This window comes from Streptomyces venetus (assembly GCF_039540295.1).
GTDB classification, from domain to species: Bacteria; Actinomycetota; Actinomycetes; order Streptomycetales; family Streptomycetaceae; genus Streptomyces; species Streptomyces venetus.
This window is the reverse complement of record NZ_BAABET010000004.1, coordinates 350,519-408,189: the sequence shown is the minus strand read 5'-3', so window position 1 is coordinate 408,189 and position 57,671 is coordinate 350,519. Positions and strand designations below refer to the sequence as shown.

Sequence of the window (57,671 nt, the reverse complement as noted above, 5' to 3'; positions counted from 1 at the left end):
GCCGCGGCCGGCGGCGGGCACCTCGCCATCTGGGCCACCCCGGCCACGACCGGCAGCACCTACCAGCGCACCCTCATCCGGGACTTCGCCGACGGGGTCCCCGTGACCGAGGTGCCCTGCTGGGGCCTCGCCGAGGCCGTCGAGCACGCGGACGAGGCGGCGATCGACGCCGCCGTCTCCGCGGCCGCCGCCCTGACCCCCGACGAGGTGACCACCGTCGTCCTCGGCTGCACCCACTACGAACTCGTCGCCGAGCGCATCCGGGCCGCCGTCCAGCGACCCGGCCGGCCGCCCCTCGTGCTGCACGGCTCCGCGGGCGCAGTGGCCGCCCAGGCCCTGCGCCGGCTCGGCGAGCAGCCCGCGCCGTCGGCCACCCCCCTCGGCGCACTGACCGTGCTCCTGAGCGGACGCGAGGGCACCCTGCCCGCACCGGCCCTGGCCTACGACGAGGGGCGGCTGCTCCAGGCGGTCACGCCGGCCGGCTGAAACGGCCCCGCCCCCGGCACGGCGCGGTCACGCTCCGCCACGAGGTACCAGCGGAGCGAAACCTGAGTAACCTCATAGGCATGAGGGACCACCGCCCTGGCGAGAACGCTGCCCATCCGCCCTCCGCCGTCTGGACCGGCCGTGCCACCAACCGCGTCCAGTGGCTGCTGGCGCTCATCGGCGCCGCGTGCATGGCGCTGGGCATCGAGCTGGCCGTCGACCCGGCGTGGACGTCCGGCACCGCACCCCTCGTCATGGCCGTCGTCGGGTGCATCGCCGCCGGGCTGCTCGTCCTCTTCGGCACGCTCGCCTTCGTGCACGTCGCCCTGAAGGTCGACGAGAAGCACCTCGAGGTGCGCTGCGGCCACATCGGACTGCCCCGGCGCCGCATCCCGCTCTCCCACGTGGCGGGCGCCACCTACACCTCGCACGTCACCCCCCGCCACTGGGGCGGCTGGGGCTACCGCTGGCGGCCCGAGAAGGGCACCGCGGTGGTCGTACGACGCGGTGAGGGCGTCGTGCTGGAAATGTGGGACGGGCACACCTTCACGGTCACCGTGGACGACGCGGAGGCGGCCGTGCGGGTGATCAAGTCACGGCTGGGGCCCACGGAACCGGGCGCCCCCGCACACTGAGCGACCCGAGGCCGCGACCGGACACGCCCAGGCCTGTCACCAGGCGGGCGTGCGTCCGGCGCCCCGAGTACGGGTGTCCGGAGCGTGGTCCGACGGTTCGTCGGCGAGCGGACGGGCCGTGGCCATGCCCGCCAGCAGGCCCGCGCCCACCGACACCGTGGTGAAGCTCAGCGCGTTGCCGACCGCGGCGATGGCGGCGAGAGCCGTCAGAGCCGCGCCCGCCGTGAGCACCACCGGCGTCGGACGCGGGCCGCGCCACAGCGCGTACAGCACCCAGCCGAAGGCCGCCGCTAGCAGGGCCACACCGACGACACCCTGTTCGGCCGCCTGCTGAAGGGGCGCCGAGTGGGGCCTGCCGTCGGACAGCAGCGACTCGGCGGACGTCGCGCTCAGCTCCCCGAAGCGCCCCGGGCCGACCCCCAGGGCGGCGTCGCCGCGCAGCAGCTGCCACGCGTCCCGCCACAGCTCCACGCGGTGCGGGGTCAGGCGCCCCTCCAGTGCGGCCACGAGCCCGCCCGGTACGGCCCGCGCGGCGACGGCCCAGGTCAGACCGGTGGCCAGGGCGGCGACCGCGGCCATGGCGACCAGACCGGCGCCACGGCGACGGGTACGGCCGGCGGCCAGCGAGCACACCAGCACCGCCAGGCAGCCGACAAGGCCGCTGGTCGAGCCGAGCACCCCGGCCAGCACCGCCGTCCCGGCGGCCAGCCCCCGCAGGGCGAACCGCACGGCCGGGACGGAAGCGGCCCAGGCCGCGCAGCACGCGGCACCGGCCGAAAGGGTCAGCACGGCCGCGGTGGCCCCGGCGTGCCCCGGAGGTGTGGTGATCTGCGGGCCCGGAGCGAGGTGCGGCACGGCCACCGTCAGCCCGGCACCGGCCAGCGCCCCGGCGAGGGGCGCGCCGACCGGTGACAGCGCGCCGCCGATCCGCCCGGCGGCGTAACCGGCCGCCACGGCCAGCACCGCGAGGAGCACCCCCTCGGGCCGGCCGCCGTGCACGCCCGCCGTGATGAGGGACCACCCGGCGCAGACCCCGAGCACCACCACGCCGACCCCGTCGTGAACGATTCGTCTGTCACCGTCCGCGTCCGGCCCGGACGCAGACGTCATCCCTCTGGAACCCACCCCGCCCCCCGCGCACCACGTCGCCCCCGACCTGTGAAGACCCCGGCCGTACAGGCCGCCACGGGCCGCACGACTGAGGCTTCGGCACACCGTAGCCGCTGGTGGGCGGTTTGTGGATGTGTCGTGACGAAATGAGCAGGAACGTTGCTGCCGATGTGCGGGGCCGCCCCGGGAGAGGGCCGCGGGCGGGCACTGGGCCGGCCCCGGCGGACCGCGCTGTCGGCGTCAAGGTCACTCGCCTTACACTCCGGGAGTGACCGTCACCGCAACCTCCGTCGGCGAGTCGGACCAGCTGGAGCCGCGGGTCGCGCCCGGGGCGCGCCCCTGGGCCCGGCGGCTTCAACGCCTTGTTCCGGCCGCCGCAGCCGCGCTCTCCGGCCTGCTCCTCTACGTCAGCTTCCCGCCGCGCAGCCTGTGGTGGCTGGCCCTGCCGGCCTTCGCCGTCCTCGGCTGGGTGCTGCGCGGCCGGAGCTGGAAGGCGGGGCTCGGCCTCGGCTACCTCTTCGGGCTCGGCTTCCTGCTGCCGTTGCTGGTGTGGACCGGCGTGGAGGTCGGCCCCGGGCCCTGGCTCGCCCTGGTGGCCATCGAGGCGGTCTTCGTGGCCCTGGTCGGCGCCGGCGTCACGGTCGTGTCCAAGCTGCCCGGCTCTCCGGTGTGGGCCGCCGCCGTGTGGGTCGCCGGCGAGGCGGCACGCGCGCGTGTGCCGTTCGACGGCTTCCCCTGGGGGAAGATCGCGTTCGGGCAGGCGGACGGTGTGTTCCTGCCGCTCGCCGCGGTGGGAGGCACCCCGGTGCTCGGCTTCGCGGTCGTCCTGTGCGGCTTCGGCCTCTACGAGGTCGTCCGTCTCGGTCTGCGGAGGCGGGCCACCGGGGTCGTGCGGCCCGCGGCGGCAGCCGTCGCCGTGTTGAGCATCGGCGTCCCGATTCTGGGCGCGCTCGCCGCCCGGCCGCTGGTCAGCGACCGGGCCGAGGACGGCAGCGTGACCGTCGCGGCGATCCAGGGCAACGTGCCCCGAGCGGGCCTCGACTTCAACTCCCAGCGGCGCGCCGTGCTCGACCACCACGCGCGCGAGACCGAACGCCTCGCCGCCGAGGTCAAGGCGGGCAAGGTCGCACGGCCCGACTTCGTGCTGTGGCCGGAGAACTCCTCCGACATCGACCCCTTCGCCAACCCCGACGCTCGCGCCGTGATCGACGCGGCGGCCAAGGCCATAGGAGTGCCCATCTCGGTCGGCGGCGTCGTCGAGCGGGACGGAAAGCTGTACAACGAGCAGATCCTCTGGGACCCGGCGAAGGGCCCCGTCGACACGTACGACAAGCGCCAGATCCAGCCGTTCGGCGAGTACCTGCCGCTGCGTTCGCTCATCGGCGCGATCAACGAGAACTGGACGGCGATGGTCCGCCAGGACTTCAGCCGGGGCACCGAGCCGGGTGTGTTCACCATGGACGGCGCCAAGGTCGGCCTCGTCACCTGCTACGAGGCCGCCTTCGATTGGACCGTGCGCTCCGAGGTCACCGACGGCGCCCAGATGATCTCCGTGCCGAGCAACAACGCCACCTTCGACCGCAGTGAGATGACCTACCAGCAGCTGGCCATGTCCCGCGTCCGCGCGGTCGAGCACAGCCGGACCGTGACCGTGCCGGTGACCAGCGGCGTCAGCGCGATCATCATGCCCGACGGCAGGATCACGCAGACGACCGGCATGTTCGTGGCCGACTCCCTGGTGCAGAAGGTGCCGCTGCGCTCCTCGCAGACCCCGGCCACGCGACTGGGTGTGCTGCCGGAGGTCGCGCTCGTGCTGGTCGCGGCCGGCGGGCTCGGCTGGGCCGTCGGCGCCGGCCTGCGCCGGCGACGCGCCGGTGACGTGTAGCCGTACGCCGGGAGCACACCGCCCTGAACCCACCGGACCGTCGCGACCTGCCGGTTAGGGTCGTCGCCATGGCTACTCCTGACTTCATCCGCACCCTCCGCGCCTCGGCCGGTCATCAGCTGCTCTGGCTCCCCGGAGTCACCGCCCTCGTCTTCGACGACGAGGGCAGAGTGCTGCTCAACCGCCGGTCGGACACGCGCAAGTGGTCCGTGATCGGAGGCATCCCGGACCCGGGTGAGCAGCCCGCGGCCTGCGCCGTGCGGGAGGTCTACGAGGAGACCGCCGTGCACTGCGTCGCCGAACGGATCGTCCTCGTCCAGGCCCTGGACCCCGTCACCTACGACAACGGCGACACCTGCCAGTACATGGACATCACCATCCGCTGCCGGGCCGTCGGTGGCGAGGCACGGGTCAACGACGACGAGTCGCTGGACGTGGCCTGGTTCGACATCGACGCCCTGCCCGAGCTGAACGAGTTCGGACTGCTGCGGATCAAGCAGGCTCTGTCCGACGCCCCCACATGGTTCGACCCCACTACCTCCGGCTGAACTATGGGGTAAGAGCACATGGGGCAGTGCCGGGGCGCTGCCTAGGGTCGGAGGCATGACCGCGCCCCGTGTCCTTCCGGCTCCCCACGCCTCCCCGCTCGACCTCGGCGGCCGCACCGCGCTCGTCACCGGCGCCGCCGGCGGCATCGGCCGCGCCTGCGCGCTGCGGCTCGCGGCCGCCGGGGCGAAGGTGAGAGCCGTCGACCGGGACGCCGCGGGCCTGGACGCGCTCGCCGAACAGGGCCGCGACCTCGCGGGCACCGTGGAGCCGCACGTCCTCGACCTCACCGACCTGGACGCCGCCGAACACGCCGCCGCGGGCACCGACGTCCTCGTCAACAACGCCGGACTCCAGCTCGTGCGGCCCATCGAGGAGTTCCCGCCCGACGCCTTCCACACGGTGCTCACCGTGATGCTGGAGGCGCCTTTCCGGCTCATCCGCGGTGCCCTGCCCCATATGTACGGGCAGGGGTGGGGCCGCATCGTCAATGTGTCGTCCGTCCACGGGCTGCGCGCCTCGGCCTACAAGTCGGCCTATGTGGCTGCCAAACACGGCCTGGAGGGACTGTCCAAGACCGCAGCCCTCGAGGGCGCACCTCACGGCGTCACCTCGAACTGTGTGAACCCGGCCTACGTGCGCACCCCACTGGTGGAGAAGCAGCTCGCCGACCAGGCACGGGCGCACGGCATCTCCGAGGAGCGCGTCCTGACGGAGGTGCTGCTCAAGGACAGCGCCGTCAAACGGCTCATCGAACCGGACGAGGTCGCCGAGGCCGTGTCCTATCTGTGCGGCCCGCAGGCGTCCTTCGTGACCGGCACGTCGCTCGTGCTCGACGGCGGCTGGACCGCCCACTGAGCGGCGGCACCCGCGCCCGGGAGGTTTTCCACAGGGCTGACACGACGGCCCGGTCATGGTGAATCCTGAGAACATGTCCAGCGATCATGCGCAGTCCGCCGAGCGCCGGGCCGACGCCGCGCAGGCGCCGCCCGCCGGCGCCGAGACGCCCTACCTCGAGCTCCTGGCCCGCGGCGCCTCCGCCGAGGCTTACGAGCAGCCGGTGCTGCTCGCCCGTGCCGAAGGACGCCCGGCGGAGTGGATCGCCGCGCTCCAGCAGGCCAAGCCGCTCGCCCTGCGCGTGCGCTCCGAGCTGGAGGGACGGCGCCGCCGCGAGGCCGAGCTGTCCGCACTGTTCGAGACCGCCCACGACCTCGCGGGGCTGCGTGACCTGGACGCCGTGCTCCAGGCGATCGTGCAGCGCGCCCGGTCGCTGCTGGGCACGGACGTCGCCTACCTCAGCCTGAACGACCCGGCGCGGGGCGACACCTACATGCGGGTCACCGAAGGCTCGGTCGCGGCCCGGTTCCAGCAGCTGCGGCTCGGCATGGGGGAGGGACTCGGCGGCCTGGTCGCCCAGACCGCACGCCCCTACGTCACCGACGACTACTTCAAGGACGCCCGCTTCCAGCACACCCGAACCATCGACGCGGGCGTGCGGGACGAGGGGCTCGTCGCCATCCTCGGTGTGCCGCTGACGCTCGGGCACCACGTCATCGGCGTGCTGTTCGCCGCGGACCGCCGCGCCCGGGTCTTCGAGCGGGAGCAGATCGCCCTGCTCGGCTCCTTCGCGGCCCTCGCCGCGGCGGCCATCGACACCGCCAACCTGCTCGCCGAGACCCGGTCGGCCCTGGCCGACCTGGAGCGGGCGAACGAGATCATCCAGGACCGCAGCGGCGTCATCGAGCGCGCCTCCGACGTGCACGACCGGCTCGCCGAGCTCGTGCTGCGCGGCGGCGGGGTCCACGACGTGGCCGCCGCGGTCTCCGAGGTCCTCGACGGCACGGTCGAGTTCGCCGAGGCCGCCGCGGCACCGGCCGAGGCTCTGCAGATCTCCCGCGCGGAGGGGCACGCGGTGCGGCACCGGGACGACTGGATCGCCGCCGTCGCCGCCGGTGGCGAACTGCTCGGGGCGCTCGTGCTGCGCGGCCACCCGGGGCTCGACCCCGTCGACCAGCGCACCCTGGAGCGTGCCGCCATGGTCACCTCCCTGCTGCTTCTGGCCCGCCGGTCCGCCGCCGAGGCCGAGCAGCGGGTGCGCGGCGAACTGCTGGACGACCTGCTGGACGCCCACGACCGCGACCCGCGCCTGCTGCGCGAGCGCGCGAGCCGGCTGCGCGCCGACCTCGACGCCGTCCACGTGGTGCTGGCCGCGCGCCTCGAGGGCGACGCGGCCGACGCCGACCAGGAGGCGGACGCCCGCAGACGCCTGGCGGCCGCCGCGTCCCACCTCGCCGCCACCCGGCACGGCCTGGCCGCCGCGCGGGACGGCGGCACGGTCCTGCTGCTGCCACTCGGCCCCCGCGACACCGCCACCGACCTGGCCCGCCGCGCCGCCCGGCACCTGGGCACCGCGGTGCACGCCCCGGTCACCGTCGGCGCCTCCGCTCCCACCGAGGACCTCGCAGCCCTCCCCGACGCCGTGGCCACGGCCTACGGGGAGGCCCGGCGCTGCCTCGACGCCCTGCGGCTCCTCGGCCGCTCCGGGGACGGGGCCGCCGCCGAGGACTTCGGCTTCCTGGGACTGCTCCTGGCCGGCGACCGGGACATCCCGGGCTTCGTCGACCGCACCATCGGCGAGGTCGTCGCGTACGACGCCCGGCGCGGCACCGAACTGCTGCGCACGCTCGACGCGTACTTCGCCTGCGGTATGAGCCCGGCCCGCACCAAGGACGACCTGCACGTCCATGTGAACACCGTCGCCCAGCGCCTGGAGCGGGTCGGCCGCCTCCTCGGTGACGACTGGCAGAGCCCGGCCCGCGCCCTGGAGATCCAGCTCGCCCTGCGACTGCACCGGTTGTCGGAACCGGCACAGCACTGACCCCCGAGCGCCCCTCGGACGCACGGGGGTCGGTGCGGGCCGTCTCAGACGGTGCGGGCGTCCGCCGGGGCCGACGTGCTGTCCGCGTCGTCGGCGGGGGCGACGTCGGCCAGGTCCCGGTGGCGGGTCTCCTTGGCCGCCGCCACCGCGACGACCGTGAGCACGGCGGCGCCGATGACGTACAGGGCGATCGGCGTGGAGCTGCCGTAGTCAGAGAGCAGTGCGGTGGCGATCAGCGGTGCGGGCGCGCCGGCCGCGACCGAGGCGAACTGAGCGCCGATCGAGGCACCGGAGTAGCGCATCCGGGTGGCGAACATCTCCGAGAAGAACGCGGCCTGGGGCGCGTACATCGCGCCGTGCAGCACCAGTCCGACCGTGACGGCGAGCAGCAGACTGCCGAAGCCGCCGGTGTCGATCAGCGAGAAGAACGGGAACATCCACAGCCCCACTCCGACAGCACCCAGCAGGTAGACGGGCCGGCGTCCGATCCGGTCGGAGAGCGCGCCCCAGGCCGGGATGACCGCGAAGTGCACGGCCGAGGCGATCAGCACCGCGTTGAGCGCCGTCTGCTTGGAGACACCGGCGGAGGTGGTGGCGTAGACGAGGATGAACGCGGTGATGACGTAGTAGCTGATGTTCTCCGCCATGCGCGCCCCCATCGCGACCAGGACGTCACGCCAGTGGTGCCGCAGCACGGCGACGAGCGGCAGCTTCTCCGCGTCCCCGGACCGGTCCGCCTTGCGGGCCTCGGCCTGCGCCAGCGCCTGCTTGAAAACGGGTGATTCATCGACAGACAGACGAATCCACAAACCGACGATCACCAGCACCCCGGAGAGCAGGAACGGGATCCGCCAGCCCCAGCTGCCGAACGCCGCGTCCGACAGCAGGGCCGTCAGCAGGGACAGCACACCGGTCGCCAGCAACTGCCCCGCCGGTGCGCCGGTCTGCGGCCACGAGGCCCAGAACCCGCGCCGTCGCGCGTCCCCGTGCTCCGACACCAGCAGCACGGCGCCGCCCCACTCACCGCCGAGCGCGAAGCCCTGGACCAGCCGGAGCACGGTGAGCAGGACCGGCGCGGCTGTGCCGATGCTCGCGTGCGTCGGCAGCAGCCCGATCGCGAAGGTCGCCCCGCCCATCAGCAGCAGGCTCAGCACCAGCAGTTTCTTGCGCCCGAGCCGGTCACCGTAGTGCCCGAACACCAGCGCCCCCAGGGGCCGGGCGGCGAATCCGACCGCGTACGTCAGGAACGACAGCAGCGTGCCGACGAGCGGGTCGGAATCCGGGAAGAACAGCTTGTTGAACACGAGCGCGGCGGCGGAGCCGTAGAGAAAGAAGTCGTACCACTCGATGGTGGTGCCGATGAGGCTGGCGGCGACGATGCGCTTGAGATTCCCGGGTGGCGGGGGAGCGGTTGCTGCGGAGGCCATGGGCGCCACTTCCTCGTGTGCGGTGGGGACGGGTACGTGTGCGCACACGGTAGGAAAGCGCAGGTCAAGGGCACATGTGGTGGGACTACATAGTTCGGGGGCGGGGTGTGCGTGTTGCCCCTATGCCAGTCCACGCCCAGCAGGCGACGGCGGCGCCGGTTCGCCGCGGGCCGGCGGTGGCCGGGCCGCGGCGAGGGCAGGGGATCAGGATCCGGTGAGGGAGATGGCCAGGTCCGTGATGTTCAGCGGGAACTGGCCGATGGAGGTGGCCTGGCCGGTGAGGACGTCGATGCCGTACAGCGAGGGGGAGTTGGCGCCGGACGGGGTGAGGGAGGCGAACGCGGCGTTGTCGACCGTCTTACCCCCGGACAGGGTGCTGTAGATGTCCATGCCGGCGTTGATTCCGGCGTCGATGCCGAGACTGCCGGTCGGGGCGAGCGTGCCGTTGTTCGCCGGGGACTGGAGGACGACCTGGTCCGTGGTCGTGTTGATGTCGACGAGCGTGGTCGCGGTGGCCGCGTTGAGGTCGTTGTTCGTGTAGGCGGCGGCCGAGACACCCTTGGTCGTGCCCTCGATCGGCGGGGTGGTGAGGTTCAGATCCTGGAGGGTGCTGTGGTCGTTGAGGTTGTGCCGCAGGTTCTGGCCGTTGTCACTGATCACGCGCAGGCGGTCGGCCGCTGGGTTGAAGTCGACGCCGAAGTTCGTGCCGTGCAGGGCGTACTGGAGTTGGGACACCTTGGTGACCACCACGTCCGCGGTGGCCGGCGGGGTCTTGATCGTGTAGATGCCGCCCTTGTTGCCGACGCCGTACATGAGGCCGTCCTGCACCCGGAAGTCGATCCCGATCAGGCCTGTGTCGCCGCTGAGGCCGGTGACGACCCTGACCCAGTCGAGGACCTGCGGCCGGTCGGTCGTGAACGTGGCCATCAGGGTGCCATCGCCGCTGATCCCGAAGGCGCGCAGGCTGGGCGTGGCGGCGGGGGCGGCCGAGCCGGTGCCGGGTGCGCCGAGCATGAGCGCCGTCGATGTGACCATGACCGCGACCGCCGCCATGATTCTCTTTCTCGTGTCCGCTGTCATCGGAGTTTCCCTCCCGTTCGGGCGAGCGCCATTCGAGGCGCCTGGCTGTGCATTCCCCCCGCTCCTGCGTGTATTGATCACCGCAGTCGTGCCGAAGGCGGTTCTCATTAAGGCCACTTCACGGTTCCTCCACAAGCAGAAGGGGTGATGGAAACACCCTGATCCGGGAATTTTGCGCACTGTGATAACGGCCCTGTCGATGCACCTGTCACCGTTTTGTGCGGAGTGATGAACGCCGTCCGGATCTCCCCTGTCGGCCCGCTTGTCCTGAATGGCATGCTCGCGTTCATGGGGAGCCTCTTCGCCGAGCTGGCCCGACAGGCGTCCACCAACGCCCGTCGTGAGGTCGAGACATACACACGTGAGATACCGGAGTTCGGGTTCCTGGACGAGGACTCCTGGGCGCGAGCCGAGACGCTGGAACATGCGATGTGGTTCCGGCGTCGTACCATCGAACTAGCGCCGGATAACAGCGAGTTGAGCGGAGACGATCTCGGTCACATCGCATCGATGGGGGAGCTGCGGGCAGGTGCCGGGATGTCGCTCGATGCGCGGCAGCGGGTGCTGCGCGTGCACACCGCCCTCATGCTGCGGGAGATCAACGAGGCGACCGAGGCCCAGCGCGGCGGCGGCGTCGACGAACTCATGCGCATGATGACCTGGTTCGCGCCCCAGGGCGAACGAGGCATCGCTTCCTACCGCCAGGGATTCGTGCGCGTACTGCGCCGCCGAATGCCGTACACCGAGCAGGTCGCCCTGCTGACCCGCTCATTGCTGAACGGAGATCCGATTTCGGCGGAACTCTCCGCAGCCGTCGACATGGAACTCCCGGACCGCTACGCGGTGACGGTTTTTCGTATTCCGGACCGGCCCACCATCGATCGTTTCCTGGAAAGCGAGATCGGGGCGCTCGTGAAGAGCCGTCGTGCGCCGGTCATGTGGGGACCGGAGGGCGGCGACGGGAGCGGTGAGCTGATCACCCTGCTTCCGCTGTTCTCCGGCCCCGAGGCAGCACAGAGCGCACCGCCGTACGCCGTTCCCGACCTCTCACCCGACCTCAGCCCCGACCACCTGCCGGACCTCGTACAGGACTTCGCCGAGGCCCTCGGCCACCCCTGCGCCGTCGGCATGTCCGTCGCACCGCTGCCGGAGCTGGCCGACGCTCTGGACCGCGCCCGCCGGATCAGCCGGGCAGCCCCACTGCGTCGGGCATCCGTCCGGACGCGGCCGCACACCCTGGCCGATGTCTTCGTCGAACTCGCCGTCGCGGACGTGCCACTCGTCGACGACTGGCTTCGCTCCCTGGCTCGCCACCTGGAGGCCGGACCTGACCTCCTCACCACCCTCGACGCGTACTACCGCCACGACATGCACCGCGGTGCCACGGCGACCTCGCTCAATGTCCACACCCGCACCCTGGACTACCGCCTGCGCCGGGTCCGTGAGCTCACGGGTATCGACCCTGGTTCGACACGCGGCGTGCGCACCTTCAGCGCGGTGGTCACCCGGCGCCTGTCGGGAGCATGGCGCTGAAACGCGTCGGGCGCGCCGGACCGGTGACAGTCCCCGGGTCTACGGCCTGCATCACAGGTCGGCTGCCTCGACGTCCAGGGGTGTGTCCGCGGGACTCGGGGCGGGCTGCTCCATGATCTCGGGCAGATTCTGCTCGGCCCAGATCACCTTGCCCTTCGGGGTGTACCGGGTGCCCCAACGCTCAGCCATCTGCGACACCAGGAACAGGCCCCGGCCACCCTCGTCCGTCGACGCGGCGTACCGCAGATGCGGTGAGGTGCTGCTGCCGTCAGCCACTTCGCAGATCAGCGCACGGTCGCGGATCAGCCGCACGTGGATCGGCCCGGAGCCGTAGCGGATGGCGTTGGTGATGAGCTCGCTCAGGATGAGCTCCATGGTGAAGCCGAACTCCGAGAGGCCCCACTCTTCGAGCTTTTGGGACACGGCGTCGCGCATGCCCGCGACGGCGGCGGGATCCGGTGGTACGTCCCAGTCGGCGATCCGGTCGGGCGGCAGTTGCCGGGTGCGGGCGACGAGCAGGGCGACGTCGTCCTTGGGACGCCCGGGGAGCACCCTGTCCAGCACGTGCTGACAGGTCTCCTCGGGCGGCCGGCCGGGGTGGCCGGTGAGCGCATCGCGCAGGAGCCCCATTCCCACGTCCAGGTCGCGCCTGCGATCCTCGATGAGGCCGTTGGTGTACAGGACGAGCTGGGTCCCCTCGGCGAGGCACAGCTCCGCGGTCTGGAACGGCATGCCGCCGAGACCGAGGGGCGGACCGGCGGGCACGTCCGGGAAAGTGACGGTTCCGTCGGGCCGGACCAGCGCGGGCGCCGGATGCCCCGCCCGTGCCAGGACGTAGCGGCGCGTCACGGGGTCGTAGATCCCGTACAGGCAGGTGGCGCCCACGACGCCCGCCGCGCTCTCCGCCGTCTCGTTCTGGTCGATGCTCCCGACCAGGTCGTCCAGGTGGCTGAGCAGCTCGTCGGGTGCCAGATCGAGCGCGGAGAAGTTGTGGACCGCGGTGCGCAGCCGTCCCATCGTGGCGGCGGCGTGCAGGCCGTGGCCGACCACGTCGCCGACGGCCAGTGCCATCCGGCTCCCCGGCATGGGGATCACGTCGAACCAGTCCCCGCCCACGCCCGACTGGGCGGGGAGGTAGCGGTAGGCGATGTCGAGGGCGTTCTGCTCGGGCATGGCCTGTGGCAGCAGGCTGCGCTGGAGGGTGACGGCCAGGGCGTGCTCGCGGGTGTAGCGGCGGGCATTGTCGATGCTTATCGCGGCACGGGCCACCAGCTCCTCCGCCAGCGACACGTCCTCTTCGTTGAAGCGCTCATGCTGTCGCGTGCGCCAGAAGGTGGCCATGCCCAGCACGACGCCGCGGGCCTGGATGGGGGCGGTGATGAGGGAGTGGATGCCGTAGTCGATGATCGCCTTGGCCCGCTCCGGGTCCTGCACACGCCAGCCCGTGGCGGTCGGCAGATCGCTCACCAACTGGGAGCGGCCGCTGCCGTAGCCGCGCGCCTGCGGGGTGGAGGGAAGATAGTCGAACAGCCGGCCCTGTTCGGTGAGCGGATGGTCGTCCACGATGCCGGACACGGCCGCGCGTCGCATGTCCGTCCCCGTGGGGCCCGGCTCCTCGCCGTGCAGGACCGCGTCGGCCAGGTCCACGGTGACGAAGTCCGCGAAGCGGGGGACGGGGACCCGCGCCAACTCGTCGGCGGTGCGCAGCACGTCCAGGGTGGTACCGATGTGGAGTCCGGCGTCGTACAGCAGCCGGAGCCGCTCCCGTGCCACCTCCGCCCTGCCCGTCACCGCCTGCAGCTCGGTGGAGTCGCGCAGGGTCACCACCGTTTCCCTGGGGCCGCCCTCGCGACCCGTGGGCCGCTGGTTGACCGCGATCAGCCGTTCTCCCGCGAGGTGCACCTCGTCGGTGGCCTCGCGCCCGGAGGTGAGCAGCGCCTGCATCTCGGGGTCGAGTCGCGGCAGTTCCGAGACGAGCCGCCCCTCGATGTCCGGGGGCAGCTCCAGCAGTCGTCTGGCCTCGTCGTTCGCCAGCATCAGCCGCCCGTCGGCGGACACGATCAGCACCCCTTCCCGAACGGAGTGGAGCACTGTGTCGTGGTGCTCGTACATCAGGGTCATCTCGTCCGGGGCCAGGCTGTGTGTCTGCCGTCGCAGCCGCCTGCCCAGCAGTGCCGTCACGCCGATGGACAACAGGAGCGCTCCGGCTCCCGCGCCCAGGATGATCGGTAGCTGACGGGTCACCTGACTTTCGACGTTCTCGACCTTCATCCCGGCCGAGACGAGCCCCACGACCTTGCTGTCGGCGTTCTTGATCGGCACCGTGGCCTGTACCTCACGACCGAGCGGGCCGTCGACGCTCTCCACGTAGAGTCTCCCCGCCAGCGACGGTCCGATCTCCCCCACGAACCGCTTTCCGATGCGGTCCGGCAAGGGGTGCGTGTACCGGATGCCCTTGGTGTCCATGACCACGATGAAGTCGACGCCGGCGGCCCGGCGTGCCGCTTCGGTGAGCGGCTGGAGGTTCTTGCTGGGGTCCGGGGTCTGCAATGCCGCCAGGACACCCGGCGAGTGCGCGAAGGTCTGTGCCACGGCCGTGGAGCGGCGCCGTGCCTCGGCGTTGTTGTCCCGCTCCGACTGCAGAATGAGAGCGACGACAGCGCAGGCTACGAGCAGCACCACCAGAGCCACCTGGAAAATCAACACCTGCCCGGCCACGCTCCGCGTGCTTTTGCCGACGAGACGCTTGACCGGTAGGCGCTGAAAACGGGCGAAAAGACTCGCCATGCGACCTTTTTAACACCGGTGATCCCAAGTGGCCAGGGCGGGCCCGATCCTTGTACGGCCGTCCTCGAACATCTGTGCGGGCCGCGCGTCATGCGACCTCGATCCCTCGTGTGCGGCGGGGACGGGTCGGCGCGCCGTAGAAACCCACAGGCCAGGCGCGCATGGGGTGGGGCGACATGGTTCAGGGGCGGAGTATCGGACCCCCGGTGACATTCGATACGACGTATCGTACGCTGACTCGTATGCCTCGGCACTCACCCTCACTGGACCGCGCGACCCCGGACCGCATCGCCGAAACCGCCCTCCTCCTGATCGACGAGGGCGGCCCTGAGGCGTTGACGTTCCGTGCGCTGGCGGTACGGCTGGAGATCTCCCTCGCCTCGCTCCAGCGCCGGTGCACCGACCTGGCCGGCCTGCTGGACCTGTGCGTCGACCATCTGGCCGCCCGGCTGCCCGAGGCCGGGCCGGACACCGACTGGGCCGCCGCCACCGAGACCCGGTTCACCGCGCTCTACCGGCTGCTGGCGGCCCATCCGGGACTGCTCGCCCTGCGCGGCACGCGGCCCTGGCTCGGCCCTCACCTGCTGGCCCGCCTCGTCGAGCCGCAGCTAGCCGACAGCCTCGCCGCCGGAATGACCCCCGGGGAGGCGATCACCGCGTACCGGCGGATGTACCTGCTCACCCTCGGCAGCGCCGGCTTCGTCGACCACCGCGATCCCAAGGCCGCACAGGCAGCCACCCGCAGCGCGCTGGCCGCACTCGACCCGGAGAGCTTCCCGGCGCTGACCGGGAACCTGGGCGAGATCGTGCCCGCCGTGACCGACCACGAGGTCTACTACGGCGCCCTGCGCCAGCTCATCCGGGCAGCGGACCCGAGGGCAGCACACACCGACCCACAGCAAGGACCCCGAACATGAGCGGCACAAGTCCCACGGCACGCATCTTCAGCAGTGACAACACCGCCGGCGCCTCCCCGGAGATCGTCGAGGCCGTGACCCGGGCGGCCGCCGGCCAGACCCAGCCGTACGGCGCCGACAGCATCACCGCCGACGTCCGGCGCCGCATGAGCGAGATCTTCGAACACGACGTCGACGTACTGCTCGTCTCCACCGGCTCCGCGGCCAACGCCCTGAGCCTGGCGGCCCTGACCCCGCCCTGGGGCAGCGTCCTCTGTCACCGCGACAGCCACATCAACAACGACGAGTGCGGAGCGCCCGAGTTCTACACCGCCGGTGCCAAGCTCGTCCCGCTCGGGGGCGACGATGCCAAGATCGACCCCCGCGAGCTGAGGGCCGCCGTGCGGCACAAGGCCGGGGACGTGCACAGCGTGGAGCCTTCCGTGGTGAGCCTGACCCAGGCCACGGAGACCGGTGCCGTCTACACCCGCGATGAGATCCACACCCTCGGCTCCATCGCCGAGGACGCGGGTCTGCGCCTGCACATGGACGGCGCCCGCTTCGCCGGAGCCGTCGCCGCGCTCGGCTGCACACCCGCTGAGCTGACCTGGCGGGCCGGGGTCGACCTGCTGTCCTTCGGCGCCACGAAGAACGGCACGATGACCGCCGACGCGATCGTCGTCTTCGACCGGTCCCTCACCGCCGAGCTGGCCTTCCGCACCAAGCGCGCCGGCCAGCTCGCCTCCAAGATGCGCTTTCACGCCGCCCAGCTCGACGCCTACCTCACGGACGACCTGTGGCTGCGCAACGCCGGCCACGCCAACGCCATGGCTGCCCGCCTTCAGGAGGGCCTCAAGGCGATACCCGAGGTCGGTCTGCTCGGCGCCGCCGACGCCAACATCCTCTTCTGCCGTCTGCCCCAGCAGGTCATCGAGGGACTCCTGGCCGACGGCTACGTCTTCTACCACGACCGCTGGGAGCCGGGCGTCGTCCGCTTCGTGACCTCCTACGCCACCACGGAGCAGGACGTCGACCACCTCGCCCGGGCCGTCGGCCGCCACGCCGCCTGACCCAGGGCCCTGGACGCGGACCTGCGTTCTCACCTACCTGGACGGGCTGCCGGGGGCGATTCACCCGCTATGACCAGGGCAGGACCAGCGCACCCCAGGCGACGACAGGACCGAGGGCGACGATTCCGCCGGTGTAGCCGATGACCTGGCGGTAGAAGCGGCGGGGGTCCACCCCGCGGGCGTTGCCGAGGACGAGTGCGCCGTTGGTGGAGAAGGGCGAGGTGTCCACGATCGTCGTGGAGACGGCGAGAGCGGCGATCAGTCCGGCCGCGCTGAGGTGGCTGGAGAGCAGCAGCGGTACGGCGATGGGGATGATCGCGGTGAGGATCGCCGTGGAGGAGGCGAAGGCGGACGTGAGGGCCACGGTGAAGCACAGCAGCAGGGCCACGGCGACCGGTGCGCCCAGGCCCGCCGCGTGCTCGGAGATGTTCTCGATGATGCCGGCCTTCTCCAGCATGGCGATGTAGGTCATCATGCCCGCGACCAGCAGCAGGGTGGACCAGCTGACGCCGTCCACGGCCTTCTCCTGCCGCTTCATGTCCACCAGGGCCAGCAGAGCACCGGCCGCGAGCGCCAGGAAGCCGATCTCCAGATGGAAGCCGAGAGCGCCGACCACGAGCGCCACCAGGCAGGCCAGGGTGAGCCACTGGCGCCAGTCGGGCCTGCCGGACACGGCGAGGTCCTCGTCCTCGGTCGCTTCCTCGGAGCCCTCGGCCAGCGGGACGGGGCGCTTGGCGAACAGCACGTAGGTGAGTGCCGAGAGCACCAGGTTGATCAGGAAGCTGGCGCTGAACAGCGTCACCGCGGAGACCTGCAGTTCGGTCTTGTCGACCAGGCCGAGCACCAGCGCACCGGAGACGGCGAGCGGGGAGAACGCGCCCGCGTGCCCCCCGCTGATCACCATCATGCCGACGACCAGCGGGTTGAGCTTGTAGCGGTAGGCGAAGTTCATGCCGATCGGCGCGAGGATCGCGACCGCGGCAGGAGTGAAGGTGCCGAACGCCGTCAGCAGGGCGGCCACCAGGAACAGCACCCAGGGGATGAGCGCGACCTTGCCGCGCACCAGCCGTACCCCGGCCGCGACGAGCCAGTCGATGGTGCCGTTGCGGCGTGCGACGGAGAACAGGTAGGTGACCCCGACGATGGTGACGAAGAGCTCCGCCGGGAACCCCTCGAAGATCTCGTCCTCGGTGAGGCCGAGCGAGGCGGTGCCGACGGTGAAGGTGGCGACGAAGGCGAGGATGCCCAGGTTGATCGGCAGCATCGTGCCGACCACGAACATCACCAGCAGCGCGCCTATGGAGATCACTTCAGCAGACATCTTTGTCCTTGGTGCGATGGGGAGGGGCGCGCCCCGAGGGCGCGAGGGTATCCCGGTGCGTGCGGCTGGGGGACCGGCCGACCGAGGTGATGTCCGTCCCGGTTCAGGCGGCTTGCGTGCCGCCTGTCTCCGGGACGTGGACGCGGCTTGATTCCGGGACGTAGATACGGGCGTCGGCGAGCAGCCGTGCCGCGCGTTGCACGGTGACCCGCCGCGGCAGGCCGTCCCGTACGTCGGTGCAGCGGACCGCGACGATCCCGGCGGGTGTGCCGAGACGTAGCCATTCCTCGGTCGGGCCGCCCGCGGTCCGGCAGACCACGGAGCCCTCGACGAGCCAGGCCGCCGCGACGGCGACGGCGGAGGTCAGGCCGATCGCGGGGTGCGGGGCGTTCATGCTGAGCATGCGCACCGAGACGTCGTAGTCCTCGGCCGCGATCTGCTCCCCGAGAGTGGTGGTGTACGGCACCGGCGGGCCCACCAGGCCCACCTTGGGCACCGCGTCGCCCGGTTCCTCACCCGGCTTGAGCAGCCCCATCAGCGGCGCGGCGGTATGGCGCACGGTGCGCAACCAGGGCACCTCCGTGCCCATCCGCTCCAGGGGCTCGGCGCCGGTGCGTCCGGTGCCGGGGGCGTCGACGAGGACGACGGGGGCTCCGGCGTCCACCATGCTCACCCGTACCGGCTCGGCGGCGGGGACCGGCAGGTCCTGCGCGGCCTGCCCGGTGGGGAGCAGTAAACCGGTGGTGCCGCCGGCCGGATCGCGGAAGGTGAGGCCGACGGCGACCCCGCCGGCACGGGTGCCGGGCACGGTCTGGCGGCCGAAGTGGTGAACGACGCCACCGGTGGTGTCCACGACCCCTTCGAGGACCGCGCCGGTGTTGGTGTTGCGCATCACCACACGAGTCCGGTCACCCGTGATCGGCACCATGCCCTTTGCGACCGCGTACAGCGCGACCCCCGTGGCGCAGTTGCCGCAGTTGCTCGTCCACTCGACCGAGCCCGTGCCGATGCCCACCTGGGCGAAGAGATAGTCCACGTCCACGCCGGGTTCGGGGGAGGCGCTCACCACCGCCGCCTTCGAGGTGGTGGGGGTCGCCCCGCCCACGCCGTCCAGTTCCACGGGGTCGGTGGCGCCGTACGCGGAGACCAGCAGCTTCTCCAGTTCGCCCCGGCCGGCGGGGACGTCGACCTGGTTGAACAGCCAGCACTTGCTGGTGCCGCCACGCACCAGGGTCGCGGGAATGTGCACGTCTGAGCTCTTCCTTGATCAACGAAGGGGAGGGAAGGGCCGAGGCGGTGGTTACGGGCGCATTGCGGGCCGGTGAACCGCTCGGCGATTGCGGAGACCTTCGCAGAGGCGTGACTTCGGAACAATCGCAGTTCGCTTCACATGGGTTTAGCTCCGCTAAAGTCGCCTAGAGTCGGAGGCATGCTGAACGTGCGCCGACTGCTGCTGCTCACCGAGGCCACCGAACGCGGGTCGCTCACCGCCGCGGCGGAGGCGCTGGGCATGACCACCTCTGCCGCCTCCCAGCAGATGTCCCTGCTGGAGCAGGAGGCCGGACAGCCCCTCATCGAGCGGCTGCCACGCGGGATCCGGCCCACCCCGGCGGGTGCCGCGCTGGCCGAGCGCGGTCAGGCGATCCGCCGTGAACTGCGCGCGGCACAAGCTGACTTGGACTCCTTCACGGCCCTCGACCAGGGCACGCTGCGGCTCGGTTCCTTCCCCACGGCGAGCGCGTCCCTGCTGCCCCTCGCGCTCACCCGCTTCCGTCGCCGGCACACCGGAATCCGTATCGAGGTACGGGCCGGAGTCCTCGCGGAGCTCCGGGAGATGCTCCACACCGGAGAGGTGGAGCAGGGGCTGCTCTGGGACTACGAGTGGAACCGCCTCGACGATCCGGCGCTCACCCTCACGCACCTCCTGGACGACCCCACGGTGCTGGTCGTCCCCGCCGACTCACCCCTGCGTTCCCATCCCTCCGTGCGCCTCTCCGACCTCGCCGACCAGGAGTGGATCATCCGCGCCGACAACCACCCCGTCGCCGACGTCCTGCGTCGCAGCTGTCGCCAGGCGGGATTCGAGCCGCGGATCGCCTACTCCTCGCACGACTACCAGGAGGCACAGGCCATGGTCGCCGCCGGGCTCGGCATCGCCCTCGCCCCCCGTCTGGCACTCACCAGCCGCCGCAGCGACGTACGTCTCCTGCCCTTCGCCTCCGACGTACCCGCGCCCACCCGCCGCATCCTCCTCGCCCGTGCCACGGCCCGCCCCGCCACCCCGCCCGCCCAGGCCATGGCCCGCGTCCTGCGCACGGTGGCGCAGCGGTTCACCGCCCCCGGCCTGCACCGGGCCCAGCTCGGCGCGGTTCGGCGCGGCTGAGGACAGGTTTTCAGCCGCCCTGTGTCGCCGCCGGCTTGGTCCAGTCGAGGTCGGCCCACTCCGTCGGCTCCCGCAGGCCGGGCTGGTACTCGGCGTCGTGCCGCCGCCGCAGTTGTACGCTCGCGTGCACCCGCGCGCCCTCGGGCACCGGACGCGAGCGCCGGCCCACGAGGATCCAGAGCGGGCCGTTCTTGTGCAGGGGCGCGACCGCGAACTCCTCGGTGAGCGTGCAGGACTCGGCGTAGGCGCCGGGGCGGAACAGCAGGTCGTCGCAGACGCCGTCGGTGACCCACTTGAGGGTGATGGCCGAGAGCAGCGGCTCGTTGGCGGCGTGCTCGAAGGTGCCGCCCACGTCGGAGTGCACCCCGGCGAACCACACCTCCTGAGCTGTGTCCCGCAGGGCCGGTGGACGCGGTGTCACCTCGTACTCGCGGTAGGGGCGCCGTTTCTCGTCGAGGGACACGGCGTGGCGGATGCGGGCGGCGTTGGGCAGTTGGTGGGTGTAGGGCCAGCGCAGGTTGCCCAGGCGCAGGATGCCCGCCGCCTTCACCGTGTCCCAGATGCCGAGGTAGGCGACGGGAAGGGCGTAGCGCGAGACCTGCTTCGCACGGCCGGCCACCTTCGCGTTGTCCTTCACCACCCGCCACAGCGGCTCCTCGTCGGTGCGCCGGCAGAAGGCGTGCGAGAAGCGCGCGACCTCCGCCATGCTCTTGTCGATGTCCTGGTTGAAGGCGTACTTGGCGACGGCGTACGGAACGAGGTTCTGCGAACCGGGGCGCATCAGGCCCGGCTTGTTCAGCATGCCCACCAGGGCCCGGGCGGTGTAGGCGCCGCGGCTGAAGCCGAAGACGTACACCTCGTCGCCCGGCTGCCAGTGCCGCATCAGGAAGGTGTAGGCCTCGGCGAGGTTCGTCTTGAGGCCCGTGCCGAAGGCCAGTCCGCTCACGCGGGAGAACCAGCGGCTCGCCGGTCCGCGTGCGACGGCCGACGACATGGTGCCGACGCCCGGGTCGTAGTACAGGAGTTGCTGAGCGGGGTCGTCCGCGCGCAGCATCTCGTAGAGCCGGACCACATTGGTCGGGTGGCGGGCGCCGACCTGGTTGCCGGTCCCGTCCAGGCAGATGACGATCTTGCGTGCCATCGTCGCGCTCCTTGCCTAGGCGTGCCGCCGTCCGCCGCGTCGCGGTCCTCCGTCGTGCTGTGTGCCGTTGGGCTGTGTGCCGTTGGGCTGTGTCCCGTCCGCCCGGGCGATCTGCATCTCGAACGCCTCCAGCGCGACAGGACTGTCGGACGGCAGCACGGCAATCTCCCGCAACTCCTGCGCCTGAGCGAGGGTGCTGGCCGCCTTGCTGTCCTCCGGGGCGTGCAACAGACGGACCCGGCCGTCGCCCGAGCCCCGCCTGCCCACCGGGGCCACGGCGCCATGGGTGCCGTCGGGCAGGGTCACCCACAGCTTGAAGTCGGAGTAGCGGAAGTAGTCCGCGCCCTTGACCGGCCAGGGATAGTGGTGTTCGCCGGGGCTCCGGGGCAGGATTCCCTGGTGGTCCCCGCGGTTCAGGGGTACGCACGAGTTGAAGAGGGAGTCGGTCCACGCCTCGACTCCGTCGGCGTCCGTGATCGGCCTGCGCAGCAGCTCGCGTGCCTCCTCGTATCCCAGTGCATCGAGGGCGGGCAGGGTGAGGGGAAAGGCGTCCACGAGTTCGGCCGCGAGCAGGCGCAGCCGGTCGACCTTCTCCGGGTCCGCGCAGAACTGCATGCTCCACTCGATGCCGGCCTTGGCGCGGTACATGCGCCAGCCGTCCCGCCCCTTCACCCACAGGCTGCCGCCGTGGTGCATCTCCCAGTGCTCGGATCCGGTGGGCCGGGGGCCGTAGGGCAGGTCCTCGTCGCTCGTTTCCTCGAGGATCTTCTTCACCGTCGCCTTCGCGGCCCGGAAGAACGACGACTCCTTGCGCCCCGGATGTTCGACCAGCTGGATTTTCCAGGGGTGGTTTCCCGCGTGGGTTCCGGCGAGCCGGATGGTGTCGGGCAACCGTGACTTGATGGCGGAAGCGATACGGGCCATGACGACCTCCTCGCACCGGCCGCGCGAACTCACGGCGGGTCCGCGGCGCCGGGTGCCTCTGCTTCCATCGTCCTCCTCGGGCCACGGAACGGCGAGCTCAGAGGCAGTTGACGGAGCAAAAGGTGAAACAACAACCAGCGGACCGGGTGAGCCATCCGGTGACGTCAGGTTCGACGACGTCCCTCGGCTCGGACACGAGCTGCCCGTCACGGGAGTGGCTGACGCTCCCGGCCTTCTTCGGAATCATCCTCCTGTGGCGTCGTGCTGGCGCCGCTGCCCTGACGTCACGTCAGGCAGCCGGCCCCGGACCATGAGTCGGGGCCGGCCCCGGAACCGGTGTACCGCACGGGCCGAGAACCCCCGGCCCGCGGCGGCGACGCGCGCGGCTGGTTCAGGCGCCCGGTGTGAGGCCCAGGGTGTCGAGCACCGCGTAGACCCCGAGGAAGAGAATCGCCGCGCTGCTGAGGACGAGGGCGGCGGTCATCCAGGGGTTGGCTCGGAAGCGGGGCGGGACGCCGGTGTAACGCAGTCGCCAGACCGCGATCACGACGGCGAGGAGGAAGATGCCGCCGCCGATGCCGCCGATCTGCACCATCAGGACCGGGGACTGGACCCACAGGAAGAAGCACATCCACACCGGGGGCAGGCACCAGGTGAGGATCCGGATGGTGCGGGTGCGGACCCGCAGGTCGGTCCAGTCGATCGCGCCGAGCAGGCCGAGCGTGTTGGTCCACAGTCGCGGGACGCTGGCCGACGAGGCGACGGTGACCGAGAAGAGCACGGAGATCGCGCCGGCCAGGAAGAGGTACTCGGCCCAAGGACCGAGCGTGTCGGTGTAGCTGTGCGACAGCGTGGTGATCATGTCGTTGCCCTCGGGCACCAGGCCCTGCGGATGCAGCACGGAGGCGCCGATGACGTAGAAGGACAGGGTGCAGACGGTGCACACGAGCCACGAGACGCCCACGTCGAGCCGCATGACCTTGAGCCAGCCCTCGGCGCGCCGGGCGCGCTGCTCGGTCCCGTCGTCGGGGCCGGTCCAGCGGGCGTAGCCCTTTTCGAGGCACCAGTAGGTGTAGGTCGTCATCTCGTCGGCGCCGACGCCGGTGATGCCGAACATGGCGAGGGCGATACCGACCGTGCCGGCCGGGATCTGGAAGCTGAGCCCGTCCGCGAGCTGCTCGGTCCCGTACCCGTAGGCGGTGAGCGGCAGGGCTAGCGCCAGGCCGACGGTGATCACCGTCTTGAGCGTGATGCCGATGACCTCGGCCCGCTCGACGACGTGGTACTTGCCCGTCTGGAGGATGAGGATGGCGGCGGCGGTGACGATCACGGCCCAGATCGTGAGGGATGTGCCGCTCAGCGACCCGCCGTGGAGGGGGAAGAGGATGGAGCAGGCGGCAGCGGTGCCGCCGATGATGCCGCCGCGCTGGAACATCTTGGCGAAGTCCATGCCGATCCAGAGCCAGTTGATCCAGCTGAGGCGGCCGATGCGGGGTCCGACGTCGCGGAAGCCGTCCAGCGCGGGGCGGCCGTTGAGGATGGTCCAGCGGGCCAGCTCCATCTGCACCCAGACCTTGACCGCGGTGGAGATGATCACGAGCCACAGCAGGGCGAAACCCGCCTTCGCGCCGAGCGAGGTGGTGGTGATCAGTTCGCCGGAGCCGACGACCGCGGCGGACAGGATGAGCCCGGGGCCGAGATGGCGCAGGCGGCCGCGGAAGGTGTCGGGGGCCGGGCGGGCGTCTTCGGCGCGCAGCGCGTACGGGTCGGGCTGCGCGGGGGGCGGCGCCGCGGCGGCGCCGTCGGTCGACGTGATGGCCATGTCAGGTCCTAGGGATCTTCCGGCGTCGTCACCGGTATCCGGTACGGGGACAGAGGTGTGTCGTGGGGGGCGTGATCGGAGTCGGCCGGGCCGACAACGGCGGGGCTCAGCGGGCCTGGTGGTGGGGTGCCTCGCCCGCCAGTACGCGGACGACGTCCTCGGCCACCATCACGCCCATGGCCTGGTTGGCCTCCGGGGTGCAGGCGGCCATGTGGGAGGTGAGGAGGGTCCGGGGAGCCTCGCGCAGGGGGTGTCCGGCGGGCAGGGGCTCGGTGCTGAAGGCGTCGAGGGCCGCGGCCCCGAGGTGCCCGGAACGCAGCAGGTGGGCCAGCGCGTTCTCGTCGACGAGGCCGCCGCGTGCCGCGTTGACCAGGATCGCGCCTGGCCGCATCGCCGCGAGACGGGCGCCGTCCAGCAGCGGCGTGCCGGACGGGTCGGGCGGGGTGTGCAGGCTGACGGCGTCGGCGCGGGCCAGCAGGTCGTCCAGGCCGGCCGGTTCGGCGCCGTGCGCACGGACGTCGTCGCCCGGGACGTACGGGTCGTGGGCGAGCACGCGCATCCCGAAGGCGTGGGCGTAGCCGGCGAGCAGTCGGCCGATGCGGCCGAAGCCGACGATGCCGAGGGTCTTGCCGTGCAGTTCGGGGCCGAACAGCTTCGGCCAGCCGCCCGCCGCCACCGCGGTGTGCGAGGCGGTGAGGGAGCGCGTCGCCGACAGCAGCAGGCCGAAGCTGTACTCGGCCACCGCGCGGGAGTTGCTGCCCGGTGCGCACACCACCGGTATGCCGCGGGCGTGGGCGGCGCCGACGTCGATGGTGTCCACGCCGACACCGTGTTTGGCGATCACCTTGAGGCGGGGGGCGGCGGCCAGCACCTCGGCGGTGACGGGGTCCATGCCGACGATCAGGGCGTCCGCCTCGGGGGCGTGGGCGAACAGTTCGGCGGTGGGCAGGGGCCCGTCGGCGCAGGGGCGGAGCGGTCCGGCCCCGGACTCCTCGAGGATCTGCCAGGGGCGCGCCGAATGCCGTGCGAAGGTGGGCGTCGTGATGAGCGTGGTCGGCATCAGTTCGCCCCGCGCGCCGCGTCGAGGTGGGACGTGGCGACCTGTTGCAGGTGGACGACGTCGGCCGCGACCGAGGCGAAGGTGAAGCCCTCGGCGAGGCGGCGGGCCGCGCTCGCGCCGTCGGCGTTGTGGATGCCGGCCGCGATGCCCGCCGCCTCGGCCGCCTTGCTGATGCGGGCCAGCGCGTGCTCGAACTCCTCCTGTACGGACGGGTCGGTGGATGTCGCGCCGCCGATGGCCAGGCGCAGGTCGGACGGGCCGACGTAGATGCCGTCGAGGCCGGGCGTCGCGCAGATCTCCTCCACGTTGGCGAGGCCGTCGGCCGTCTCGATCATCGCGAGGACGGCGGTCTGGGCGTGGGTTCCGGCCGGGTCGGGCCCGATGCGGAGCTGGGCGCGCATCGGGCCGTAGGAGCGGCGGCCCAGCGGCGGGTAGCGGACGGCGGCCACGGCGTCGGCGGCGTCCTGCGCGGTGTCGATCAGCGGGACGATGACGGCGGTCGCGCCCGCGTCGAGCGCCTTGCCGATGTAGGTGAGGTCGTTGGCCTCCACGCGCACCACGCCGACGGCGGTACTGCCCTTGGTGTCGGTGGCCAGAAGGTTGCTCAGCATGCCCTGGTAGCCGAAGAGTCCGTGCTGCGCGTCGAAGGCGAGGTAGTCGTAGCCGATGCGGGCGAGGCGCTCGGCGGCGATCGGCGAGTCGAGCAGGGACCAGTAGCCGATGAGCCGTTCGCGGGCGCGCAGAGCGGCGGTGAACTCGGCTGAGGTGCGGCCGGTTGCCATGAAGGTCTCCGTAATCTCCGTGACGGTCGGGGTGGGGAGGTCTCAGCGGTTGCAGGCCGGCGTCGGGCCGCGCAGGCGGGCGCCCACCTCGTCGCAGGCGGCCAGCACCTCGGCGGACAGTTCTCCCTCCGCGGCGGCGGCGATGTCGGCCTTGAGGTGCTCGACCTTCGAACCGCCGAGGAGCAGTGCGTCGGTGGAGGGGCGGTCCAGCGGCCAGCGCAGGGCGAGGGCGGTCAGCGGCATGCCCGCGTCGGAGGCGATACGGGTGAGGTCGGTGACGGCGCGGAACAGATCCTCGTTCCAGTAGCGCTCGCGGTACATCGCGACCGGCTCGGGATCACCGAAGCGGCCGCTGTCCGAGGCCTGTTCGAAGGTGTGGCGGCCGGTGAGCAGACCGCCGCCGAGCGGGTTGTAGACCATCGTGCGCAGACCGGTGACGGCCGCGTACTCGACGTACTCTTCCTCGATTCGCCGCGCGAGCGGGTTGTGCGGTTGCTGGGCGACGACCGGGCGGGGCGCGCCGACCTCGGCGGCCACGCGGCTGAGCTCGGCGATCTGCCAGGCCGCGAAGTTGGAGACGCCGAGCGCGAGTACCTTGCCCTCCCGCACGAACTCGGCGACGGTCGCCAGGGTTTCGGCGATCGGCGTCGCGGGTCCGGCTGGTGCAGGTAGAGGAGGTCGACGTGGTCGGTGCCCAGGCGCCCCGGGCTGCCGTCGAGCGCGGCGCGCAGGGCCTCGGGGGAGAGCGGCGCGTGGTCGCCCTGGTCGGGGTGCGGGATGCCGGCCTTGGTGGCGAGGACCAGCCGGTCGCGGCGGCCGGGCAGGAGTTTGGCGAGGATGCGCTCGCTCTCGCCGCCCGCGTAGCCGCCCGCGGTGTCCACGCCCGTGATGCCCGCGTCGAGCGCGGTGTCCAGCATCGACGCGGCCGTCGTGCGGTCCGCGGTGTCGCCGAAGGTCATCGTGCCCAGGACGAGACGGGACAGCGGGACGGGGACGTGCGGGAGAGCGATGCCGACGGTCACGTCGATTCCTTCCGGGGCGGGTGATGCCAGCGGTGCCAGTGGTGCCGGGGATATGCGTCTGACGTGCGCCGTCTGCGCGGAATGCGCATGCTGCATCGCCGTCCGCTGGGTGATGGGCGACGGTGCAGGGGAACGCTCGCATGGCTGCGCGAATCGCGCAAGGGTTGTCGCGCGCTTCGCGCACTATTTGCCCCTCGGCTCGCTTTGGGCTCTGACGCCGATCGCAGACGTGCCGCGCGGCGTGGACGGGTAGGGGGCCCCGTCAAAGGTCGAGGAGCGATGCGCGTGCGGCATCAGGGGAACGATCGGGGAGGGACCGTGGCGCTCTTGGATCAACTGCCCGCTCTGCCGGGCGTCGTGGTCGGTTCACTGGGCTCGTACGCGGTGCGGAGCCTGACCGAGCGTCGACGGTGGAAGCGGCAGCGGGAGGAGCGGTGGGACGAGAAACGCTTCGAGACGTCCGTCCCGCTCGTCGGGGACGCGGCGACGATCGCGGCGGCGCGGCGCCGGCACGAGGCGGTCCGGACCGCCGAGTTGCTCGCGGGAGGGGCCGGTGGACGCCGGCATGTGGACCAAGTCCCATCAGCCGGCGAGTGCGGCGCGTGACGCCTTCTAGGCGAGCGCGCGGCGTGACCTCGGCATCACGGGAGGTCCGCCGGCGTCGGGGGAGTGGCCTCGGACGTGGCGGGCCGAACTCTCCGGGTGAGGCGGCCCGCCGGACGTCCAGAGCCTGTCGTCCGGCCCCGCGTCTGCGTCGTGATCCGAACGACAGGCCCTAGGCGATGGAAGCCGAGAGGATGGCCGACACGGCGAGGTTGCAGGACGCCGTCACCCAGACCGCGGGGTGCGGCTCCGGCTCGACCAGGGCCGCGCCCAGGCGCCCCGGCGTGATCAGGTCCACCACCAGGAACGCCACGGCCATCATCACCAGACCCAGCAGACCGAACGCCGCGGTCGACACCAGCCCCTTGCCGAAGTCCTCGTACGTCGTCCAGATGGACGTGAACACGATGCCACCGATGCCGAGCAGCGCGGAGCTGAGCACCATGGCGGCGTTGCGGTTGCGCTCCTCCCATATCTGCCGGCCGAGCTTTCCGGGCGTCAGCACGTCGACCAGGACGATGCCGAGGACCAGCAGGACCAGACCCAGCCCGCCGTAAGCGCTGGCCCTGCCGAGCCCGTTGACGATGTCGCTCATGGGTGCGCGGCTCCGTAGCATGAGAGATCGTGAATGATCGCGGTCAAGGAGAAGCAAAATGTAACGCACCTGTTCGGCGCCCAGATCAGCCCCCTGGCAGCTGGGGACAACCGATGTGCGTCGGGATGTCTCCGTGGGGGGACCCGGGGCAGAAGGAGTCATAGGCGGACCGAACCCCACCGTCGCCCAGGTAAGGAGGGCGCGATGTCCAGGAGACTCGTCCCGGAAGGCGGCCCCTCGCTGCGCGACTGGCTCGGCAACGAGATCTTCTCCCGTGTGGCGGGCCCGGAAGGCACGGAGAACCGAACGCGGATCCACGGCACACCCGGCCCGCGCTGGTTCGGCCCCGAGCGGCCCGTCAGGAGGGTGCACGGGGATGCCGCCATGTTCATCGGCGGCCTGTCGGCCCTGTTGCTCCAGTCGCTCCATCCACTGGCCATGGCCGCCGTGGCCGGGCACTCGGGCTTCCGCGGAGATCCGTGGGGACGGCTCCAGCGGACCAGTACCTTCCTGGCCGTCACCACCTACGGGCCCGCCCGGAGCGCTCAGGAGGCCTGCGACCGGGTACGGGCCGTCCACGAGACGGTGCGCGGCACGACCGCCGACGGCCAGCGGTACTCCGCCGCGGACCCGCACCTGCTGTGCTGGGTGCACGTCGCCGAGACCGACAGCTTCCTGCGCGCCCATCAGCGCTACGGCGCGCATCCCCTCGACGACGAGCAATGCGACGCCTATGTGGCCGACATGGCGCGCGTCGCCACGGCGCTCGGCGTCCCGGACCCGCCGGCGGACGTCGCCGAACTCACCGCGCGCCTGGCCGCCTACCGCGGTGAGCTGCGCGCCACCGACGAAGCGCGCAGCTCGGCCCGTTTCCTGCTGCTGAATCCGCCCGTCCCGTTCCTCGCCCGTCTTCCGTACGGCGTCATCGCCGCCAACGCCGTCTCCCTCCTGCCGCTCTGGGCCTCGCGTGCGCTGTGGCTGCCACGGCTTCCCGTTCTGGAGGGTCCGTGCGTCCGCCCGCTCGGCACAGCGGTGACCGCGGGGATCCGCTGGGCCCTGGCACCGTCCCGTGAGGCGGCATAGTGCTCGTGGCCGCCTCGGCGGTGCAGCCTTTTGGCGTAGGAGTCCTCGCTCTCAAATCGCCGCTGGCACAACGCGGTGCAACGGTCTATCTATGATTTCGTCACAGAACGCCGAAACGATCAGTACGCGCGACTGTCGCCGCCGCAGGCTGAGTCCGGCACTCGTGCTGCTGGTGACCGCCGCGATATTGGGTGTTGCCACCAGGGCGGAAGCTCTGCCGCCCCTTCCGTCCGGGACCGACTGGGACGCCATCGCCGCCTGCGAGTCCGGCGGCAACTGGAAGGCGAACACCGGCAACGGCCATTACGGCGGCCTGCAGTTCAAACAGTCCAGCTGGGTCGCCGCCGGTGGACTGAAGTACGCCCCGCGCGCCGACCTGGCCACGCGCAAGGAGCAGATCTCCGTGGCCAGGCGCCTCGCCGCCCTGCAGGGGATGTCCGCGTGGTCCTGCGCGCGAGCCCAGGCCGACGTGCTCAGGGATGGCTGGTGAGATAACCGCCCATGGACGTGAAGTACTCCGTGGCGCCCAACTCCCGGCCGTCCTCGGTCCGTACGCGTGTGATGGCCAGGCCGTGGTTGCGGCCGGTGCGGGCGTCGGCTCCCGCGACGACGACCACGCCGTCGCCCTCGCGATAGAAGATGCGGCCGGGCGTACCGCCGTAGCGTCCCTCGGAGACCACGGCGGCGAGGACCTCGAGTCGCTTGCCCTTGTGGAAGGCGTAGGCGCTGGGGTAGGGCTCGGACTGGGCGCGGACCAAGCGCTGGAGGTCCTCCGCCGGCCAGGTCCAGTCGATGCGGCTGTCCTCGAGGGACCGCTTGTGGAAGAAGCTGGCCTGTGACCGGTCCTGCTCGGTGAACTCCGTCTGCCCCGAGGCGATCAGGGCGAGCGCGCCGATGGTGACCGGGGCGATGAGGTCGACGGTCTTGTGGAAGAGGTCGGTGGCGGTGTCCGCCGGCCCGACCGGCACCGCCTCCTGCCGGACGATGGCGCCGGCGTCGAGTTCGTCGTTCATCATGTGCGCCGTGACGCCCACTTCGGACTCGCCGTTGATCAGGGCCCAGATCAGCGGGGAGAACCCGGCGTACTTCGGCAGCAGCGAGTCGTGCACGTTCAGGGTGCCGTGGCGCGGAAGGCCGAAGATGCGCGGCGGGATCCAGGTCCGCCAGTTGTTCGCCACGATGATGTCCGGGTCGGCCTCCTTGAGGCGCTGGAACAACTCGTCGTCGTCCGGGCGGTTGCGGATCACCACCGGGACGCCGTGCTCCTCCGCGAGGTCGGCGACGGAGTCGCTCCAGATCTTCTCGTACGCGTGCTCGCTCTTGGGATGTGTCACCACGAGGACCACGTCGTGTTCGGAGTCCAGAAGGGCTTGCAGGGTGCGATGCCCCCAGGTCTGGTAGCCGAACATGACGACCCGCATGGGCTTCCTCCTCAGGGCAGGGATGAACCGAGGGCAAGTAAAGCAAGGCTTGCCTTAGTGCACAACAGGCCCTTGTGGCCGCGCACTTGAGAGCTTAGGCTCACCTAAGTTTTCGGTTTGCCGCTCCGTCGGCGTGCCCGCTCCTCGTACTTTCCCCACGCCTGACAGGCGACCGCCCCGCACGATGGGAGAGACATGTCACGGGTTCTTCCTGGTGACGCAACACCGGTACACGACCTCATCGGCATCGGCTTCGGGCCGTCCAATGTGGCCATGGCGATCGCGATCGGCGAGCACAACGCACAGGCCGCGGAGCAGGAGGTGATCACCGCCCGCTTCTTCGAGCAGCAGCCCTCCTTCGGCTGGCACCGCGGCATGCTCATCGACGACGCCACCATGCAGGTCTCCTTCCTCAAGGACCTGGTGACGCTCCGGAACCCGGCCAGCGAGTTCAGCTTCCTCTGCTACCTGAAGAGCAAGGGACGGCTGATCGACTTCATCAACCACAAGAACCTCTTCCCGCTGCGGGTGGAGTTCCACGACTACTTCGAGTGGGCCGCGGCCCAGGTCGAGGACATGGTCTCCTACGGTCACGAGGTCGTCGGCGTCACGCCGGTCGTCCGGGACGGCGCCGTGGAGCACCTGGAGGTGACGGTCCGGTCGGGGGAGGGTCTCATGGTCCACCGGGCCCGCAACCTCGTCGTCGGCACCGGACTGCGTCCCCTCATGCCGGAGGGCGTGGAGCGTGGCGACCGCGTCTGGCACAACTCCGAGCTGCTGGCGAGGGTCGACGAGCTGGACGGCACAGCGCCCTCCCGGTTCGTCGTCGTGGGCGCGGGCCAGAGCGCCGCCGAGAACGTCGCCTACCTGCACCGCCGCTTCCCCGAGGCCGAGATCTGCGCGGTCTTCTCCCGCTACGGCTACAGCCCGGCCGACGACAGCAGCTTCGCCAACCGGATCTTCGACCCCGCCGCCGTCGACGAGTACTTCGCGGCGCCGGAGAACGTCAAACGCCGGCTCATGGACTACCACGGCAACACGAACTACTCCGTGGTGGACATCGACCTGATCGACGACCTGTACCGGCAGATGTACCGGGAGCAGGTCCTCGGCACCGAGCGGCTCCGCTTCCTCAACGTGTCACGGCTCACCGAGGTCAAGGAGACGCCGGCCAAGGTCCGCGCCACGGTCACGTCCCTCGTCACGGGCGACGAGACGCCGCTCGACGCCGACGTCGTGGTCTTCGCCACCGGCTACAGCCCGGCCGACCCGCTCGGTCTCCTCGGCGAGGTCGCCGACCACTGCCTCCGCGACGACGCCGGCCGCGTCCGTGTCGAGCGCGACTACCGCATCGCGACCGACCCCCGCCTGCGTTGCGGCATCTATCTGCAGGGCGGCACGGAGCACACCCACGGCATCACGTCGTCCCTGCTGTCCAACACCGCCGTCAGGGTCGGCGAGATCCTCGACTCACTGCTCGACCGGGGCCTCGCGTCCGCTGCCGCCGAGGCCCGCACGGTCGCCGACGGGACCGGCAGCACCGCCCGCTAGACCGCAGCCAAAGGGATGACGTACGTCGACATGGGCACGACCGCAGTCGAGCGCCCCGCGCTCAGGGGAAGGACACCGGCCCGCCGGCGACGGGTCGTGGGTCTGTGCACGCTGGTGGTGGTCCTCGTGATCGCGGGAGCGGTCTCGCTGGCCGTCGGTGCCCGCGCGTTGAGCCCCGCCGAGGTGTGGCACGGGCTCTTCGCGGCGCCCGACTCCGACCAGCGGCACACCGAGATCAGGCTCATCGTCCAGACCGTACGGGTGCCCCGGACGGTGCTCGCGATCGTGGCGGGCATCGCCCTGGGGGTCGGCGGGGCGTTGATCCAGGGATACACGCGCAACCCGATCGCCGACACGGGCCTGCTGGGGGTGAACACCGGAGCCTCGTTCGCCGTGGTGTCGGTGATCGCGCTGTTCGGGCTCACCGACCCGTTCCAGTACGTCTGGTTCGCCTTCCTGGGGGCCGCGGCGGCCGGCGTCGTCGTGTTCGGGCTGGCGAGCATCGGCAGGGGAGCCGGCAACCCGCTGACGCTCGCCCTGGCCGGGCAAGGGGTCGCGGTGTTCCTCGCGGCGATGACCACGGCGGTCGCACTGTCGGACCAGGAGTCCCTGAACGCGCTGCGGTTCTGGAACGCGGGCTCGGTGGCCGGCGTCGGCTTCGACGTCATCTGGCCGGTGACCGGCTTCATCGCGGCCGGGCTGGTGTTGGCGCTGACCACGCTGCCCGCCATCAACCTGCTCAACCTGGGTGACGACGTGGCCCGGGGCCTCGGGGTCAACATCGCGCTCAGCCGGACCGTCGGCATCACCGCCATCACGCTGCTGGCGGGCGCGGCGACGGCGGCCTGCGGGCCCATCGCGTTCCTCGGGCTCATGGTCGCGCACGTGGCCCGCCATCTGACGGGGCCGGACTATCGCTGGCTGGTGCCGTACGCCGGTCTGCTCGGGGCCGTCGTCCTGCTGGTCTGCGACATCGTGGGCCGGCTGGTGGTGCGGCCGGGCGAGTTGGACGCGGGTGTCCTCGTCGCTCTCCTGGGTGCCCCGTTCTTCGCGGGGCTGGTGTGGCGCGGAAAGTTCAAGAACGCATGAACGGAACGGGTGTGCGGCCGAACGGGGCGGATGTGAAGGCAGCGGTGGCGCCGGGCGTGCGCTTCGCAGGGGTGTCGTTCGTCTGGCGGCCCTGGGTCGTCCTCGTCACCCTGCTGCTGGCGGCGGCGGCCTTCCTGGTCTTCTGCCTGTCCATCGGCGTCGGCGACTTTCCCATCGGACTGCCGCAGGTGATCGCCACTCTGCTCGGCCGGGGCGAGCAGGTCGACCAGTTCGTCATCATGGACCTGCGGATGCCACGTGCCCTGGCCGGACTCGTCGTGGGGATCGCGCTGGGGGTGTCCGGAGCGATCACGCAGTCCGTCGCACGCAATCCGCTCGCCAGCCCGGACATTCTGGGGATCACCGGGGGCGCCGGTGCGGTCGCCGTGTTCCTGGTGACGGTCTCGGGCGGGGCCGCCTCGGCGATCGTCGACTCCGTCGGCCTGTCCGCGGCGGCGCTCGCGGGCGGACTGGGCACGGGGCTGCTGGTGTACTTCCTGGCGTGGCGGCGCGGGATCGACGGTTTCCGGCTCATCCTCATCGGCATCTCGGTGAGCGCCGTGATGGAGGCGATCACGACCTGGCTGCTGGCCACGGCCGACATCAGGGACGTGGCCCGGGCCCAGGCGTGGCTGGTCGGCTCGCTGGACGACCGGTCCTGGGGCGAGGTCCGTATCGCGCTCTGGGGCACGCTCGTCCTCCTCGTCGTCGTGGCGTGTGCCGCCTTCCAGTTCAAGCCGATGCACCTCGGGGACGACGTCGCGGCGGGTCTGGGCGTCCGGTACACGCGGGTGCGTGCGGTCCTGCTGCTGTGCGCCGTGCTGCTGGCCGGTGTGGCGGTGAGCGCGGCCGGACCGGTCCCGTTCGTCGCGCTGGTGGCGCCGCAGGTGGCCATGCGGCTGGCCAGGTGCCCCACACCGCCGATGGTGGCATCCGGGGTGGTCGGAGCCCTGCTGCTGACCGGTGCGGATCTGGTCGCGCGCACGGCACTGCCGATCAGCCTCCCGGTCGGTGTGGTCACCGCCGCGATCGGCGGCCCCTTCCTCGTGTATCTGCTGGTTCGGGCGAACCTCAGATAGCCGGTACAAAGGTCAGGAAGCGTGAACGGAGGGGGACTTGTGGGCGCTCAGCACACGACAACAACCGAGATCGAGTCCGGAGTCGTCGACGCCGCACGGCTGGAGGCCCGGGGCGTCACGGTCGGGTACGGCGCCCGGACGGTCATCGAGGACCTCGACGTGGCGATCCCGTCCGGGGTCGTGACCACGATCATCGGTCCCAACGGCTGTGGGAAGTCGACCCTGTTGCGGACCTTGTCACGGCTGCTCAAGCCGGCCAGGGGCACGGTCGTCCTGGACGGCGACGACATCGGCAGGCTCCGGACCAGGGACGTCGCGAAGAAGCTCGGCCTGCTGCCGCAGGCGCCGGTCGCGCCGGACGGGCTGACGGTGTCCGACCTGGTCGCCAGGGGCCGCCATCCGCATCAGAGCTGGCTGCGGCAGTGGTCGTCGGACGACGCCGCAGTCGTGGAGCGCGCGCTGGCCATGACCGGGGTGGCCGACCTGGGCGACCGCCCGGTGGACTCCCTGTCCGGGGGACAGCGTCAACGCGTCTGGATCTCCATGACGTTGGCCCAGGGGACCGACCTGCTGCTGCTGGACGAGCCGACCACCTACCTGGATCTGGCGCACGCGATCGACGTGCTCGACCTGGTCGACGACCTGCACGAGTCGGGGTGCACCGTGGTCATGGTGCTGCACGACCTCAACCTGGCCGTGCGCTACAGCGACAACCTCGTGGTGATGAGGGACGGTTCGATCCTGGCGCAGGGGCACCCGCGTGACGTGATCACCGCCGAGCTGCTGCACGAGGCGTTCGGCCTGCGCGCCAAGGTGATCGACGACCCGGTCGGTGACCGGCCGCTCATCGTGCCCATCGGCCGCGCCCACGTTCAACTGCCCTAGATCACACGAATGTTGGAGTAGTTAGGCTAGGCTAACCTCATCCGCTCACGCTAAGGTTTGCCTGCCCTTAGACGGGGGCGCAGTGGACAGCGCGAAAGCAAGGGGAAAGCGGATGCTCCTCACCAGAACGACGCGGACCAAGCCCCGGCGGTGGGCGGCCGCCCTGTCCGCCGCCACGCTCGGCGTCGGCCTCCTCGCGGGATGCGGCTCCGACTCGTCCGACTCCGCGGACAAGGCGAGCAGCGGCAACTCGACCGCCGGCGGCGCGTTCCCGGTCACGGTGGAGCACGCGTTCGGATCCACAAAGATCACCAAGGCCCCCGAACGGGTCGTCACCGTCGGCTACACGGACGACCAGACCGTCCTGGCGTTCGGGACCAAGCCGGTCGGCATGGTCGACCAGTACCCGAACCCGGCGGGCAAGAGCCCCGACATCAACACCCAGTGGCCCTGGGTGAAGGACAAGTGGGGCAGCACCCGGCCCGAGGTCGTCATGAAGAACGGCGACTCCGGCCCCAACTACGAGAAGATCGCCGCCCTGCGCCCCGACCTGATCATCGCGGTCTACTCCGAGGTCGACCGGGCCGCCTACGACAAGCTCTCCAGGATCGCCCCGACGGTGGGCCGCACCAAGGCCGAGAAGGAGCCTTTCAGCGCGCCCTGGCAGGACAACGCCCTGCAGATCGCCAAGGCCCTCGGCAAGGCCGAAGAGGGCGAGAAGATGATCGCGGACGTGCAGGACCAGCTCGCCACGGCCAAGAAGGAACACCCCGCCTTCGGCAAGGAAACCGCCGTCGCGCTGTCCTGGTACGAGAACTCGGTGGCGCCGTTCACCTCCACCGACGTGCGCGGACGACTGGTGTCGGGCATCGGCTTCCAGTACCGGACCGAGATCGACAAGGTCGCGGGCGGCAGCTTCTACACCAAGCTCTCACCCGAACGCATCGACCTGGTCGACGTCGACCGCATCTTCGTCATCAACGACAAGGCGGACACGGCGGCGCTGAAGAAGTTCAAGCTGTTCACCAACCTGGACGCGGTCAAGAACGGCAAGGTGGCCTACCTGCCGGACAGCGAGGGCCCGGCCGTCGGCGCGGCCATCTCGCAAGGCACCCTGCTCTCCATGCCGTACGCGATCGACGAGCTCGTCAAGTCGGTCGGGTAGGTGTGAGCACCACCGACACGCGCGTCGCCCCGGCGGCCCTGCGCACGGCGACCGGACGCGAGGCCACCCGATGGGTCGCGGCGCACTGCCGCGAGACGCCCTGGCTGACGGTCGCCACCGTGCTCACCACGGTGGCAGGGGCGGCGCTCCAGGTCCTCCCCCTGCTCCTGCTCGGCCGCGTGGTCGACGGGGTCGTCGAGGGCGCGTCCCGCTCCGTCCTGGTCACGATCGGGGCGCTGATGGTGGCCGCGGCCCTGCTCGGCGCGGCGGCCACCGCCGTCTCGACCTACCTGATCGGGCGGCTGGGCGCGGACCTGCTCGCGCGGCTGCGCGAAGGCGCCGTCCGGGCGGTGCTCGGAATGCCGAGCGCACGGGTCGAGCAGGTCGGACGGGGAGACGTCCTCTCCCGGGTCGGTGACGACGTGGCCGTCATCTCCAAGGGCATCCGTTCGGCCATCCCCACGGTGTTCTCGGCGGGCGTGCTGGTCGTCATCGCCACGGTCGGCATGTTCGGGCTGGACTGGCGGCTCGGCCTGGCAGGCGCCGGCGCGCTGCCCGCGTACGCCCTGGCCCTGCGCTGGTACCTCCCCCGCTCCGCCCCGCTCTACCGTAAGCAGCGGGCCGCCCAGGCCGACCGGGCACAGGCCCTGATCAGCGGCCTCAACGGCATCGACACGGTCCGGGCCTACCGCCTCGAAGGCGCCTTCCGCGAGAAGGTCACCGAGGAGTCGTGGCGGGTGCGCGACCTCGGCATCGAGGTGTTCCGCTTCTTCGGCCGGTTCGTCGGCAGGGAGAACCGCGCCGAGTTCATCGGGCTCGTCCTGATCCTCGTGGTGGGATACGCCCTGCTGGAGGCCGATGCCGCGAGCCTCGGCGAGGTGTCGGCGGCCCCGCTGCTGTTCCACCGGCTGTTCGTCCCGCTCGGCGCCATCATGTTCACCTTCGACGAGGCACAGAAGTCGGGCGCCAGTCTGACCCGGCTCGTCGGGGTGCTGGAGGAGCCCACCGAGGACCGGCTGGTCGGCGACACGACCGTCGAGTCGCCGGACGCGGGGCCGTACCCGGTGACGGTGGAGGGCCTGACGTTCCGCTACCCCGGTGGCGCGGAGCCGGTGCTGCGGGACGTCAGCCTGACGATCCCGGCCGGCGGTTCGCTCGCGCTGGTGGGGGCGACGGGCGCGGGCAAGACGACCCTGGCCGCGCTGATCGCGGGCATCGGGACCCCGGAGGCCGGGTCGGTGCGCGTCGGGTCGACCGACCTCGCCGGTCTGGACGAGGCCGGGGCGCGCGCCTTGGTCAGCATCCTGACGCAGGAGACCCACGTCTTCTCCGGCACGCTCGCCGACGATCTGCGGCTGGCCGCACCGGAGGCGACCGACGCCGACCTGAGGGACGCGCTGCGCACGGTCGGCGCCGACGGCTGGGTCGAGGCGCTGCCCGACGGGCTGAACACCCTGGTCGGCGAGGGCGGTGAGCGCCTGGACGTCACCAAGGTCGCCCAGATCGCCCTGGCCCGGCTGGTGCTGGGCCGCGCGCCGGTCGTGGTGCTCGACGAGTCGACGGCGGAGGCGGGCAGCGAAGGAGCCGCCGAGCTGGAGCGGGCCGTGCTGGCCGCGTGCTCGGGCCGCACCACGTTGTTCGTGGCACACCGGCTGACCCAGGCCATGACGGCGGACCGGATCGCCGTGCTGGACGCGGGACGTGTGGTGGAGCAGGGAACGCACGAGGAACTGGTGGCTCTGGGCGGCCGGTACGCACGACTGTGGCGGGCCTGGCGCGAAGGCAGTTGAGCAACCCCTGAAGTGAGTCGGTCCGACTTTCCCACGGTGGAAGGAACGCGGAGTCTTCGATGAAGGAACCGAGCGCTCGTCACGTACTGCTGTCCCCCGGACAACTGGCCGCCGTACGCCGGCGCATCGGCGACCATCCCGACCGGACCATCGCCGAGGCGTCCGCCATCGGACTGTCCTACTGGGCGACCGGACTCGGCCCCGACGGCATCGATCTCACGCCCGGCACCCTCTTCACCGAGGTCCTCGGGTGGGTGGACAACGGCGGCGACGGGCCCGGAGGCTGGGAGGTCGGCCCGGACGGCCGCAGCATCGCCGTGCCGGACGGGGTCGTGCTCGCCGACGCGCAGCTCGCACTGGACGACCTGGCGGACTTCCCGGACCGGCCCCTCGGAACCATCGGCCCGTCGAGCGCGGCGGCGAGGCTCACGGCCCTCGCCGAGTGGAACGACACCCGGGCCGACCGGATCCGCCCGACCATCGTGGAGATGTTCCGCGAGCAGGCGCGGACCAGGCCCGACGCCATCGCCGTCGTCGACGAGCGCCGCTCACTGACCTATCGCCAGACAGCGCGACTCTCCGGCCAGTTGGCCCACCACCTGATCGAACGAGGACTCACCGCCGAACAGGTCGTCGGCATCTCGCTCGGCCGCTCCGCCGAGATGGTGATCGGTCTGCTCGCCGTGCTCCAGGCGGGCTGCGCGTTCGTGCCGCTCGATCCCCAGTGGCCCGCCGCGCGCCGGGCCGTCGTCATCGAGGACGCCCGGGTCGTGGCACAGCTCGACGACTCGGGCGAGCCCGCCCCGGGCGAACCGGAAGCCCTGGCCGTCGACCTGGACGACTGGAGGTTCGGCTCGTACCCCACCGAAGGCCCCGAGGTCACCGTCCACGGCGACTCCCTGGCGTACGTCATCTTCACGTCCGGGTCGACCGGGCGGCCCAAGGGCGCGATGATCCGGCACGCGGCCATCAGCGAACGCCTGCTGTGGCAGGTCGACGAGATCCTCGGCTTCGGCCACGACGACGCGTCCCTGTTCAAGGCGCCGCTGTCCTTCGACATCTCCATCAACGAGATCTTCCTGCCGCTGGTGAGCGGCGCCCGCCTGGTGGTGCTGCGGCCCGGCGGCGAACGCGACCCGCACCACCTGCTGAGCGTGATCGCCGAACAGCGCGTCACCTTCACCTACCTCGTGTCGTCCATGCTGGACGTACTGCTGGAGATCGCGGGCGACTCCGGGAAGCTGGACAGCCTGCGGCACGTGTGGTGCGGCGGCGAGGTGCTGACCCCGGAGCTGTACGAGCGGTTCCGCAGGCGGCTCGACATCCCCATGTACCACGGCTACGGCCCGGCCGAGACGACGATCGGCGTCTCGCACGTCATCTACCGGGGCGCGGCGGAACGCCTGTCCACGTCGATCGGCAAGGCCAACCCCAACACCCAGCTGTACGTCCTGGACGACGAGCTGCGCCCCGTCCCGGTCGGAGTCGGCGGCGAACTCTACGTCGGCGGATTCCTCCTGGGACGCGGATACGTGGGCGCCCCCGGCCTGACGGCCTCGCGGTTCGTCGCGAACCCCTTCGCCGACGACGGCTCCCGCCTGTACCGCACCGGTGACCTCGCACGGTTCGCCCCGGACGGTTCGCTGGACTTCCTCGGACGGGCCGACAACCAGATCAAGATCCGCGGCATGCGGCTGGAGATCGAGGACGTCGAGGTCGGTCTCGCGGAACACCCCGGCGTACGGCACACCTGCGTCGTCGCGAAGAAGAACACGGCGGGCGGCACCTACCTCGTGGGGTACGTCATCCCGGCCGCCGGGCAGGAGGCCCTGCGCGCGGACGAGGTCAAGGCGTGGGCCGCCCAGCACATGGTCGAGTACATGGTGCCCGCCCACATCGTCGTCATGACGGAGTTCCCGCTCACCGCGAACGGCAAGCTCGACCGGAACGCCCTGCCCGAGCCCACCACCGCCACGGGCGAGCCGACCCGGCCCACGACCGAGAACGAGCGCGCGGTGGCCGCCGCGGTCGCGGCGGTACTGCGACTCGAAGAGGTCGGTGTCGACCAGGACTTCTTCCAGCTCGGCGGAGACAGCATCCTGGCGATCTCGCTGCTCAGCGCGTTGCGCGACTCCGGCCTCCACGTCACGGCACGGCAGATCTTCACCCACGGCACCGTGGGGGCCCTGGCGGCGGTGGCGAGCCGTGAGGAGAGCGCCACGGTGGACCACCGCGACGTCGCCACCGGCCCCGTCGTCGGCTCACCCGTCGTGCAGTGGCTGGGCGAGACCACGGACGCGATCGAAGGCTTCGTCCAGTCCGTCGTGCTGAACACACCTGCGGACCTCACCGCCGACGCCCTCGACGAGATCCTCACCGCGCTGTTGCGTAGGCACGACATGCTGCGGGCCAGGCTGGTGCGCGGCGACCGCTTCGGCTTCGACATACCGGAGGCCGGCCAGGCCGCTGCCTCGTGGCAGGAGAGCGACCTGCCGCTCGACGAGTGCGTCGCGCACGCCACCGACGGGCTCGACCCTTCGGGCGGCGTGATGCTGCGTGCCGTCTGGCGCCGTACGGCACGACAACTGGTCCTGGTGGCCCACCATGTGGTGATCGACGGCGTGTCCTGGCGGATCCTGATGGAGGACCTGGCCACGGCATGGCGGCAGTTCACCTCGGGCACACCGGTCGAACCGCCCCCGGCGGGCACGTCGTTCCGGCGCTGGACGCAGCTGCTGGAGCGCGCGGCGTTCGATGCGGACAGTTCCTACTACCGGTGCCCCCTGCCGGGACCGGACGAGCCGATCGGCAGGCGCGCGCTGTCCGCGGCCGACACCGTCGCACGGGAGCGGGCCCGCACCGTCTCGGCCGGCCCGGACGTCACGGCCGCCCTGCTGGGCGAGATCCCCGCCAAGTTCCACGCGGGAGTCAACGACGTCCTGCTGACCGCGCTCGCCGTCGCCCTCGCCCGCCGGCGCCGCGACCTCGGGCAGGCGCAGACCTTCGCGCACATCGAACTGGAAGGACACGGCCGCGAGGGACGGTTCGTGGCGGACTCCGCCGGCTTCGAACCGGAACTGTCCCGGACCGTGGGCTGGTTCACCACCCTGTTCCCGGTGGTCGTGGACCCCGGTGCGGCGGCCGACCTCACGGCACCCGAGTACCTGGCCGCCGCGCTCAAGAGGGTCAAGGACGACCTCGCCGAGGTTCCGGACAACGGCGTCTCCTACGGCGCCCTGCGCTACCTCACCCACACCGAGTTCGACGCGCCGGCCCCGCAGGTCCTCTTCAACTACCTCGGCCGCTTCGACGCGGGCGCTCCGGGGGACTGGCAACTCGCCCGCACCACCGGCCAGCTGGGCGAACGGCGCGACCCGCGTATGCGCCTGCCGCGCCCCCTGGAGTTCAACGCCATCGCCGAACCCGCCGCCACCGGCGCGTACGAACTGGTCACCACCATCTCCTGGCCCGACGGCATGTTCACCGACGAGGACATCGCGGTCCTCGCCGGCTACTTCCGGGAGGCTCTGACCGGCCTGGCCGCGCTCGACCGGGGCGGCCACTCGCCCAGCGACTTCCCCCTGGTGCCGCTCACCCAGGCCGACGTCGACGACCTGGACGGCCCGGCACTGCGGGACGTCCTGCCGTTGACCCCGCTGCAGGAGGGCCTCTACTTCCACTCGGTCTTCGACGACGACTCCACGGGTGCCTACGTCGAGCAGCAACTCCTCACCCTGGAGGGCGACGTGGACGAAGGCCGGCTCGCGGCCGCGGCCACCCGCCTGCTCACGCTGTACCCGAACCTGGCCGCGCGGTTCGTGGCGCTGGCCGACGGCCGGGTGGCCTCCGTGCTGGAGCGCGGCGTCGAGGCGCCCTTCACCACGCTGGACCGCCCCGGCATCACCGACACCGAGCTGCGCGACCTCGCAGAGCGGGACCGCCGCGCGGGATTCGACCTGGCCACCGGCCCGCTGATGCGGTACACGCTCATCCGCGGGGGCACCGGCCGCCACGTCCTGGTGCAGACCGTGCACCACATCATCGCCGACGGCTGGTCGGTGCCGCCGATGCTCCGCGCGCTGCTGGCCGAGTACCACGCGCCGGGGACCGTGTACCCGTCCGGCGGCTTCTCCGACTACGTCCACTGGCTCGCCGGACGGGACGACGACGAGAGCGATCGCGTCTGGCGCGAGCAACTGGCCGGCCTGCCCGGCCCTTCACTGGTCGCCGAGGGGCACACCCCGTCCGACCGGTTCACCGAGACCGCCGCGCAGCCGGAGGACGACATCGACGCCGCCGCCCGGGCGGCCGGAGTTCCGCTGAGCGTCGCCGTGCACGGCGCCTGGGCGGTGACACTGGGCGGCATCCTGCACAGCACCGACGTGGTCTTCGGCTCGACGGTGTCCGGGCGCGACGCCGATGTGTCCGGCGTCGAGGACATGGTGGGGCTGTTCATCAACACGATCCCCGTGCGGGCCGGCTGGACCGGTACGACCACGGCGGGCGATCTGCTCGCCTCGGTACGGGAACACCAGAACGCGGTGCTGCCGCACCAGCACGTCTCCCTGGCGAGGATCGGCCGCCAGGCCGACGCCGGCTCCCTGTTCGACACCCTGGTGGTGTTCGACGTCGCGACCGACACCGGCGCTCTGCGGCGTCCCGGCGACACCCTCGTCATCACCGGCATCGTGAACGAGGGCGCCCCTCACTACCCGTTGACGCTGGTGGTGGAACGCACACACGACGGCCGTCCGCGCTTCAACCTGATCTACGACGGAGAGCTGCTGCGGGAGGCGACCGCCCGGGCACTCCTGCGTACGTTCTCCGCCACCCTCACCGCCCTGCTCACCCGGCCGGACACCCTGGTCGACGACCTGGCGCCCGAGAAGGGGCGGCTGCCCGCAAGGAACACTGCGACGACCCTGGGCGCACTGTTCGACGCCTCCGCACACCGTGCCCCGGCCGCCACCGCCGTCACGCAGTGCGACCTCGACGGTGGCACCCGGCCCTTGTCGTACGGCGAACTGGCCGCCGCGAAGGACGACTTGGCCTCGGCCCTGCGCACAGCCGGTGTGGGTCCGGGCCGGCGGGTCGCCGTCGCAGTCCCGCGCTCCCTGGAGCAGGTCGTCGCCCTGGTCGCCGTCGTCAGCGCCGGCGGCGCGTACGTGCCGCTGGACCTGGCCTACCCGGACGAACGGCTGGAGTACATCCTCGCCGACGCGGCTCCCCAGGTCGTCCTCGTCGACCCCGACCAGCGGGACCGCTTCACGGCACTACTGACCCGGGCGGGTGTATCGGCCCGCGTGCTCGTCCAGGGAGACGAGCTGCCGGCGGGGGAGACCGCTGAGGCGGAAGTGAGTCCGCACGACCCGGCCTACGTGATCTACACCTCCGGATCCACCGGTCGGCCCAAGGGCGTCGTCGTCCCGCACTCCAGCGTGGTGACCCTGCTCGCCGGCACCCGGCCCGACATGGACTTCGGCCCGCACGACGTATGGGTCCAGTTCCACTCCTTCTCGTTCGACTTCGCGGTCTGGGAGCTGTGGGGCGCCCTGGCGTACGGCGGTGAACTGCTGGTGCCCGAGTACGGGCTGACCCGCTCCCCGGTCGACTTCCACCGGCTGGTCCGCGAACGCGGGGTGACCGTCCTCAACCAGACGCCGTCGGCGTTCTACCAGTTCATCGAGGCCGACCGGCATGCCGGTGAGCCGCTGCCCGCCCTGCGCCGGATCATCTTCGGCGGTGAGGCCCTGGACCTCGGTCGGTTGCGCGGCTGGACAGAACGGCACGGCACCGCCTCGCCCGAGCTGGTCAACATGTACGGCATCACCGAGACCACCGTCCACGTCACCCACCGGGTGCTGACCGACGAGGACTTCGCACGCGGCGAGGACGTCAGCCCGATCGGCGGCCCGATCCCCGGCCTGGTCACCTACCTGCTCGACGACCGGCTACGCCCGGTGCCGCCGGGCCGGGTGGGTGCCATCTACGTCGCCGGCGACCAGGTGGCGCTCGGCTACCTGGGCAGGCCGGGGCTCACGGCGGGACGGTTCGTCGCGGACCCGTTCACGGGGGACGGCTCCCGCATGTACCACACGGGCGACCTCGCCCGCCGCACGCTCGACGGCGAGCTGGAGTTCATCGGCCGGGCCGACGACCAGGTGCAGTTGAAGGGCTTCCGCGTCGAGCTCGGCGAGGTGGAGTCCGCGGTGCGGGAACTCGACGGTGTGGTCGATGTGGCTGTCACCGTGGCGGACAGCGGCGATCACCTCGTCGCCCATGTGGTGGGCCGGGTGCCCACCGACCTCACAGCTCGCCTGTCGTCCAAGCTGCCCGTCCACATGATCCCCGGCAGGGTGCTCACGATCGAGGCCCTACCGCTGACGGTCAACGGCAAGCTGGATCGGAAGGCCTTGGCCGAACGCGCGCAAAGGGGCGCGGGACTGTATATGAATGCGGCTCCGCCGCGGGGCGCGACCAGCCCCATCGCGCCCGCGGACGACAACTCAGCCGCCGCCGCACTCGTCGCCGTCTTCGCCGAGGCGTTGCAAGGCAGCGCGGTGGACGAAGACACCGACTTCTTCCGCGCCGGAGGCGACAGCATCATCGCCATCACGGTCGTGAACAGGGCCCGAACACTCGGCCTGCCGATCGCACCCCGGGACGTGTTCCTGCTCAAAACTCCCCGTGCACTCGCCGAGCACCTGGGGACACAGGCCCCCCAAGCCGAGATCGCCCCCGCCGTCCGCGATGAGGGCCCGCTCCCCCCGACCCCGATCATCCTGCGCCAGCGCGAACTGGGTGGCTCACTCGCTCGATTCGCCCAGGCCAGGGCACTGAGCGCCCCCGAGGGCACCGGCTTCACGGACGCCCAGCACGCCGCGAACGCCCTCGTCGCCACGCACCCCGCCCTGCGGCTGAGGCTCCGCACCGACCACGGCGTATGGACCCTGCGAACCGAACCCGCCCGCCCGATCACCGTCGTACGGCCGGACACCACCGACCCCACCAGGGCGGCGAACGAGGCCGCCGGTCGCCTCGACCCCGAGTCCGCGGACATCGTCGCGTTCTCCTGGCTGGAGTCGACCCGGACCCTGGTCGTCACCGTGCACCACCTCGCCGTCGACTCGGTGTCCTGGCTGATCCTGCTGGACGACCTGGCCACCGCCCTGCGCGGGGAGCCCCTGCCGCCACCGACCACGTCCTACGCCGAGTACGCCGAAGCGCTGACGCTCAGGTCCGCGCACGCGATCGACGCCCTCGGGCAGTGGGTCAGCACCCTCCAGGCCCCCGCGCCGATGCCCGCCGTCCACGACCTGCGCGAGACCACGGTCGTCCTCGCCCCCGACGTGAGCGAGCGCGTGACCCGCACCGCGCCCTGCGCACTCGGCATCGGTCTCACCGAGTTGCTGTGCGGCGCCCTGCGCACCGCGCTGACCCGCGTCCAGCCGACCCCCACCGACCTCGCGATCGAGCTGGAGCGACACGGCCGGGTCCCGCTCCTCGAACACCACGACTACACCCGCACGGTCGGCTGGTTCACCGCCATCGCGCCCGTACGGCTCACCGCGCACACCGACCCCGTCGCCGCCGCCCGCGAGCTCGCCGAACGTCAGCCGGACGAGACGGCGCACGTCACGTACGGCATGCTCCGGTACCTCAACCCGCAGACGGCACCGCTGCTCACCGCCCGCCCTCAAGTGCTGTTCAACTACCTCGGCCGGGGCAGCGAGTCCCAGGCGCTGCACATCACCGGTGGCGACCAGGGCAGCCCGTACGCCGTCGAGGTCAACGCGTGGCTCGACGAGGACACGGGAAGCCTGCACGCGGCCTTCACCCTCGCCGAGGGCGTGCCCGACGAGATCACCGAGCACTGGCTCGGCGCCCTGCACGGCATCGCGGACGCCTCCGCGACCGCCGAGCGCACGGCACCGGTCACCCCGCTCCAGCGAGGCCTGTTCTTCCAGGCGCAGATGGCGGGTCCGGCCGGGCACTACGTCGCCCAGAGCTGGTTCACCTTCGACCGGCGGCTGGACACCGACGCCCTGGCCGAGGCGATGGCGTACGTCATCGCCCGGCACCCGGTCGTGGGTGCCGGCTTCACCGCCGACGACGACGGAAACCCCGTCCAGGTCCTCGCGCCCGGCCGCCGCGTCGACGTCCGTACGATCGCCCTGTCCACGGAGGCGGAAGTCGACGCCCTGCGGGTCCGCGACCGGGACACGGGATTCGACCCCGCCGAGCCGCCGCTGATCAGAATGACCGTGGTGCGGCTGCCCGACGACCGCGACGGCCTGCTGCTGAGCTACCACCTGCTGCTGTGGGACGGCTGGTCCCGCGAGATCGTGCTGCGGGACCTGTTCGACGCCTATCGAGCCGTCCTCGCGGGCGAGCCGCCGGTGCCGACACCGGCCACGCCGAGCTTCGAGGACCACGCGCGGGCGCTCCACGCCAAGGATCCGGCCGTGTCGGAACGCTTCTGGGCGGAGCACCTGGCCGGGCTTCCCGGCCCGACGCTGCTCGCGGGACCGGCACCGGCCCTCTCCGACGCCCTGCCGCGCGCCCTGGTGCACACCCTGTCCGCCGAGCGGTCGGAGCTGCTGCGGGAAGCGGCCAAGGTGCACGGCGTCACGCTCAACTCGGTGCTGACCGGTGCGTTCGGCCTGCTGCTGGGCGCCCGCACGGGCCGCAGCGACGCCGTGTTCGGCGTGACCGTCTCCGGCCGGGAGGGCGAGGGGCTGTCCGGCATCGTCGGCGTGCTGCTCAACACCGTGCCCACGTGGACGCGGGCCCGGCCGGACGACACGGTCCGGGAGTACCTGTCGGCCGTGCAGGCGGCCAGGGTCGAGGCGATGGAGCACGAGCACCTCGGGCTCGGCGAGATCCAGCGGGCCGGCGGGCACGACACCCTCTTCGACAACCTGTTCGTGCTCCAGAACTTCCTGGACCTGGACGCCTTCGCCGAGATGAACACCAGGCACGGCATCACCTCGGTGCGGGCCGACGACTCCACCCACTATCCGTACACCTGGGTCGTCACGCCCGGCGACCGGCTCACGGTCAAGCTGGAGTACCGCGACGAGGACGACGAGAACGCCCGGCGCCTCATCGACGACTACCTGCGCGTCCTCGAAGACCTGGCGCGGGCGACCGGACCGGTCGGCGCGTTGCCCGGGCTCGGGCCCCGGCCCCGGCCGGGTGAACGGACGGACGTCGGCACGGACACCGTCGTCGACCGGTTCGACCGGGCCGCCGACCGCGACCCGCGACGGGTGGCGCTGGTCGCCCACGGCTCGACCATGACCTTCGCCGAACTACGGGACCGCAGCCGGGCCGTGGCGGGTGTGCTCGCCCGGCGCGGCATCGGCCCCGAGGCGACCGTGGGACTCGCGATCCCGCGCTCCCTCGACTCGATCGTGGCGCTGTTCGCCGTACTGCGCGTCGGCGCCGCGTACGTGCCGCTGGAGCTGGATCACCCGGACGAGCGGATCGCCGCGATCGTCGAGGACGCCCGCCCGGACGTGATCCTCACGGTGCGCGCGGTGTCGCCGCGGCTGACCGGCGATCTGCTCGAACTGGACCGGCCCCTCCCGGCGGCCGAGCCGTTCGTCACGTTCGCGCCGGACGACCCCGACCGGCTCCGGCACCCCGCGTACACGATCTACACCTCCGGATCGACCGGGAAGCCCAAGGGTGTGGTGACCGAGTACGCCGGTCTCACCAACATGCTGATCAACCATCAGCGCCGCATCTTCGAACCGGTGCTGGCCGAGCACGGGCACCGGGTCTTCCGGATCGCGCACACCGTGTCGTTCGCGTTCGACATGTCGTGGGAGGAACTGCTGTGGCTGGCCGACGGGCACGAGGTGCACATCTGCGACGAGGAGTTGCGCCGTGACGCGCCCCGCCTCGTCGAGTACTGCCTGGAGCATGGCATCGACGTCGTCAACGTGACGCCGACGTACGCGCAGCAGCTGGTCGCCGAGGGGCTGCTCGACGACCCGGAGCGGCGGCCGGCGCTGGTGCTCCTCGGCGGCGAGGCCGTCACACCGGCGTTGTGGCAGCGGCTCGCCGAGACCGAGGGGACGGTCGGCTACAACCTCTACGGGCCGACCGAGTACACCATCAACACCCTGGGCGTCGGCACCTTCGAGTGCCAGGACCCGGTGGTGGGCGTGGCGATCGACAACACGGACGTGTACGTGCTGGACCCGTGGCTGCGGCCGCTGCCGGACGGTGTACCCGGAGAGCTGTACGTGGCGGGCATCGGCATCGCGCGCGGCTACCTGGGGCAGCCGGCCCAGACCGCCCACCGGTTCGTGGCCTGCCCGTTCGGCGCCCCGGGCGAGCGCATGTACCGCACGGGGGACCTGGTGGTCCGCAGACCCGACGGCAACCTGATGTACCTGGGCCGCACCGACCAGCAGGTCAAGATCCGCGGTCACCGGGTCGAACTCGGCGAGGTCGAGGCGGCGTTCGCCGCGCACCCCGCGGTGCGGTTCGTCGCCGCGGTCGCCCAGCCCGACCCGCAGGTCGACGGGGCGTACCGGCTGGCCGCCTATCTCGTGCTGGACGGCGCGGAGCCGGCGACGGTCGCCGCCGAAGTGGGCGCCGCGCTGCCCGACTTCCTGCGCCCGACGCACTACGCCCGGGTCGACAGCATCCCGCTCACGGTGAACGGGAAGGCTGACACGAAGGCCTTGCCGGAGGCCAAGCCGCTCGGCGCGCTGACCACGGCGGGGGAGCGGGGCCCGCGGACCGAGACCGAGGCCGTGGTGTGCGAGTTCTTCGCCGAGGCCCTGGACCTGGACGACGACGAGGTGAGCGCGGTGAGCGACTTCGTGTCCCTGGGGGGACACTCCATGCTGGCGGTACGGCTCACCGGACTGCTCCGCCGCGAGTTCGGACCGGTGATCACGATCCGAGACCTGTTCACCCTGCGCACCCCGGAAGCGATTGCCCACCACCTCGATGACCAGTCCTGACACGCAGCGGCCCCGCCCGGGGTCCGACATCCTCCGCACCGCTCTGCGCCGCAACCTCGGCGCCATGGTCTGGGGCACCGTCCTCATGGGCCTGTACCAGGCCGGTGAGACGGCCTTCCCGATCGCGCTCGGCCTGATCGTCGAACACACCATGCGGGACCGGAACCTCGGCTCGCTCGGCCTGTCGATCGCCGCGCTGGCCGTGATCATCACGACCGTGTCGCTGTCGTGGCGGTTCGGGATGCGCATCCTGCAGAAGGCCAACACGACCGAGGCGCACCGCTGGCGGGTGCGGGTCGCCGCCTGCGGACTCCAGCCGGTGGCCCGGGACGTCGACCTCAAGTCCGGCGAGGTGCTGACCATCGCCACCGAGGACGCCGACCAGACCGCCGACATCATCGAGGTGGTGCCGTTGCTGTTCAGTTCGCTGGTCGCGGTGGTCGTCGCGGCGGTCGCGCTGGGCCTCGCCGACGTCCGGCTGGGCCTGCTGGTGATCGTGGGCACTGTCGCGATCATGTCGATCCTGAGCGTGCTGTCCAGGCGGATCGGCTCCAGCACCCAGGAACAGCAGGCCCGTGTGGCGCGGGCGGGCGCGAAGGTCGCCGACCTGATCACCGGCCTGCGCCCGCTGCACGGCTTCGGCGGCAACCACGCCGCGTTCCGGTCCTACCGGAAGGTCAGCACGGAGGCGAAGCTCCAGGCGATCACCGTCGCCAAGGTGAACGGCGCCTACGCGGGCGCCGCACTGGCCCTCAACGCGGTCCTCGCCGGCGCGGTGACCCTGACGGCCGGCTGGCTGGCGTTCGACGGACAGATCACCATCGGCGAACTCGTCATGGCCGTGGGACTGGCGCAGTTCATCATGGAACCGCTCAGGCTGTTCTCCGAGATGCCGAAGTACGTGATGATCGCGCGCGCCTCCGCCGCGCGGATGGCTCTGGTGCTGACCGCGCCGCCGGTCGGCACCCCGGGACCGGAGCGCCCCGCGGCGGGCGGGAACCTGGAGCTCGACGGTGTCCGGTACGGCACCCTGCGCGGCCTCAAGTTCCAGGTGTCCGCAGGGGAGTTCGTGGCGATCGCCGCCTACCGGCCGCGCGTGGCGGCCGACCTCGCCGCGGTCCTGGCCGGGCATGTCCCGCCCGGCGCGTACGAGGGAGCGGTACGGGTCGGCGGGCGGGAACTCGCGGACCTGTCGATCGAGGCGGTACGCGAGCACATGCTGGTGAACCCGTACGACGGCGAGATCTTCGCGGGCACCCTCCGCACGAACATCGACCCGTCGGGAACCAGCCGGACCGTGCCCGAGGCCGTGGAGGCGTCCATGCTGACCGATGTCGTCGCCCTCCACCGGGACGGACTCGACTACGGCGTCCGCGACCGCGGCGCCAACCTCTCCGGCGGGCAACGCCAACGGCTCTCCCTGGCACGGGCGTTGGCGGCCGACTCGGACATCCTCGTACTGCACGACCCGACGACGGCCGTCGACGCGGTCACCGAACAGCTCATCGCGCGCAACGTCGCGAAGCTGCGCCGGGGCCGCACCACCGTCGTGATCACCAGCAGCCCGGCGCTGCTGGACGCGGCCGACCGGGTCCTCGTCCTCGACGACGGGGTCGTCACGGCCGAGGACACCCATCGCAACCTCCTCGCCACCGACGAGGACTACTGTCTGGCGGTGGCGCGGTGACCTGTCTCGCTAGGCAAGGGCCCAGGCGACATCCCTGAGCAGGGCGTGCCGCCAGCCCGCCCGGTCGTGACCGGCGGCCGACCGCGAGACCCGTACGGTCGCGCCGGCCCGTTCCGTCAGGGACTCGGTCAGTTCGCAGTGGGGCAGCATCGCCGTCTCGTGTTCCCCGACGTCGAACGCGATCCGCAGACCGGACAGTCCGGGATGCTCCCGAAGGCGGGCGGCGATGCTGCCGCCGACCGGGCCGCCCAAGGGGTCCGGCAGGTCCATGGCCTCGGGCGTCCACCAGAACGACCCGGACTGGCAGGCGACGCGGGACACGAGGTCCGGGAACTCCAGCGCCGCGTACATCGCGCTCAGTCCGCCGAGGCTCTGCCCGGCGACCACCAGCCGGTCCGGGTCGGCGGGTACGCCGGACTCCGCCACCAGCGGCAGCAACTCGTCCCGCACCGCCTCCCACAGCCCGGGCTCGCACGCGAACTCGGCGGCCCTGTCCTTGGCGGGCAGGAAGACGAGGGTGACCGGGGGCATCTCGCCACTGGCGACGGCGGAGTCGAACGCGGTCATGGCCGGATGCAGGTACAGCCAGTCGTCCCCGTCGAGCAGCAGGACCACCGGTCCGCCGCCGCCCACCGGGTGCAGGTGTACCGTACGCCGCCCGCCGAGCCGTTCACCGGCCCAGCGGATCCGCGTGCGGGGGAGGGGCAGTACGCCGTCGGCGCCGACGACCGGCCAGTGCGGTTGGGCGGGGGCGTCCGGGGTCGCGGTGACGGACCGGTCGCCGCCCGCGCCCACCGGGTTGAACGGGTCGGCGTACGCCCCGTCGCCCGTGAGGAACCGGTAGGTCACCCGCAGTCGCGGGGGCATGCGCACCTCGGCGTACCAGCAGTCCGTGTCGCCCCAGCGGCGCAGCGGAACCGGCCCCGACCAGCTCTCGAAGTCGATGCTCGCCGCCGACCCGCGCCACAGGAACAGGGTCACCCAGCCGCCGCCCCCGTCGGGGACCGACACGGGAGCCCGCACCGCCGCCCAGAAGTCGTCGGTGCCGGGTGCGCCGGGCAGCCCGAACCCGGCGAAGGCGCTCTCCATGTCGGCCGTGACCGGGCGCATGAACGTCTCCTTGTGAGAGGGGAGGGGCGACGGCTAAGCTCCTGTCAATTAGGCCAGGCTAACCTAAGGTTGACGTTCCGAGGAGGCCCTCAGCATGAGCACCAACCCCTTCGACGACAACGAAGGCCGGTTCCTGGTCCTGGTGAACGACGAGGGCCAGCACTCCCTCTGGCCGTCCTTCGCCGAGGTGCCCGGGGGCTGGACGGTCGTCTTCGAGGAGAACACCCGGGAGGCGTGCCTGGAGTACGTCGAGTCCCACTGGACCGATCTGCGACCGCGCTCCCTCTCCGCGTAGCTCAGACGTGTGCCGCCGGGGTGCCGGGCAGCGGAGTGCGGGCCGGGCGTTCGGCGAGGACGTCGAGGATGTTGTCGACCGCCAGGTCGACCATGGCGGCCCGGGTGGTCTCGGTGGCCGACCCGATGTGCGGCAAGGTGACGACGTGCGGCTCCGTCACCAGCGGTGACAGTTCCCTCCCCATGGGCTCGCGCTCGAAGACGTCGAGTCCTGCGGAGTGCAGTCGTCCCCCGCGCACCGCGGCCAGCAGGGCCTCCTCGTCCACGACCCCACCGCGCGAGGTGCTGACGAGCGTGGCCGTGGGCTTCATGGCGGCCAGTTCGCGCGCCGAGACGAGATGCCGGGTCTCCTCGGTGAGCGGTACGTGCAGCGACACGATGTCGGACTCGGCCAGGAGCGTGGCCAGATCGACCGGAGCGGACAGGCCGTCGTCGGGCGCGTAGGGGTCGTGGTGGAGGACGCGCATGCCGAACCCCTGGGCCCGGCGGGCCACCGCGCGGCCGATCTGGCCGTAGCCGATCAGGCCCAGCGTGGCCCCGTGGATGTCCAGGCCGAGGTAGTCGTGCATCCGGAACAGGCCCCAGGAGCCTTCCGCGAGACTCGCGCCGGCGGCGCCGATCCGGCGGCGGGCGGCGAGGATCAGGGCGAACGTGAGGTCGGCGGTGGTCTCCGCGAGCACCCCCGGGGTGTGGGTGACGACGATGCCGCGCTCCGCGGCGGCCGCGCGGTCGACGTTGTCGAAGCCCATGCTCGCCAGCCCGACGACCCGCAGCGAGGGTCCGGCGGCGTCCATCAGCGCGCCGTCCACCGGGTCGTTGCCCAGGGCGAGGACACCGCTCGTTCCAGGCGCAAGCGCGGCGAGGTCCGAGTGGCCGGGCTTGCCGTCGCCGGGCCAGGCCACCACCTCGGCCGCCTCGGACAGACGGCCGACACCGTGGCCGGGCAGGTTCTCACGGGTGACGAGCACACGCTTCTTCATTCATGTCTCCAGGGCAGTGAATTTCGCAGAAAAGTAGCCGCGACCGCCATCGGAAACAAATAAAGATTTCGTGTGACGCTATTGCTCTTCCTTATTCTTCGTGCGGTGTCCCGTCGAAGGCCGTGATGAGTTCGAGGAACAGGTCGTGCACCGCCAGAGCGGGTTCGGAAAGGGGCTGGTTGTCCGAGGTCACCAACGACAGCTTGACCTGGATCACGGGATTCACGATGCGGCGCACGGACAGGGAACGGACGTCGAGGATGGCGCGCGCCGCCGACCAGGGCAGGACGGTGGCGCCGAGGCCCGCGTCGACGGCGTTGACGAGCGTCAGCGCGGACTCGACCTCGCCCACCACGTCGGGCAGCAGGGACGCCTGCTGGAAGGCGGCGTCCACCACCTGCCGGATCGTGTGGATGCGGCTGGGAAGCAGCAGCGGCACGCCCTTGAGCTCGTCCAGGCCGACCTCGCCCGCCCCGTGCGGCGCCGTACCGCCGGGGGCGCCGATCAGGAACAGGTCCTCGGTCCGCAACGGCTCGAACTGCACGCCCCGCAGCGGACCGGCCCCGTAGATGAACGCCATGTCCATCCGGCCGGTCATGATCGCCTCGCTGATCACGCCGCCGAAGTTCTCGTTGATGTGCAGCAGGATCTCCGGGTAGCGCTCGCGCACGCTCTTGAGCAGCGGCAGCGCCAGAGCCGCGCCGAGACTGTACGGCGCGAGCCCCACGGACACGCTGCCGGCGGGCGCCCGCCCGGAGACCGAGACCGCGGCGTGCGCGAGGTCCACCTGCCGCAGGATCAGCTGGGCGTGCCGGTACAGCGCCCGGCCGGCCTCGGTCGGGGCGACGCCGCGCTTGCTGCGGATCAGCAACTGCTGCCCGAACTGCGCCTCCAGCGCGGACAGCTGCTGGCTGAGCGCCGGCTGCGCGATGTGCAGGATGTCGGCCGCGCGCGTGATGCTCCCCGCGTCGATGATCTTGATGAACGAGTACAGACGCCTGGTGTCCATGCGAGGCCTTCCACGGGAGCGGAGCCTCATCGTAGGGAGGGCCCACCCCGAAGCGCAGCCCCGAAGAGAGCCCGGGATGTGAGGCAGGTCATAACCGTTCGCGATAACGCCAGATCGAACACATATTGGCGGTCAAGCGAGCATGGGATTAAGTTGAGCGGAACATCCAGCCAGGATTCTTCTCGGGAAATCGCCGGAACGTGACGGAATTCCCTTTCTCGTATTGTCCTTCCCCATATTCTTCCGGAGGACGTCATGACGCCCGTGGTTGACCTCGTCGCCGATCTCGGCGAGGGATTCGGTGCCTACACGATGGGCGACGACGCAGCCCTCCTGGACATGCTGACGTCCGCCAATGTCGCCTGCGGATTCCACGCCGGTGATCCGCGCATCATGGACACCACCGTCCGGCACTGTGTGGAGAAGCGGGTGGCCGTGGGCGCCCACCCGAGCTTCCCGGACCTGGTCGGCTTCGGCCGCCGGGCGATGGACCTCACCCCGGAGGAGGTCCGTACCGACGTGCTGTACCAGGTCGGCGCCCTCCAGGCGTTCGCCGTCGCGCACGGCACCCGGGTCCGGCACGTCGCTCCGCACGGACGCCTGGGCAACCTGGTCGCGGTACGCGCCGACTACGCCCGTGCCGTCGTGGACGCCGTCGCCGCCCTGGACGAGTCGCTGATCGTCCTCGCGCAGGACGGCGAACTGGCCGACGCCGCCCGCGCCCGAGGACTGCGCGTGGGCATCGTCGGTATCGCCGACCGCGCGTACCGCGACGACGGAACCCTCGTCCCCCGCTCCGAACCGGGAGCGGTGATCCACGACCCGGACGAGATCGCCCGGCGCACCCTGCGCATGGTCACCGAGGGCGTCATCCGCAGCGCCGGCGGCAAGGACCTCGCGGTCGGCTGCGACACCGTCCTGCTGCACGGCGACACCCCCGGAGCCATCGCCCTGGCCGGCCGGATCCGTGAACAGCTCCTCGCCGCCGGTGTCCGGATCACCTCCCTCGACGACGTACTGAGCGGCAAAGGCGCCTGACATGAACGGCAACCTCACGATCACGGACTGCGGTGACTCCGCCCTGGTCGCCAAGACCGTGGGCCTCGACACCGAAGACGCCTGGCGGCTCGTCCACGCCCTGGCCGACGCACTGGACAACGTCCGGCTCACCGGAGTCCAGGGCGTCGTACCCACCTACGACGCCCTGCTCGTGGAGTTCGACTGCGCCGACACCGACCACGAGACCGTCCGGCGCGTCCTGCGGCACGAGGCCGCCCGGCTCGGACCGAAACCCGGTCCGACGACAGCGCCCCGGCACTTCGTCGTCCCCGTCGTCTACGGCGGCGAACACGGACCCGATCTGCCCGAGGTCGCCGCCCGACTCGGCCTGACCGAGAGCGAGGTCGTCGACCTGCACTGCGGATCCGACCTCACCGTGCGCTGCCTCGGCGCACCCGCCGGCGCGCCGATGATGGACGGGCCCCCCTTCCCGGCGCCGGTGCCGCGGCTGGCCTCGCCCCGCACCCGCGTCGAGCCCGGCGTGGTCGCCGTCGCCGGCCGGCAGGCCGTCATCTGCCCGATGCCCTCTCCCGGCGGCTGGCCGCTCCTCGGACGCACCCCGCTGCGCGTCCTCGACCTGCACGACGACCCGATCACTCCCTACCGGCCCGGCGACACCTTCCGCTTCGTCCCCATCACCCCGGACCGGTGGGACGACTACGCCGACACTTCGCTGGCGGCCTGCCATGGCTGACACCCTCACCGTCCGCACCGCGGGCATCACCACCGTGCAGGACCTCGGCCGCGTCGGCCGCTCCCGCTACGGCCTGCCCGTGGGCGGAGCCGCCGACCAGCACTCGGCACGCGTCGCCAACGTCCTGTGCGGAAACGACGAACACGCCCCGCTGCTGGAGATCACGGCCCTCGACTTCGCCTGCGTCCCCTCCGCCGACATCCTCGTCGCCGTGACCGGAGCCCCGGCCGACGTGAGCGTCGACGGGGCCGCCCGCCCGATGTGGGAGCCGCTCCCCGTGCGCGCCGGCGACACCCTCCGCGTCACCGGCATCCGCCAGGGGCTGCGCGTCTACCTGGCCGTGCTCGGCTCGTTCGAAGCGGACTACCTCCAGGGAAGCTGCGCTCCCGACACCATCCTGGGGTTCGGCCCCGCCCTGCGCGACGGCGCCGAACTCAGCCTCCGCAGGACCTGCCCGGCCTTCGACCACCCCTACTCACGGATCCCGCTCTTCCGCCTGCACGCCCCCGTCCCCCCGTTCCCCTCCACCTGGACCATCGACGTCACCGACGGCCCCGACCGGGCCGAGTTCGCAGACACGGCGCCGCGCCTGTTCGACGCCCCCTTCACGGTCAGCCCGCAGAGCAACCACATCGGACTGCGACTGCGCGGCGACCGCCTGCCCCGCCGCGTCACCCAGGGCGAGGTCCTCTCCCGCGGCGTCCCGGTCGGGGCCGTCGAAGTACCGGCCGGGGACGAACTCCTCGTGCTGCACCGCGGCCGCGGCGTCACGGCCGGCTATCCCGTCCTCGCCGTCGTCACCGCCACCGCCCTGTCCGCACTGGGGCAGGTACGCCCCGGGCAGACCATCCGCTTCCGCCACCGCACCCTCGAACAGGCCGTCACCGCCCACCGCGCGCAGCGAGGAGCCGTCGACGCGCTGAGAACCCGCGTCCGGACGGCCTTCGACGCCCTGCGCATCCGCGCCCCCGACGGCGACTGAACCCTCCCCGCTCACCCGGTCGCCCGTCCCCCCCCCCGCCCGCACCTCCTCCACCCCATGTCCTGCACCAGACAGGAGACGCCATGAGCACCGTGGCCGCTCGACCCGTCCCCAACACCGTCGACTCCAGAACCGCCCGGAAGATCACCCTCGCCGGGTGCGTCGGGATCTTCGCCGAGCTCTACGACAACGGCATCTTCGGCTTCATGGCCGGCACCCTCGCCGCCGTCTTCTTCCCCGGCTCCGACGCCGCCGTCCAGCTGGTCTTCCTCGGCTACGCCGTCTCCTTCTTCTTCCGCCCTCTCGGCGGCATCATCTGCGGCCACCTCGGCGACCGCATCGGACGCCAGCGGATGCTGGTCTTCGTCATCCTGCTCATCAGCGTCGCCACCGCGGCCATCGGGCTGCTGCCCACCTACGCGAGCATCGGCGTCGCCGCGCCCACCCTGCTGATCCTGCTGCGCGTGGCCCAGGGCTTCTCCGTCGGCGGCGAGGCGTCCGGCGCCATGAGCTTCCTCGCCGAACACGCCCCCGAGGGCAAGCGCGGCCTCTACACCAGCTACGCGCAGATCGCCTCCTTCCTCTCCCTGCTCACCGGCACGCTGATAGCCGCCGCGATGACCAGCGGGCTCGGCGCCGAACGCATGGAGTCCTGGGGCTGGCGCATCCCCTTCCTGCTCGCCGTGCCGCTCGGCGTCACCGGCATCTACATCCGCAAGCGCATCAGTGACACGCCCAACTTCAGCCGCCTGAAGGAAGAGGGCGGCCTGGCCAAGAACCCCCTCAAGGAGGCCTTCGCCTCCGCGGAGCACCGCCGCGCCA

The 57,671-nt window shown here is 71.6% G+C and carries 42 protein-coding genes and 1 pseudogene (2 of these 43 running past the window's edge); 26 read left to right on the top strand and 17 right to left on the bottom strand.

Annotation, left to right across the window (positions count from 1 at the left end):
- Both ABEA82_RS15565 and ABEA82_RS15560 read left to right on the top strand, forming a co-directional pair.
- Positions 1-486 carry the 3' portion of a glutamate racemase gene (locus tag ABEA82_RS15565; RefSeq protein ID WP_345662062.1) on the top strand. It extends 300 nt beyond the left edge of the window, so 486 of the gene's 786 nt are visible here — the last part of the coding sequence; its start codon lies beyond the left edge, outside the window; its stop codon occupies positions 484-486.
- Positions 487-566: 80 nt separating this feature from the next.
- Positions 567-1,121, top strand: a complete 555-nt coding sequence (locus ABEA82_RS15560; protein WP_345662061.1) for a hypothetical protein — start codon at positions 567-569, stop codon at positions 1,119-1,121.
- 36 nt (positions 1,122-1,157) lie between these two features.
- Here the strand turns inward: ABEA82_RS15560 and ABEA82_RS15555 are convergent, their stop codons facing one another.
- Positions 1,158-2,231: an O-antigen ligase family protein gene (locus tag ABEA82_RS15555; RefSeq protein ID WP_345662060.1), complete on the bottom strand. Its 1,074-nt coding sequence runs from the start codon at positions 2,229-2,231 to the stop codon at positions 1,158-1,160.
- Between the two features lie 268 nt (positions 2,232-2,499).
- On the opposite strand from ABEA82_RS15555, the gene lnt reads away from it, so the two are divergent.
- From lnt to ABEA82_RS15535, 4 genes are all read left to right on the top strand, one after another.
- Positions 2,500-4,116 carry an apolipoprotein N-acyltransferase gene (gene lnt / locus ABEA82_RS15550; RefSeq protein WP_345662059.1) on the top strand — a complete coding sequence of 539 codons (1,617 nt, stop codon included), beginning with the start codon at positions 2,500-2,502 and terminating at the stop codon, positions 4,114-4,116.
- A 68-nt stretch (positions 4,117-4,184) separates the two neighbouring features.
- Positions 4,185-4,664 carry an NUDIX hydrolase gene (locus ABEA82_RS15545; RefSeq protein ID WP_345662058.1) on the top strand — a complete coding sequence of 160 codons (480 nt, stop codon included), beginning with the start codon at positions 4,185-4,187 and terminating at the stop codon, positions 4,662-4,664.
- A 55-nt stretch (positions 4,665-4,719) separates the two neighbouring features.
- A complete protein-coding gene (locus ABEA82_RS15540) occupies positions 4,720-5,520 on the top strand; it encodes a 3-hydroxybutyrate dehydrogenase (protein WP_345662057.1) in 801 nt (266 codons plus the stop codon).
- Between the two features lie 73 nt (positions 5,521-5,593).
- Complete coding sequence (locus tag ABEA82_RS15535) at positions 5,594-7,540, top strand: helix-turn-helix domain-containing protein (protein ID WP_345662056.1); 1,947 nt, start codon at positions 5,594-5,596, stop codon at positions 7,538-7,540.
- Between the two features lie 44 nt (positions 7,541-7,584).
- On the opposite strand, the gene ABEA82_RS15530 is transcribed toward ABEA82_RS15535, so the two are convergent.
- Both ABEA82_RS15530 and ABEA82_RS15525 read right to left on the bottom strand, forming a co-directional pair.
- Positions 7,585-8,967, bottom strand: coding sequence for an MFS transporter (locus tag ABEA82_RS15530; protein ID WP_345662055.1), 1,383 nt, complete (start codon positions 8,965-8,967; stop codon positions 7,585-7,587).
- A gap of 204 nt (positions 8,968-9,171) precedes the next feature.
- Entirely contained in the window at positions 9,172-10,002 is an 831-nt protein-coding gene (locus ABEA82_RS15525) for a DUF4394 domain-containing protein (RefSeq protein ID WP_425588527.1), read from the bottom strand.
- A gap of 333 nt (positions 10,003-10,335) precedes the next feature.
- Here ABEA82_RS15525 and ABEA82_RS15520 point away from each other — a divergent pair, with 333 nt between their 5' ends.
- The gene (locus ABEA82_RS15520) at positions 10,336-11,580 is read left to right on the top strand and encodes a PucR family transcriptional regulator (protein WP_345662054.1); all 1,245 of its coding nucleotides are present in this window, start codon (positions 10,336-10,338) and stop codon (positions 11,578-11,580) included.
- Positions 11,581-11,631: 51 nt separating this feature from the next.
- Here ABEA82_RS15520 and ABEA82_RS15515 read toward each other — a convergent pair whose 3' ends face one another.
- Entirely contained in the window at positions 11,632-14,367 is a 2,736-nt protein-coding gene (locus ABEA82_RS15515) for a SpoIIE family protein phosphatase (protein ID WP_345662053.1), read from the bottom strand.
- 242 nt (positions 14,368-14,609) lie between these two features.
- Here ABEA82_RS15515 and ABEA82_RS15510 point away from each other — a divergent pair, with 242 nt between their 5' ends.
- Both ABEA82_RS15510 and ABEA82_RS15505 read left to right on the top strand, forming a co-directional pair.
- The gene (locus ABEA82_RS15510; protein WP_345662052.1) at positions 14,610-15,284 is read left to right on the top strand and encodes a TetR/AcrR family transcriptional regulator C-terminal domain-containing protein; all 675 of its coding nucleotides are present in this window, start codon (positions 14,610-14,612) and stop codon (positions 15,282-15,284) included.
- A complete protein-coding gene (locus tag ABEA82_RS15505; RefSeq protein WP_345662051.1) occupies positions 15,281-16,333 on the top strand; it encodes a threonine aldolase family protein in 1,053 nt (350 codons plus the stop codon). Before ABEA82_RS15510 ends, ABEA82_RS15505 begins: the two co-directional genes overlap by 4 nt.
- Before the next feature lie 67 nt (positions 16,334-16,400).
- Here the strand turns inward: ABEA82_RS15505 and ABEA82_RS15500 are convergent, their stop codons facing one another.
- Both ABEA82_RS15500 and ABEA82_RS15495 read right to left on the bottom strand, forming a co-directional pair.
- Positions 16,401-17,642, bottom strand: a complete 1,242-nt coding sequence (locus ABEA82_RS15500) for an SLC13 family permease (RefSeq protein ID WP_425588526.1) — start codon at positions 17,640-17,642, stop codon at positions 16,401-16,403.
- Positions 17,643-17,757: 115 nt separating this feature from the next.
- A complete protein-coding gene (locus ABEA82_RS15495; RefSeq protein WP_345662049.1) occupies positions 17,758-18,903 on the bottom strand; it encodes a PrpF domain-containing protein in 1,146 nt (381 codons plus the stop codon).
- Between the two features lie 180 nt (positions 18,904-19,083).
- Here ABEA82_RS15495 and ABEA82_RS15490 point away from each other — a divergent pair, with 180 nt between their 5' ends.
- Complete coding sequence (locus ABEA82_RS15490; protein ID WP_345662048.1) at positions 19,084-20,037, top strand: LysR family transcriptional regulator; 954 nt, start codon at positions 19,084-19,086, stop codon at positions 20,035-20,037.
- Between the two features lie 10 nt (positions 20,038-20,047).
- Here the strand turns inward: ABEA82_RS15490 and ABEA82_RS15485 are convergent, their stop codons facing one another.
- The 6 genes and pseudogenes from ABEA82_RS15485 to ABEA82_RS15460 form a co-directional block, all read right to left on the bottom strand.
- Positions 20,048-21,178 carry a DUF2235 domain-containing protein gene (locus tag ABEA82_RS15485; protein ID WP_345662047.1) on the bottom strand — a complete coding sequence of 377 codons (1,131 nt, stop codon included), beginning with the start codon at positions 21,176-21,178 and terminating at the stop codon, positions 20,048-20,050.
- Between the two features lie 15 nt (positions 21,179-21,193).
- On the bottom strand, positions 21,194-22,102 hold the full coding sequence (locus tag ABEA82_RS15480; protein WP_345662046.1) for a DUF6424 family protein: 909 nt from the start codon (positions 22,100-22,102) through the stop codon (positions 21,194-21,196).
- A 391-nt stretch (positions 22,103-22,493) separates the two neighbouring features.
- Positions 22,494-23,924, bottom strand: a complete 1,431-nt coding sequence (locus ABEA82_RS15475; protein ID WP_345662045.1) for an Nramp family divalent metal transporter — start codon at positions 23,922-23,924, stop codon at positions 22,494-22,496.
- Positions 23,925-24,030: 106 nt separating this feature from the next.
- Positions 24,031-24,984 carry a phosphoglycerate dehydrogenase gene (locus tag ABEA82_RS15470; RefSeq protein WP_345662044.1) on the bottom strand — a complete coding sequence of 318 codons (954 nt, stop codon included), beginning with the start codon at positions 24,982-24,984 and terminating at the stop codon, positions 24,031-24,033.
- Positions 24,984-25,766, bottom strand: coding sequence for an HpcH/HpaI aldolase family protein (locus ABEA82_RS15465; RefSeq protein ID WP_345662043.1), 783 nt, complete (start codon positions 25,764-25,766; stop codon positions 24,984-24,986). The genes ABEA82_RS15470 and ABEA82_RS15465 overlap by 1 nt, the downstream gene beginning before the upstream one ends.
- A gap of 42 nt (positions 25,767-25,808) precedes the next feature.
- Positions 25,809-26,683 (bottom strand): annotated as a pseudogene (locus tag ABEA82_RS15460) (aldo/keto reductase).
- Positions 26,684-27,106: 423 nt separating this feature from the next.
- Between ABEA82_RS15460 and ABEA82_RS15455 the strand changes: the two are divergent.
- Positions 27,107-27,394, top strand: coding sequence for a hypothetical protein (locus ABEA82_RS15455; protein WP_345662042.1), 288 nt, complete (start codon positions 27,107-27,109; stop codon positions 27,392-27,394).
- Between the two features lie 169 nt (positions 27,395-27,563).
- Here ABEA82_RS15455 and ABEA82_RS15450 read toward each other — a convergent pair whose 3' ends face one another.
- A complete protein-coding gene (locus ABEA82_RS15450) occupies positions 27,564-27,986 on the bottom strand; it encodes a DUF350 domain-containing protein (RefSeq protein WP_345662041.1) in 423 nt (140 codons plus the stop codon).
- A gap of 204 nt (positions 27,987-28,190) precedes the next feature.
- Between ABEA82_RS15450 and ABEA82_RS15445 the strand changes: the two genes are divergently transcribed.
- The gene (locus tag ABEA82_RS15445; RefSeq protein WP_345662040.1) at positions 28,191-29,069 is read left to right on the top strand and encodes an oxygenase MpaB family protein; all 879 of its coding nucleotides are present in this window, start codon (positions 28,191-28,193) and stop codon (positions 29,067-29,069) included.
- Between the two features lie 91 nt (positions 29,070-29,160).
- Entirely contained in the window at positions 29,161-29,559 is a 399-nt protein-coding gene (locus ABEA82_RS15440) for a transglycosylase family protein (RefSeq protein WP_345662039.1), read from the top strand.
- On the opposite strand, the gene ABEA82_RS15435 is transcribed toward ABEA82_RS15440, so the two are convergent.
- Positions 29,543-30,490, bottom strand: coding sequence for a methionyl-tRNA formyltransferase (locus tag ABEA82_RS15435; RefSeq protein WP_345662038.1), 948 nt, complete (start codon positions 30,488-30,490; stop codon positions 29,543-29,545). The genes ABEA82_RS15440 and ABEA82_RS15435 overlap by 17 nt on opposite strands.
- A gap of 195 nt (positions 30,491-30,685) precedes the next feature.
- Between ABEA82_RS15435 and ABEA82_RS15430 the strand changes: the two genes are divergently transcribed.
- The 8 genes from ABEA82_RS15430 (at position 30,686) to ABEA82_RS15395 (ending at position 50,721) form a co-directional block, all read left to right on the top strand.
- Positions 30,686-32,041, top strand: coding sequence for a lysine N(6)-hydroxylase/L-ornithine N(5)-oxygenase family protein (locus tag ABEA82_RS15430; RefSeq protein WP_345662037.1), 1,356 nt, complete (start codon positions 30,686-30,688; stop codon positions 32,039-32,041).
- A 30-nt stretch (positions 32,042-32,071) separates the two neighbouring features.
- A complete protein-coding gene (locus tag ABEA82_RS15425; RefSeq protein WP_345662036.1) occupies positions 32,072-33,130 on the top strand; it encodes a FecCD family ABC transporter permease in 1,059 nt (352 codons plus the stop codon).
- Positions 33,127-34,209 carry a FecCD family ABC transporter permease gene (locus tag ABEA82_RS15420; RefSeq protein WP_345662035.1) on the top strand — a complete coding sequence of 361 codons (1,083 nt, stop codon included), beginning with the start codon at positions 33,127-33,129 and terminating at the stop codon, positions 34,207-34,209. The genes ABEA82_RS15425 and ABEA82_RS15420 overlap by 4 nt, the downstream gene beginning before the upstream one ends.
- A gap of 39 nt (positions 34,210-34,248) precedes the next feature.
- A complete protein-coding gene (locus ABEA82_RS15415) occupies positions 34,249-35,094 on the top strand; it encodes an ABC transporter ATP-binding protein (RefSeq protein ID WP_345662034.1) in 846 nt (281 codons plus the stop codon).
- A gap of 112 nt (positions 35,095-35,206) precedes the next feature.
- Positions 35,207-36,259, top strand: coding sequence for an iron-siderophore ABC transporter substrate-binding protein (locus ABEA82_RS15410; RefSeq protein ID WP_345662033.1), 1,053 nt, complete (start codon positions 35,207-35,209; stop codon positions 36,257-36,259).
- Positions 36,260-36,261: 2 nt separating this feature from the next.
- Positions 36,262-38,049 carry an ABC transporter ATP-binding protein gene (locus ABEA82_RS15405; protein WP_345662032.1) on the top strand — a complete coding sequence of 596 codons (1,788 nt, stop codon included), beginning with the start codon at positions 36,262-36,264 and terminating at the stop codon, positions 38,047-38,049.
- Between the two features lie 59 nt (positions 38,050-38,108).
- Positions 38,109-49,034: a non-ribosomal peptide synthetase gene (locus ABEA82_RS15400; RefSeq protein ID WP_345662031.1), complete on the top strand. Its 10,926-nt coding sequence runs from the start codon at positions 38,109-38,111 to the stop codon at positions 49,032-49,034.
- Complete coding sequence (locus ABEA82_RS15395; protein WP_345662030.1) at positions 49,021-50,721, top strand: ABC transporter ATP-binding protein; 1,701 nt, start codon at positions 49,021-49,023, stop codon at positions 50,719-50,721. The genes ABEA82_RS15400 and ABEA82_RS15395 overlap by 14 nt, the downstream gene beginning before the upstream one ends.
- Positions 50,722-50,730: 9 nt before the next feature.
- On the opposite strand, the gene ABEA82_RS15390 is transcribed toward ABEA82_RS15395, so the two are convergent.
- Positions 50,731-51,831 (bottom strand): alpha/beta hydrolase-fold protein, encoded by a 1,101-nt coding sequence (locus ABEA82_RS15390; protein WP_345662029.1) that lies wholly within the window; start codon positions 51,829-51,831, stop codon positions 50,731-50,733.
- Positions 51,832-51,925: 94 nt separating this feature from the next.
- Here ABEA82_RS15390 and ABEA82_RS15385 point away from each other — a divergent pair, with 94 nt between their 5' ends.
- The gene (locus tag ABEA82_RS15385; RefSeq protein ID WP_345662028.1) at positions 51,926-52,126 is read left to right on the top strand and encodes an MbtH family protein; all 201 of its coding nucleotides are present in this window, start codon (positions 51,926-51,928) and stop codon (positions 52,124-52,126) included.
- Between the two features lies 1 nt (position 52,127).
- Here ABEA82_RS15385 and ABEA82_RS15380 read toward each other — a convergent pair whose 3' ends face one another.
- Positions 52,128-53,105, bottom strand: coding sequence for a 2-hydroxyacid dehydrogenase (locus tag ABEA82_RS15380; RefSeq protein ID WP_345662027.1), 978 nt, complete (start codon positions 53,103-53,105; stop codon positions 52,128-52,130).
- Positions 53,106-53,196: 91 nt separating this feature from the next.
- Entirely contained in the window at positions 53,197-54,114 is a 918-nt protein-coding gene (gene nac, locus ABEA82_RS15375) for a nitrogen assimilation transcriptional regulator NAC (protein WP_345662026.1), read from the bottom strand.
- A gap of 255 nt (positions 54,115-54,369) precedes the next feature.
- Between nac and ABEA82_RS15370 the strand changes: the two genes are divergently transcribed.
- The 4 genes from ABEA82_RS15370 to ABEA82_RS15355 form a co-directional block, all read left to right on the top strand.
- Positions 54,370-55,152: a LamB/YcsF family protein gene (locus ABEA82_RS15370; protein ID WP_345662025.1), complete on the top strand. Its 783-nt coding sequence runs from the start codon at positions 54,370-54,372 to the stop codon at positions 55,150-55,152.
- A gap of 1 nt (position 55,153) precedes the next feature.
- Positions 55,154-55,867: a 5-oxoprolinase subunit B family protein gene (locus ABEA82_RS15365; protein ID WP_345662024.1), complete on the top strand. Its 714-nt coding sequence runs from the start codon at positions 55,154-55,156 to the stop codon at positions 55,865-55,867.
- A complete protein-coding gene (locus ABEA82_RS15360; RefSeq protein WP_345662023.1) occupies positions 55,860-56,849 on the top strand; it encodes a 5-oxoprolinase subunit C family protein in 990 nt (329 codons plus the stop codon). Before ABEA82_RS15365 ends, ABEA82_RS15360 begins: the two co-directional genes overlap by 8 nt.
- 83 nt (positions 56,850-56,932) lie before the next feature.
- A protein-coding gene (locus ABEA82_RS15355) for an MFS transporter (protein WP_345662022.1) crosses the window boundary here: on the top strand, positions 56,933-57,671 show its 5' portion. 572 nt of this gene lie beyond the right edge of the window; 739 of the gene's 1,311 nt are visible here — the first part of the coding sequence; its start codon is at positions 56,933-56,935; the stop codon falls past the right edge of the window.

What these genes read in the sequence shown, in the direction of transcription:
- ABEA82_RS15560 (WP_345662061.1), top strand. Translation starts at nt 567, where the DNA reads ATGAGGGACCACCGCCCTGGCGAGAACGCTGCCCATCCGCCCTCCGCC.
- ABEA82_RS15555 (WP_345662060.1), bottom strand. Translation starts at nt 2,231, where the DNA reads ATGACGTCTGCGTCCGGGCCGGACGCGGACGGTGACAGACGAATCGTT.
- ABEA82_RS15545 (WP_345662058.1), top strand. Translation starts at nt 4,185, where the DNA reads ATGGCTACTCCTGACTTCATCCGCACCCTCCGCGCCTCGGCCGGTCAT.
- ABEA82_RS15540 (WP_345662057.1), top strand. Translation starts at nt 4,720, where the DNA reads ATGACCGCGCCCCGTGTCCTTCCGGCTCCCCACGCCTCCCCGCTCGAC.
- ABEA82_RS15535 (WP_345662056.1), top strand. Translation starts at nt 5,594, where the DNA reads ATGTCCAGCGATCATGCGCAGTCCGCCGAGCGCCGGGCCGACGCCGCG.
- ABEA82_RS15530 (WP_345662055.1), bottom strand. Translation starts at nt 8,967, where the DNA reads ATGGCCTCCGCAGCAACCGCTCCCCCGCCACCCGGGAATCTCAAGCGC.
- ABEA82_RS15525 (WP_425588527.1), bottom strand. Translation starts at nt 10,002, where the DNA reads ATGGTCACATCGACGGCGCTCATGCTCGGCGCACCCGGCACCGGCTCG.
- ABEA82_RS15520 (WP_345662054.1), top strand. Translation starts at nt 10,336, where the DNA reads ATGGGGAGCCTCTTCGCCGAGCTGGCCCGACAGGCGTCCACCAACGCC.
- ABEA82_RS15515 (WP_345662053.1), bottom strand. Translation starts at nt 14,367, where the DNA reads ATGGCGAGTCTTTTCGCCCGTTTTCAGCGCCTACCGGTCAAGCGTCTC.
- ABEA82_RS15510 (WP_345662052.1), top strand. Translation starts at nt 14,610, where the DNA reads ATGCCTCGGCACTCACCCTCACTGGACCGCGCGACCCCGGACCGCATC.
- ABEA82_RS15505 (WP_345662051.1), top strand. Translation starts at nt 15,281, where the DNA reads ATGAGCGGCACAAGTCCCACGGCACGCATCTTCAGCAGTGACAACACC.
- ABEA82_RS15490 (WP_345662048.1), top strand. Translation starts at nt 19,084, where the DNA reads ATGCTGAACGTGCGCCGACTGCTGCTGCTCACCGAGGCCACCGAACGC.
- ABEA82_RS15485 (WP_345662047.1), bottom strand. Translation starts at nt 21,178, where the DNA reads ATGGCACGCAAGATCGTCATCTGCCTGGACGGGACCGGCAACCAGGTC.
- ABEA82_RS15480 (WP_345662046.1), bottom strand. Translation starts at nt 22,102, where the DNA reads ATGGCCCGTATCGCTTCCGCCATCAAGTCACGGTTGCCCGACACCATC.
- ABEA82_RS15475 (WP_345662045.1), bottom strand. Translation starts at nt 23,924, where the DNA reads ATGGCCATCACGTCGACCGACGGCGCCGCCGCGGCGCCGCCCCCCGCG.
- ABEA82_RS15470 (WP_345662044.1), bottom strand. Translation starts at nt 24,984, where the DNA reads ATGCCGACCACGCTCATCACGACGCCCACCTTCGCACGGCATTCGGCG.
- ABEA82_RS15465 (WP_345662043.1), bottom strand. Translation starts at nt 25,766, where the DNA reads ATGGCAACCGGCCGCACCTCAGCCGAGTTCACCGCCGCTCTGCGCGCC.
- ABEA82_RS15450 (WP_345662041.1), bottom strand. Translation starts at nt 27,986, where the DNA reads ATGAGCGACATCGTCAACGGGCTCGGCAGGGCCAGCGCTTACGGCGGG.
- ABEA82_RS15445 (WP_345662040.1), top strand. Translation starts at nt 28,191, where the DNA reads ATGTCCAGGAGACTCGTCCCGGAAGGCGGCCCCTCGCTGCGCGACTGG.
- ABEA82_RS15440 (WP_345662039.1), top strand. Translation starts at nt 29,161, where the DNA reads ATGATTTCGTCACAGAACGCCGAAACGATCAGTACGCGCGACTGTCGC.
- ABEA82_RS15435 (WP_345662038.1), bottom strand. Translation starts at nt 30,490, where the DNA reads ATGCGGGTCGTCATGTTCGGCTACCAGACCTGGGGGCATCGCACCCTG.
- ABEA82_RS15430 (WP_345662037.1), top strand. Translation starts at nt 30,686, where the DNA reads ATGTCACGGGTTCTTCCTGGTGACGCAACACCGGTACACGACCTCATC.
- ABEA82_RS15425 (WP_345662036.1), top strand. Translation starts at nt 32,072, where the DNA reads ATGGGCACGACCGCAGTCGAGCGCCCCGCGCTCAGGGGAAGGACACCG.
- ABEA82_RS15420 (WP_345662035.1), top strand. Translation starts at nt 33,127, where the DNA reads ATGAACGGAACGGGTGTGCGGCCGAACGGGGCGGATGTGAAGGCAGCG.
- ABEA82_RS15410 (WP_345662033.1), top strand. Translation starts at nt 35,207, where the DNA reads ATGCTCCTCACCAGAACGACGCGGACCAAGCCCCGGCGGTGGGCGGCC.
- ABEA82_RS15400 (WP_345662031.1), top strand. Translation starts at nt 38,109, where the DNA reads ATGAAGGAACCGAGCGCTCGTCACGTACTGCTGTCCCCCGGACAACTG.
- ABEA82_RS15395 (WP_345662030.1), top strand. Translation starts at nt 49,021, where the DNA reads ATGACCAGTCCTGACACGCAGCGGCCCCGCCCGGGGTCCGACATCCTC.
- ABEA82_RS15390 (WP_345662029.1), bottom strand. Translation starts at nt 51,831, where the DNA reads ATGCGCCCGGTCACGGCCGACATGGAGAGCGCCTTCGCCGGGTTCGGG.
- ABEA82_RS15385 (WP_345662028.1), top strand. Translation starts at nt 51,926, where the DNA reads ATGAGCACCAACCCCTTCGACGACAACGAAGGCCGGTTCCTGGTCCTG.
- ABEA82_RS15380 (WP_345662027.1), bottom strand. Translation starts at nt 53,105, where the DNA reads ATGAAGAAGCGTGTGCTCGTCACCCGTGAGAACCTGCCCGGCCACGGT.
- nac (WP_345662026.1), bottom strand. Translation starts at nt 54,114, where the DNA reads ATGGACACCAGGCGTCTGTACTCGTTCATCAAGATCATCGACGCGGGG.
- ABEA82_RS15370 (WP_345662025.1), top strand. Translation starts at nt 54,370, where the DNA reads ATGACGCCCGTGGTTGACCTCGTCGCCGATCTCGGCGAGGGATTCGGT.
- ABEA82_RS15365 (WP_345662024.1), top strand. Translation starts at nt 55,154, where the DNA reads ATGAACGGCAACCTCACGATCACGGACTGCGGTGACTCCGCCCTGGTC.
- ABEA82_RS15360 (WP_345662023.1), top strand. Translation starts at nt 55,860, where the DNA reads ATGGCTGACACCCTCACCGTCCGCACCGCGGGCATCACCACCGTGCAG.